The 57,671-nt window shown below is 72.7% G+C and carries 45 protein-coding genes and 4 pseudogenes (1 of these 49 running past the window's edge); 31 read left to right on the plus strand and 18 right to left on the minus strand.

From position 1 onward, the window contains the following. Nucleotides 1–261 precede the first annotated feature (261 nt). From ACWV17_RS19810 to ACWV17_RS19820, 3 genes are all read right to left on the minus strand, one after another. Nucleotides 262–1,251 carry an aldo/keto reductase gene (locus ACWV17_RS19810; protein ID WP_455360789.1) on the minus strand — a complete coding sequence of 330 codons (990 nt, stop codon included), beginning with the start codon at nt 1,249–1,251 and terminating at the stop codon, nt 262–264. A gap of 53 nt (nt 1,252–1,304) precedes the next feature. After that, the gene (locus tag ACWV17_RS19815; RefSeq protein WP_455360790.1) at nt 1,305–1,898 is read right to left on the minus strand and encodes a Uma2 family endonuclease; all 594 of its coding nucleotides are present in this window, start codon (nt 1,896–1,898) and stop codon (nt 1,305–1,307) included. A 101-nt stretch (nt 1,899–1,999) separates the two neighbouring features. After that, entirely contained in the window at nt 2,000–2,689 is a 690-nt protein-coding gene (locus ACWV17_RS19820; protein ID WP_455360791.1) for a GDSL-type esterase/lipase family protein, read from the minus strand. A 76-nt stretch (nt 2,690–2,765) separates the two neighbouring features. Here ACWV17_RS19820 and ACWV17_RS19825 point away from each other — a divergent pair, with 76 nt between their 5' ends. Then, the gene (locus ACWV17_RS19825; protein ID WP_455351100.1) at nt 2,766–3,776 is read left to right on the plus strand and encodes a WD40 repeat domain-containing protein; all 1,011 of its coding nucleotides are present in this window, start codon (nt 2,766–2,768) and stop codon (nt 3,774–3,776) included. Nucleotides 3,777–4,819: 1,043 nt separating this feature from the next. On the opposite strand, the gene ACWV17_RS19830 is transcribed toward ACWV17_RS19825, so the two are convergent. Both ACWV17_RS19830 and serC read right to left on the minus strand, forming a co-directional pair. Next, complete coding sequence (locus ACWV17_RS19830; protein ID WP_455360792.1) at nt 4,820–5,959, minus strand: Fic family protein; 1,140 nt, start codon at nt 5,957–5,959, stop codon at nt 4,820–4,822. 63 nt (nt 5,960–6,022) lie between these two features. Beyond that, entirely contained in the window at nt 6,023–7,141 is a 1,119-nt protein-coding gene (serC, locus tag ACWV17_RS19835) for a phosphoserine transaminase (RefSeq protein WP_455360793.1), read from the minus strand. A 110-nt stretch (nt 7,142–7,251) separates the two neighbouring features. On the opposite strand from serC, the gene ACWV17_RS19840 reads away from it, so the two are divergent. The 12 genes and pseudogenes from ACWV17_RS19840 to ACWV17_RS19895 all read left to right on the plus strand — a co-directional run bounded on the left by ACWV17_RS19840 (nt 7,252) and on the right by ACWV17_RS19895 (nt 23,785). Continuing rightward, a complete protein-coding gene (locus tag ACWV17_RS19840; protein ID WP_455360794.1) occupies nt 7,252–10,212 on the plus strand; it encodes an FAD-binding and (Fe-S)-binding domain-containing protein in 2,961 nt (986 codons plus the stop codon). Nucleotides 10,213–10,248: 36 nt separating this feature from the next. Further along, on the plus strand, nt 10,249–11,256 hold the full coding sequence (locus ACWV17_RS19845) for an EamA family transporter (RefSeq protein WP_455360795.1): 1,008 nt from the start codon (nt 10,249–10,251) through the stop codon (nt 11,254–11,256). Nucleotides 11,257–11,342: 86 nt separating this feature from the next. Continuing rightward, complete coding sequence (locus tag ACWV17_RS19850) at nt 11,343–12,134, plus strand: TIGR03084 family metal-binding protein (protein ID WP_455360796.1); 792 nt, start codon at nt 11,343–11,345, stop codon at nt 12,132–12,134. Between the two features lie 212 nt (nt 12,135–12,346). Then, complete coding sequence (locus ACWV17_RS19855) at nt 12,347–14,071, plus strand: acyclic terpene utilization AtuA family protein (RefSeq protein WP_455360863.1); 1,725 nt, start codon at nt 12,347–12,349, stop codon at nt 14,069–14,071. Nucleotides 14,072–14,120: 49 nt separating this feature from the next. Next, nucleotides 14,121–15,728: an acyl-CoA carboxylase subunit beta gene (locus tag ACWV17_RS19860; RefSeq protein WP_455360797.1), complete on the plus strand. Its 1,608-nt coding sequence runs from the start codon at nt 14,121–14,123 to the stop codon at nt 15,726–15,728. A 28-nt stretch (nt 15,729–15,756) separates the two neighbouring features. Then, on the plus strand, nt 15,757–18,063 hold the full coding sequence (locus ACWV17_RS19865; protein WP_455360864.1) for an ATP-binding protein: 2,307 nt from the start codon (nt 15,757–15,759) through the stop codon (nt 18,061–18,063). Continuing rightward, nucleotides 18,060–19,238: an acyl-CoA dehydrogenase family protein gene (locus ACWV17_RS19870; protein ID WP_455360798.1), complete on the plus strand. Its 1,179-nt coding sequence runs from the start codon at nt 18,060–18,062 to the stop codon at nt 19,236–19,238. Before ACWV17_RS19865 ends, ACWV17_RS19870 begins: the two co-directional genes overlap by 4 nt. Nucleotides 19,239–19,293: 55 nt before the next feature. Then, nucleotides 19,294–20,886: a 4-coumarate--CoA ligase family protein gene (locus tag ACWV17_RS19875; RefSeq protein WP_455360799.1), complete on the plus strand. Its 1,593-nt coding sequence runs from the start codon at nt 19,294–19,296 to the stop codon at nt 20,884–20,886. Next, nucleotides 20,883–21,101 (plus strand): annotated as a pseudogene (locus tag ACWV17_RS19880) (enoyl-CoA hydratase-related protein); the annotation flags it as partial. The gene ACWV17_RS19875 and the pseudogene ACWV17_RS19880, both read left to right, overlap by 4 nt. A gap of 306 nt (nt 21,102–21,407) precedes the next feature. Next, nucleotides 21,408–21,926 (plus strand): annotated as a pseudogene (locus ACWV17_RS19885) (enoyl-CoA hydratase family protein); the annotation flags it as partial. Then, nucleotides 21,914–22,498, plus strand: coding sequence for a TetR/AcrR family transcriptional regulator (locus ACWV17_RS19890; RefSeq protein WP_455351109.1), 585 nt, complete (start codon nt 21,914–21,916; stop codon nt 22,496–22,498). The pseudogene ACWV17_RS19885 and the gene ACWV17_RS19890, both read left to right, overlap by 13 nt. Before the next feature lie 246 nt (nt 22,499–22,744). Continuing rightward, nucleotides 22,745–23,785, plus strand: coding sequence for an isopenicillin N synthase family dioxygenase (locus ACWV17_RS19895; RefSeq protein WP_455360800.1), 1,041 nt, complete (start codon nt 22,745–22,747; stop codon nt 23,783–23,785). 134 nt (nt 23,786–23,919) lie between these two features. Here ACWV17_RS19895 and ACWV17_RS19900 read toward each other — a convergent pair whose 3' ends face one another. Further along, nucleotides 23,920–25,020 (minus strand): citrate synthase 2, encoded by a 1,101-nt coding sequence (locus ACWV17_RS19900; protein WP_455351111.1) that lies wholly within the window; start codon nt 25,018–25,020, stop codon nt 23,920–23,922. Between the two features lie 401 nt (nt 25,021–25,421). On the opposite strand from ACWV17_RS19900, the gene pdxH reads away from it, so the two are divergent. Next, on the plus strand, nt 25,422–26,048 hold the full coding sequence (gene pdxH, locus ACWV17_RS19905; protein WP_455360865.1) for a pyridoxamine 5'-phosphate oxidase: 627 nt from the start codon (nt 25,422–25,424) through the stop codon (nt 26,046–26,048). 353 nt (nt 26,049–26,401) lie between these two features. Beyond that, on the plus strand, nt 26,402–27,772 hold the full coding sequence (locus ACWV17_RS19910; protein ID WP_455360801.1) for a PAS domain-containing protein: 1,371 nt from the start codon (nt 26,402–26,404) through the stop codon (nt 27,770–27,772). A gap of 83 nt (nt 27,773–27,855) precedes the next feature. Here the strand turns inward: ACWV17_RS19910 and ACWV17_RS19915 are convergent, their stop codons facing one another. Both ACWV17_RS19915 and ACWV17_RS19920 read right to left on the minus strand, forming a co-directional pair. Then, on the minus strand, nt 27,856–28,974 hold the full coding sequence (locus ACWV17_RS19915; RefSeq protein ID WP_455360802.1) for a PQQ-dependent sugar dehydrogenase: 1,119 nt from the start codon (nt 28,972–28,974) through the stop codon (nt 27,856–27,858). Between the two features lie 162 nt (nt 28,975–29,136). Beyond that, nucleotides 29,137–29,892, minus strand: a complete 756-nt coding sequence (locus ACWV17_RS19920; protein WP_455351114.1) for an SIS domain-containing protein — start codon at nt 29,890–29,892, stop codon at nt 29,137–29,139. Nucleotides 29,893–30,053: 161 nt separating this feature from the next. On the opposite strand from ACWV17_RS19920, the gene ACWV17_RS19925 reads away from it, so the two are divergent. Together ACWV17_RS19925 and ACWV17_RS19930 are read left to right on the plus strand one after the other, a co-directional pair. Then, nucleotides 30,054–30,746: a metal-dependent transcriptional regulator gene (locus ACWV17_RS19925; protein ID WP_455351115.1), complete on the plus strand. Its 693-nt coding sequence runs from the start codon at nt 30,054–30,056 to the stop codon at nt 30,744–30,746. 536 nt (nt 30,747–31,282) lie between these two features. Next, nucleotides 31,283–32,155: an alpha/beta fold hydrolase gene (locus ACWV17_RS19930; protein WP_455360803.1), complete on the plus strand. Its 873-nt coding sequence runs from the start codon at nt 31,283–31,285 to the stop codon at nt 32,153–32,155. Nucleotides 32,156–32,178: 23 nt separating this feature from the next. On the opposite strand, the gene ACWV17_RS19935 is transcribed toward ACWV17_RS19930, so the two are convergent. The 3 genes from ACWV17_RS19935 to ACWV17_RS19945 are packed head-to-tail and all read right to left on the minus strand — an operon-like array spanning nt 32,179 to nt 35,373. After that, nucleotides 32,179–33,780: a transporter gene (locus tag ACWV17_RS19935; protein WP_455360804.1), complete on the minus strand. Its 1,602-nt coding sequence runs from the start codon at nt 33,778–33,780 to the stop codon at nt 32,179–32,181. Further along, entirely contained in the window at nt 33,777–34,616 is an 840-nt protein-coding gene (locus ACWV17_RS19940) for an ABC transporter ATP-binding protein (RefSeq protein ID WP_455360805.1), read from the minus strand. The genes ACWV17_RS19935 and ACWV17_RS19940 overlap by 4 nt, the downstream gene beginning before the upstream one ends. A gap of 58 nt (nt 34,617–34,674) precedes the next feature. After that, a complete protein-coding gene (locus ACWV17_RS19945) occupies nt 34,675–35,373 on the minus strand; it encodes a bifunctional DNA primase/polymerase (protein WP_455360806.1) in 699 nt (232 codons plus the stop codon). 296 nt (nt 35,374–35,669) lie between these two features. Here ACWV17_RS19945 and ACWV17_RS19950 point away from each other — a divergent pair, with 296 nt between their 5' ends. Together ACWV17_RS19950 and ACWV17_RS19955 are read left to right on the plus strand one after the other, a co-directional pair. Then, nucleotides 35,670–37,052: a transcriptional regulator gene (locus ACWV17_RS19950; protein WP_455360807.1), complete on the plus strand. Its 1,383-nt coding sequence runs from the start codon at nt 35,670–35,672 to the stop codon at nt 37,050–37,052. A gap of 139 nt (nt 37,053–37,191) precedes the next feature. Further along, nucleotides 37,192–38,634, plus strand: coding sequence for a hypothetical protein (locus ACWV17_RS19955; protein WP_455360808.1), 1,443 nt, complete (start codon nt 37,192–37,194; stop codon nt 38,632–38,634). 324 nt (nt 38,635–38,958) lie between these two features. Here the strand turns inward: ACWV17_RS19955 and ACWV17_RS19960 are convergent, their stop codons facing one another. After that, on the minus strand, nt 38,959–40,290 hold the full coding sequence (locus tag ACWV17_RS19960; protein WP_455360809.1) for an ABC transporter substrate-binding protein: 1,332 nt from the start codon (nt 40,288–40,290) through the stop codon (nt 38,959–38,961). Between the two features lie 117 nt (nt 40,291–40,407). On the opposite strand from ACWV17_RS19960, the gene ACWV17_RS19965 reads away from it, so the two are divergent. Continuing rightward, on the plus strand, nt 40,408–40,908 hold the full coding sequence (locus ACWV17_RS19965) for an SCO4402 family protein (RefSeq protein WP_455360810.1): 501 nt from the start codon (nt 40,408–40,410) through the stop codon (nt 40,906–40,908). Between the two features lie 30 nt (nt 40,909–40,938). Further along, nucleotides 40,939–41,802 (plus strand): formyltetrahydrofolate deformylase, encoded by an 864-nt coding sequence (gene purU, locus ACWV17_RS19970; RefSeq protein WP_455351124.1) that lies wholly within the window; start codon nt 40,939–40,941, stop codon nt 41,800–41,802. Nucleotides 41,803–41,879: 77 nt separating this feature from the next. Here the strand turns inward: purU and ACWV17_RS19975 are convergent, their stop codons facing one another. Both ACWV17_RS19975 and ACWV17_RS19980 read right to left on the minus strand, forming a co-directional pair. Next, complete coding sequence (locus tag ACWV17_RS19975) at nt 41,880–43,112, minus strand: zf-HC2 domain-containing protein (protein WP_455360866.1); 1,233 nt, start codon at nt 43,110–43,112, stop codon at nt 41,880–41,882. Between the two features lie 44 nt (nt 43,113–43,156). Next, nucleotides 43,157–43,735, minus strand: coding sequence for a sigma-70 family RNA polymerase sigma factor (locus ACWV17_RS19980; RefSeq protein WP_455351125.1), 579 nt, complete (start codon nt 43,733–43,735; stop codon nt 43,157–43,159). Between the two features lie 210 nt (nt 43,736–43,945). On the opposite strand from ACWV17_RS19980, the gene ACWV17_RS19985 reads away from it, so the two are divergent. Both ACWV17_RS19985 and ACWV17_RS19990 read left to right on the plus strand, forming a co-directional pair. Then, the gene (locus ACWV17_RS19985; protein WP_455351126.1) at nt 43,946–44,338 is read left to right on the plus strand and encodes an STAS domain-containing protein; all 393 of its coding nucleotides are present in this window, start codon (nt 43,946–43,948) and stop codon (nt 44,336–44,338) included. A gap of 137 nt (nt 44,339–44,475) precedes the next feature. Continuing rightward, on the plus strand, nt 44,476–44,994 hold the full coding sequence (locus ACWV17_RS19990; protein WP_455351127.1) for an EF-hand domain-containing protein: 519 nt from the start codon (nt 44,476–44,478) through the stop codon (nt 44,992–44,994). A 79-nt stretch (nt 44,995–45,073) separates the two neighbouring features. Here ACWV17_RS19990 and ACWV17_RS19995 read toward each other — a convergent pair whose 3' ends face one another. After that, the gene (locus tag ACWV17_RS19995; RefSeq protein ID WP_455360811.1) at nt 45,074–46,654 is read right to left on the minus strand and encodes an AMP-binding protein; all 1,581 of its coding nucleotides are present in this window, start codon (nt 46,652–46,654) and stop codon (nt 45,074–45,076) included. Between the two features lie 190 nt (nt 46,655–46,844). On the opposite strand from ACWV17_RS19995, the gene ACWV17_RS20000 reads away from it, so the two are divergent. From ACWV17_RS20000 to ACWV17_RS20015, 4 genes are all read left to right on the plus strand, one after another. Continuing rightward, a complete protein-coding gene (locus ACWV17_RS20000) occupies nt 46,845–48,035 on the plus strand; it encodes an amidohydrolase family protein (RefSeq protein WP_455351129.1) in 1,191 nt (396 codons plus the stop codon). Then, on the plus strand, nt 48,035–49,189 hold the full coding sequence (locus ACWV17_RS20005; RefSeq protein ID WP_455360812.1) for an acyl-CoA dehydrogenase: 1,155 nt from the start codon (nt 48,035–48,037) through the stop codon (nt 49,187–49,189). The genes ACWV17_RS20000 and ACWV17_RS20005 overlap by 1 nt, the downstream gene beginning before the upstream one ends. Nucleotides 49,190–49,194: 5 nt before the next feature. Beyond that, on the plus strand, nt 49,195–50,166 hold the full coding sequence (locus ACWV17_RS20010; protein WP_455360813.1) for an acyl-CoA dehydrogenase family protein: 972 nt from the start codon (nt 49,195–49,197) through the stop codon (nt 50,164–50,166). 392 nt (nt 50,167–50,558) lie between these two features. Next, complete coding sequence (locus tag ACWV17_RS20015; RefSeq protein ID WP_455360814.1) at nt 50,559–51,047, plus strand: ATP-binding protein; 489 nt, start codon at nt 50,559–50,561, stop codon at nt 51,045–51,047. A 243-nt stretch (nt 51,048–51,290) separates the two neighbouring features. Here the strand turns inward: ACWV17_RS20015 and ACWV17_RS20020 are convergent, their stop codons facing one another. Beyond that, on the minus strand, nt 51,291–52,217 hold the full coding sequence (locus tag ACWV17_RS20020; RefSeq protein ID WP_455360815.1) for a cyclase family protein: 927 nt from the start codon (nt 52,215–52,217) through the stop codon (nt 51,291–51,293). Between the two features lie 83 nt (nt 52,218–52,300). On the opposite strand from ACWV17_RS20020, the gene ACWV17_RS20025 reads away from it, so the two are divergent. After that, the gene (locus ACWV17_RS20025) at nt 52,301–53,221 is read left to right on the plus strand and encodes an SDR family NAD(P)-dependent oxidoreductase (RefSeq protein ID WP_455360816.1); all 921 of its coding nucleotides are present in this window, start codon (nt 52,301–52,303) and stop codon (nt 53,219–53,221) included. Nucleotides 53,222–53,516: 295 nt separating this feature from the next. After that, a complete protein-coding gene (locus ACWV17_RS20030) occupies nt 53,517–54,566 on the plus strand; it encodes a Zn-dependent alcohol dehydrogenase (RefSeq protein ID WP_455351134.1) in 1,050 nt (349 codons plus the stop codon). Nucleotides 54,567–54,609: 43 nt separating this feature from the next. Here ACWV17_RS20030 and ACWV17_RS20035 read toward each other — a convergent pair. Beyond that, nucleotides 54,610–54,759 (minus strand): annotated as a pseudogene (locus ACWV17_RS20035) (TetR/AcrR family transcriptional regulator); the annotation flags it as partial. Here ACWV17_RS20035 and ACWV17_RS20040 point away from each other — a divergent pair. After that, nucleotides 54,752–55,615, plus strand: a pseudogene (locus ACWV17_RS20040) (CocE/NonD family hydrolase); the annotation flags it as partial. The pseudogenes ACWV17_RS20035 and ACWV17_RS20040 sit on opposite strands and share 8 nt — an antisense overlap. Before the next feature lie 9 nt (nt 55,616–55,624). Here the strand turns inward: ACWV17_RS20040 and ACWV17_RS20045 are convergent. Next, nucleotides 55,625–56,722, minus strand: a complete 1,098-nt coding sequence (locus ACWV17_RS20045; RefSeq protein WP_455360817.1) for a GlxA family transcriptional regulator — start codon at nt 56,720–56,722, stop codon at nt 55,625–55,627. Between the two features lie 60 nt (nt 56,723–56,782). Between ACWV17_RS20045 and ACWV17_RS20050 the strand changes: the two genes are divergently transcribed. Continuing rightward, nucleotides 56,783–57,671 carry the 5' portion of an MFS transporter gene (locus tag ACWV17_RS20050; protein WP_455360818.1) on the plus strand. The gene runs 479 nt beyond the window's last position, so only the first 889 of its 1,368 coding nucleotides appear in the window; the start codon lies at nt 56,783–56,785; the stop codon falls past the right edge of the window.

Below are 57,671 nucleotides of genomic sequence, written 5' to 3' on the forward strand. Positions count from 1 at the left end.
CCCCCCCCCCCCCCCCCCCCCCCCCCCCCCCCCCCCCCCCCCCCCCCCCCCCCCCCCCCCCCCCCCCCCGCGGCCGTCGCACGGCGGTTACGCTCAACGGGTGGACCCCAAGACCAGGAACCGGATCATGGCCGGTGTGCTCGTGCTGATGTTCGCCGTGATCGCCGTGGCGGCCGCGGTCGGGTAGCCGGCCGGCTGCCCCTGCCCGCCGCGGCCGTACGACGATCACCAGGCGGTCACCAGCGCGGTCACCAGGGCTGGTCACCAGGCGAACGCCTCCGGGGAAGGGCCCGGTCCCGGGAAGATCTCGTCCAGCGACGACAGCACCTCGTCCGACAGCTCCAGCTCCGCCGCGCGCAGCGCCGACGCCAGCTGGTCCGCCGTACGCGGTCCGACGATCGGGCCCGTCACCCCGGGGCGGGTGAGCAGCCAGGCCAGGGCCACCTCGCCGGGCTCCAGACCGTGCTTGTCGAGCAGGTCCTCGTACGACTGAACCTGTGCGCGGACCGAGGTGTTCGCCAGCGCGTCCGCCGAGCGGCCGGAGGCCCGCCGCTTCCCCTCGTTCTCCTTCTTGATCACGCCACCGAGCAGCCCGCCGTGCAGCGGTGACCACGGGATGACCCCGAGGCCGTACTCCTGCGCGGCCGGGATGACCTCCATCTCGGCGCGCCGCTCGGCCAGGTTGTACAGGCACTGCTCGCTGATCAGGCCGACCGAACCGCGGCGGGCGGCGGCCTCGTTGGCCTGGGCGATCTTGTAACCGGGGAAGTTGCTCGACCCCGCGTAGAGGATCTTGCCTTGCTGGATCAGTACGTCGATCGCCTGCCAGATCTCCTCGAACGGCGTGCGGCGGTCGATGTGGTGGAACTGGTAGACGTCGATGTAGTCCGTCCGCAGCCGCTTGAGGCTCGCCTCGACGGCCCGGCGGATGTTGAGGGCGGAGAGCCGGTCGTGGTTGGGCCAGACCTCGCCGTCGGCGGCCATGTTCCCGTACACCTTGGTGGCGAGCACGACCTTGTCGCGGCGGCCGCTGCCCTGGTCGAACCAGGAGCCGATGATCTCCTCGGTACGGCCCTTGTCGTCGCCCCAGCCATAGACATTGGCGGTGTCGACGAAGTTGATGCCCGCGCCGAGCGCGGCGTCCATGATCGCGTGACTTGCGGCCTCGTCGGTCTGGGGACCGAAGTTCATCGTCCCGAGGACGAGCCGGCTGACCTTGAGTCCTGTGCGTCCGAGCTGCGTGTACTTCATGAGTACACAGCCAACTCGCTGGAGCGCGCTCCAGGCAAGGGCGCCCCGCGGGGTCAGTCGCGGGGGAAGTCGTCGGTCTTGAGGGTGAGACCGACGACCGTTCCGGTGAGGTCGATCTCGACGCCGAAGCTCACCTTCAGCTCGGTGCCGTAATCCCCGTCCTTGGGCTGGGTGTAGACGTGGCACTTGCCCACATATGGATCGGCGATGAGGTAGACGGGGATCTCGGCGGTCGCATAGGCGGCCTTCTTCGGGCCGTAGTCGTTGACAGCGGTGTCCTTGGAGATGACCTCGGCCACAAACTCGACGTCCTGGTAGCGCCAGCGGCCCTTGGCGTTCTTTTCGGCGCGGTCGCCGAGCTTCGCGACATCCGGGGCGAACCCGTTCAGCCGGCCGGGAAAGTCGATGCGCACATCCGACATCACCTTCACACCCATGCCGAACCGGTCTTCGAGGGCTCGCACCATCCGGCGGATGATCTCCCAGTGGACGTCCCGCTGCGGCGACATGTGGATGGCCCCCTCGACGATTTCCGCCTTGAATCCCTCGGGGACGGGCATCCGCTCAAGCCACTCGAACATCGTGTCCAGAGTGAGCTCGTCGCTGCTGTCGGCCATGTCGATCCTGTCGGTCTCTGCGACGGTCATCGTGGCGCTCCTCCCCGCTGCCGCGTGATCGCATGCAGCCGCGCAGTACCACGATACGCACGGTGACCAGGACACGCGGGGCCGTTCGGCCCGGACAGCACCTATGCGGCGGCCCGGTGGTACGGCCCGCCCACGCCCCACGCCTGGTGCAGCGCGTCGGCGAAGGCGCCCGCCAGGCGGTGTTCGCCGGAGGCGTTGGGGTGCGTGCCGTCGTACGTGTCGCGGTGGATGTCGTACGCCTCCGGACGCGACGCCAGCAGCAGCGGCGAGGAGGGGCTGTCGAGGTCGGCGACGGCCTTGGCGAGCAGCACGTTGAAGCGGTCGCACTCGGCGGCGAAGGGCGCGTCGGACTCGGCCCGTATGTTCGGTATCACCGGCAGGAGTACGGCGCGGATGTGCGGGTTCGCCGCGCGGGCCGCGGTGATGAAACGGCGGGCGTTGGCGGCCGTCTCGGTGCTGTCCGTGTAGAAGCCGAGGTCGATCAGGCCGAGCGAGACGAGGAGGATGTCCGCCTGCGCGCTCGCCACCGCGTCGCCGATGACCGGCGCCGTGTGCTGCCAACCCTCGCCCCAGCCCGCCAGGTGCCGGCGGGCGTGCTCCGGGAAGCCGGGGTCGGCGTAGTGGTGCGAGACGGGGGCGTCGGCGGAGGCGTCGTACACCGCGGTGCGCGGACCGACGATCTCGAACGGGCCACCGAAGGACGCGCACAGGTGCTGCCACATCCGGTAGCGCCAGGTGTAGTCGCCGGCGCGTCCGATGGTCATGGAGTCGCCGACGAACATGAAACGCATCCGGTCATCATGGCCGATCACGCGCGGGGCCCGCGCTGTGACGCTGAACACGCGGGCGGGGTGGCAGGCTTGGGGCATGCGTTCGTTTCTGGGTGTGTCAGGTGCTGTCGCCGCGCTGGCCGTCGTGCTCGTGACGGCGGGTCCGGCCGCGGCGGCCGACGACTCCTTCACCATCGAGGACCCGCGGATCACCGAGTCCAGCGGCCTGGCCGCCAGCCGCGCCCACCCCGGCGTGTACTGGACCCACAACGACAGCGACGACGGCCCGTACGTCTACGCCGTCGACTCGAAGACGGGCCGTACGGTCGCGAGGGTCACCCTGACGGGCGTGGGCACGCCGCGCGACGTCGAGGGGATCTCGGTGGGGCCCGACGGGCAGGTGTACGTCGGCGACATAGGGGACAACCTCGGTGGGTCCTGGGACCACGTGTGGATCTACCGCTTCCCGGAGCCGAAGGTGTTGCGCGACGCGACGGTGCGGGCCACCCAGTTCACCGTCCGGTACGCCGACGGGGCGCGCAACGCCGAGGCGCTGATGGTCCACCCGAAGACGGGCCGGGTCTACATCGCCAGCAAGAGCGAGGAGAACGGCGGCCTGTACGAAGGGCCGGCCGCGCTGACCGCCTCGGGCTCCAACACCTTCCGCCGGGTCGCGGACGTGCCGTGGGTGACCGACGGAGCCTTCTCCCCGGACGGAAAGCGGCTCGTGCTGCGCGGCTACTTCAGCGCCCGCATGTACGCGTGGCCGGGCGGCGGCTCGCTCGGCGCCGCCGGTTCGCTCGGCGACGGCGAGCGGGTGGCCGCCCCGCTGCAGGGCCAGTCGGAGTCCGTCTCGTACACGGCGGACGGTACGGCCCTGATGTTCGGCTCGGAGGGCGCGACCAGCCGGGTGGTGCGGGTCGCGGTGGAGGGCGCCGGACCGGCCGGTGACAAGGCGCCCGCGAAGGACGGCGGTTCGCCGCCGTCCGGCGACGGGGGCGGCGCGTCGGCCGACGGGAACGGCCAGAACCTCACCGTCGGCGCGCTCGCCATCGGGGCGGCGGCGGTGCTCGTACTGGCCCTGAAGCGGCTGCTGCGCCGGAACTGAGGCGGGGGGAGCGGGGCGCGGTGTGCCCGGGGGCGAGGGTTGTGCGGCGAAACCCGGGGCCGCCCGGTTGGTGAGTATGGCGGGCCGGGTCGGACCGTCAAGGGCGCTCCTGCGTCGCGTCGCTGCGCGATGGCCTACGGCCCCCCTTGACCGTCCGCCCCGTCCCGCTGGTGCAGATGAGTGTCGGGCGGCCCCGGGGAGCGGGGCCCCACCTGAGTCGGGACGCTGGCTGCGCTCTCGTCGGTGACCTCACCCCGGCAGATGGGGCAAGACACGCGGCCACTTCGGGGGCTGCGCGGCTCGGCTTAGCGGCCGACGGCCGCCTGTTGCACCGGGACAACGCCCAATCCGAGGTGAGTTGACACCAAGCGGCCGAGGGGGCCCGCAGGCGGGCCATAAACCCCGGCAAACCGGACAGGATTGAGGCCCTGCGGACCCCTCATGCCGACAGATGTAGTCGTACCTCGGCTCCACCGGCCTGACGGCCGCACAGCCGGGGCCAGGTCCATCCCCGCCTGCCGCAGGCGACAATCACCCACCGGCCTGCGGCCGCTGAGCCGGGGCCGAGCCCCCGCGAGAAGGCGACGCCCTGCCCACCGGCCTGCGGCCGCTTGGCCGGGGCCGGGCCCAGCCCGAGCCGACCGCGCACCACCCACCACCCGGTGGCCGCTAAGCCGGGGCCGGGCCCATCCCGGGCCTGCCGCGCCCCGCAACCGCCCACCGGCCTGCGGCCGGCAGCGGACCGGGGCCAACCGATAGGCGCTCCCGGGGCCCCGCTCCGGGGGCCGCCCCCTCAACAAGCAGTAGCGGTGGAGGGACGGGGGTCAAGGGTGGGCGCAGCCCATCGCGCAGCGACGCGACGGAGGAGCGCCCTTGACGCCCGGCCCGGAGCCGCCATCATCACCAACCGGGCGGCCCCCTCCCCGCACTGCTCACTCCCGGGCACGGATGCCACCCACCCACCGGCCTGCGGCCCCCCACCCGCACCACCTACCCCCGTCCCACCCAGCCGTCCCTTCCCCGCACCAACCACCCCCGCCCGCCTATCCCTCGTACGGGTCCGTCAGGAGCAGCGGGCGTCGCGCCTGGTCCAGGACCCCTTCGGGGAAGCGCGACCCGGGTACGTAATAACGCGCCTTGGTGTTGCCCACCGGCTCAAGCAAGTTCGCCTCGACAAGGAAGCGGATGTCGCGTACCGCCTGCTGATTGCTGAGGTTCTCGGCCCGCTGGTACCGCGCCCTGCGGACACGGCCCGCCAGTGCAGCGTCATGCAGGGCGGTGACCTGGCGTTCGTCAACGCCATGGCGTTCCGCGTACGCGGACAGGTCTACCCAGCAGCGGGTGGAGCGGTCGATCCGGTGCTGTACCGACTGGGTCTGCTGGTGGTAGGCGAGCAGGTTGAATCTGATCCAGGCGGCGGTGTCGCGGTCCGGGGACCACTCGCGTCCGCCGACCTGCTTGAGAACCTTGTAGTACTCCCACGTGTTTCCCGGTTTGCCGAGCCAGGCCTCGATGGAGGAGAACTCAGGAGCCAGGGCGCCCCCGCGTGCGATGAGGAGAGTCTGCAGGCACCGGGACATGCGGCCGTTTCCGTCGGACCACGGATGGACGTTTACCAGGTTCAGATGTGCCATCGCCGCGCGGATCAGTACATGCGCATCGAGGTCCCCTTCGTTGAGCCAGGCGACCAGTTCCGCTGTCAGGTCGGGCAGAGCATCCGCGTCCGGGGCGACGTAGGCGGCAGAAGCCGGATCCCCCGGTTCGTTGATCCAGATACCGCGCCGGCGCCACTGGCCGGCGAGCCGGTCGGGATGATGGTGACCCTGGAGCATCCAGTGCAGCCCATTGAGCAGCGATTTCTCGTAGACGAAGTCCTGAGCGTCGTGAAGCGACTGGATGAACGTCATGGCGTGCTGGTAGGCGAGCGTCTCCGCCTTGTTCTCGTCGGAGGCCGCGACCTCCTGTTCGCCGTCGATCAGATCCTCGACGTCGACAGGGTCGACGGTGTAGCCCTCGATGGTGTTCGACCCCGCGATGGCCTGCGCGGTCAGCGTCTTGCGCAGGTCGGCTGTCCACTTGGTGGGTGTCTGCTGGACCTGATGCCGCAGTGCTTCACGCATGGCGTCGACGTCGGCCAGGACCGCATGGTCGTCGGGCGTGAGGGCCGGAGTCCGATAGAGCATGACCCGATGATACCCAGTGGGTGTCATCGGGTCACGGTCATGCTCTAGCTCGTGCGGGTCGGGTTACAGCTTCTCGATCACGTAGTCGATGCATGCCGTCAGTGACTCGACGTCCGCCGGGTCGACCGCCGGGAACATCGCCACCCGCAGCTGGTTGCGGCCCAGCTTGCGGTACGGGTCCGTGTCCACGATGCCGTTCGCGCGCAGCACCTTCGCCACCGCAGCGGCGTCGACCTCGTCCGCGAAGTCGATCGTGCCGATGACCTGCGAGCGCTTCGCCGGGTCCGACACGAACGGGGTCGCGTACTTGGACTCCTCCGCCCAGCCGTACAGCGTGCGCGAGGACGTCGCCGTGCGGCGTACCGCCCAGTCCAGGCCGCCCTGGCCGTTGATCCACTCCAGCTGCTCGTTGAGCAGGAAGAGGGTCGCCAGCGCCGGGGTGTTGTAGGTCTGGTTCTTCAGGGAGTTGTCGATCGCCGTCGGCAGCGAGAAGAACTCCGGGATGTGCCGGCCGGACGCGTGGATCCGGGCCGCGCGCTCCAGCGCCGCGGGCGAGAACGCCGCGAGCCACAGGCCGCCGTCCGCCGCGAAGGACTTCTGCGGGGCGAAGTAGTAGACGTCCGACTCGGTGATGTCGACCGGCAGACCGCCGGCGCCGGAGGTCGCGTCCACCAGGACGAGGGAGCCGGCGTCGGCGCCCTGCACCCGCTTGATGGGGGCGGCAACACCCGTCGAGGTCTCGTTGTGCGTGTACGCGTAGACGTCCACGCCCGATTCGGCCCGCGGGTCCGGGTGCGTGCCCGGGTCGGAGGAGATCACGGTCGGCTCGGACAGCCACGGTGCGAGCTTGGCCGCCTTGGCGAACTTGGAGGAGAACTCACCGAAGGCGAGGTGCTGCGACTTCTGCTCGATGAGCCCGTGCGTCGCGATGTCCCAGAAGGCGGTGGAGCCGCCGTTGCCCAGGATCACCTCGTACCCCTCGGGGAGGGAGAAGAGGTCGCGCACGCCCTGGCGCACCTTGCCGACCAGGTTCTTGACCGGGGCCTGGCGGTGGGAGGTACCGAGGAGGGAGGCGCCGGTGGCGGCCAGGGCGTCCAGCGCCTCCGTACGCACCTTGGAGGGGCCCGCGCCGAAACGGCCGTCGGCGGGCTTGATGTCAGCGGGAATCTGGATCTCAGCCACGGTCGCAGCCTAGTCCGTCCCCGCTCGCGCTTCCGCCGGACGTCCACCGGATGAGACGCGGCGACCCCATGGCCTGGCAGCGGTGAGGCGGAAGTGGGCAGGCTGGGGCCATGGCGAACACGGCGGGCGGAAGCGCACAACCGCAACCAGCACCGGCGCCGGAGGACGTGCGCGCGCTGGCCGCCGGGCTGCGGGCGGTGGTGCGCGGCGACGTGGACTTCGGGGCCGGCGGACGGGCCCTGATGACCATGGACGCCTCCAACTACCGGCGCGTACCGCTCGGCGTCGTCGCGCCACGCGACGCGCAGGACGTCGCGGCAGCGCTCAGCGTGTGCCGGGAGGCCGGAGTGCCGGTCGTGCCGCGCGGCGGCGGGACCAGCATCGCCGGGCAGGCGACGGGCACCGGTGTCGTCCTCGACTTCACCCGCCACATGCGGTCCGTCGTGTCGGTCGACCCGGAGAGCCGGACGGCCGTGGTCCAGCCGGGGGTGGTGCTGGACGTGCTGCGGGACGCCGTACGCCCGTACGGGCTGACCTTCGGGCCCGATCCGTCCACGCACGGCCGCTGCACCCTCGGCGGGATGATCGCCAACAACTCGTGCGGCTCGCATTCCGTGGCGTGGGGGACGACCGCCGACAACGTGCGCGAGCTGTCCGTCATCACGTACGGCGGGACCTCGCTCCGGCTCGGGCAGGGCTGGGCGGACGCGCCCGCGGGACTGCGCGAGCTGGTGGACGGGAACCTGGCGCTGCTGCGCACCGGCTTCCCCGCCGGGCTGCCGCGGCGGATCTCCGGGTACGCGATGGACGCGCTGCTGCCGGAGCGGGGCGTCGGTCTGGCCCGCGCGTTCTGCGGCAGCGAGGGCACGCTCGGGGTGGTGAACGAGGCCGTCGTACGCCTGGTGGAAGCGCCGCGCGCGCGGGCGCTCGCCGTACTCGGTTACGCCGACGAGAGCGCGGCGGCGGACGCGGCCGCCGGGCTGCTGCGCCACGGGCCGCTGACCGTGGAGGGCATGGCCCAGGACCTGGTGCCGGATCCGGGCGGGCTGCCGCGCGGGGGCGCCTGGCTGTTCGTCGAGATGGGCGGCGCCTCCCCGGACGAGGCACGGGCGCGCGCCACCGCACTGGTGCGGGCGGCCGACGCGCTGAAGGGGACGGTGGTCACGGACCCGGCGGCGCAGCGGGCCCTCTGGCGGGTACGGGAGGACGCCGCCGGGACCGCGACCCGGATGGCGGACGGCAGCGAGGCCTGGCCGGGGTGGGAGGACTGCGCCGTGCCACCGGCCCGGCTCGGCGCGTACCTGCGGGAGTTCCGGGGGCTGCTGGCCGCGCACGGGCTGCGCGGCACGCCGTACGGGCACTTCGGCGACGGCTGTATCCATGTGCGTATCGACTTCGATCTGCTGACCGCGGCGGGCGTGGCGCGGTTCCGCCGGTTCTCGGAGGAGGTGGCGGAGCTCGTCGTCGCGCACGGGGGTTCGCTGTCGGGCGAGCACGGCGACGGGCAGGCGCGCGCCGAGTTGCTGCCGAAGATGTACGGCGAGGAGGTCGTCCGGCTGTTCGGCGCGTTCAAGGACGTGTGGGACCCGGCGGGCGGGATGAATCCCGGCGTGCTCGCCCGGCCCGCGCGGCTGGACGAGAACCTGCGCTTCGCGGTGCTGCCGAAGCGGCCGGTGGAGGTCGCGTTCGGCTACCCGGAGGACGGCCCGGACGGCGGGGACTTCACGGCGGCGGTACGGCGGTGTGTGGGCGTCGCAAAGTGCCGTACGACCGCGACCGCGACCGCGACCGCGGGTGCGGGTTCGGGTTCGGGGGTCATGTGTCCGTCCTTCCGCGCGACGGAGGAGGAGCGGCATTCCACCCGCGGCCGCGCGCGGCTGCTGCACGAGATGCTCGCGGGCGAGGTCGTGACGGACGGCTGGCGCTCGGCGGAGGTGCGCGACGCGCTGGATCTGTGCCTGTCCTGCAAGGGGTGCCGCAGCGACTGCCCGGTGGGCGTGGACATGGCCACGTACAAGGCGGAGTTCCTGCACCACCACTACGCGGGCCGGCTGCGGCCAGCCGCCCACTATTCGATGGGCAGGCTGCCGCAGTGGCTGCGGGCGGCCGCCGTGCTGCGGCTCGCGCCGGTGCTCAACGCCGCGGGGCGGGTGGGGCCGTTGGCCGCGCTTGCCAAGCGGGTCGGCGGGATCGCGCCGGAGCGGCGCATTCCGGAGGTGGCACGGGTGCCGTTCAGCCGGTGGTGGTGGCAGCAGCGGGGCGAGCCGGCGGCCGGGGCGGGGCGGCCGGTGGTGCTGTGGCCGGACACGTTCACCAACTACCTGAGCCCGGGCGTGGGCCGCGCGGCGGTGGCGGTGCTGGCGGACGCGGGGCTGCGTACGGAGCTGCCGGCGGGGCGGGTCTGCTGCGGGCTGACGTACGTCTCCACCGGGCAGCTCGACCGGGCCCGCGCGGTCATGCGCCGCACGCTGGACGCGCTGGAGCCGGCGGGAGGCCCTGCGACGCCGGGCGGACCCGTCTCTGGCTCCGGCCCCGTACCCGTCGTCGTACTCGAGCCGAGCTGCGCCGCCGCGCTGAAGACCGACCTGCCGGAGCTGCTCGCCGACGACCCGCGCGCGCGGCGGCTGGCGGACCGGGTGCGGACCTTCGCGCAGGTACTGGAGGAGTACGCGCCCGAGTGGCAGCCACCCGTCATCGGCCGGGCGGTGGCCGGCCAGACCCACTGCCACCAGCACGCCGTGCTGGGCGACGCGGCGGAGCGGAGGCTGCGCGAGCGGGCGGGTCTCGCGGGCGAACTCAGCGGCGGCTGCTGCGGGCTCGCCGGGAACTTCGGCTTCGAGCGAGGGGGCGGCCACTACGAGGTGTCGGTGGCGTGCGCGGAGGAGCAACTGCTGCCTGCGGTACGGGCGGCGGGGGAGGGAACGGAGGTCCTGGCGGACGGCTACTCCTGCCGCACGCAACTGGCCCACCTGGCGGACCGCCGGGCGAAACACCTGGCGGAAGTGCTGGCGGAGGGGCTGGCGGACCGTGCGGGACGGTGGGGCGACGGTCGGCAGGTGGACAGTTTGTAAGGGAGAGCAGTCCCTAGGAGCCCTTACTGTGGAGAGATGAGCAAGTCCGCCCGTTCGGCCACCCCGACCACGCCCGGAACCCCGGTCAGCCCTGCCCCCGACGCCCCCGGCACCCCCGCAGCCCACTCCGGCGGCGGGCCGTCCCGAGGCAGCCGCCCGTCCGGCAGCGGCCCGTCGCGCGCCACGCGCCTCGGGCCGGTGGCCCTGGTGGTCGCCGCCGGGGTGTCCGTGCAGTTCGGCGCGGCCATCGCGGTGCTGCTCATGCCGCGGGCCGGGGCGGCCGGCGTGGTGGCGCTGCGGCTCGCAGCCGCGGCGCTGGTGCTGCTCGTCGTGTGCCGGCCGAAACTGCGCGGGCACTCGCGGTCCGACTGGGGCACGGTGTTCGCGTTCGGTGTGGCGATGGCCGGCATGAACGGCCTCTTCTACCAGGCCGTCGACCGGATTCCGCTGGGCGCGGCCGTCACCCTGGAGGTGCTCGGCCCGCTCGCGCTGTCCGTGATCGTGTCCAGACGGCTGCTGAACCTGCTCTGGGCCGGGCTGGCGCTCGCGGGCGTGGCCCTGCTGGGCGCGGGCGGCTTCGGCGGCCTGGATCCGGTGGGCGCGGCGTTCGCGCTGGGGGCCGGGGTCATGTGGGCGGCGTACATCGTGTTCAGCGCCAGGACCGGCCGGCGCTTCCCCCAGGCCGACGGGCTCGCGCTCGCGATGGTGGTCGCGGCGGTGCTCAGCCTGCCGATCGGTATCGCGGATGCGGGCGGGAAGCTGCTGGTGCCGGGCACGCTGGCCCTGGGGCTCGCGGTCGCGGTGCTGTCGTCCGTCCTTCCGTACACCCTGGAACTGCTCGCGCTGCGACGGCTTCCGGCTCCCACCTTCGCCGTACTGATGAGCCTGGAACCGGCCATCGCGGCGAGCGCCGGATTCCTGATCCTGCACCAAGCGCTGGCGCTCATCGACGCGTTGGCGATCGCGCTGGTCATCGCGGCCAGCATGGGTGCGGTCCGGTCGCAGACGAGGAAGCTCTCGCCGGAGGCCCTCCTGAATGAGTGACAACAAATAATGCAAGCACGCTTGCTTGTTTCTCTTCGCGCTGCCAGGCTGCCGTCCACGCCGTGGTACCCCGAGGGGAGCGCACCGTGTCCGATCCGTCCGCCGTGCTCGACGATCTGCGCAGCGAAGGGGATGAACTCGACCGTCTCGTACGGGAGTTGAGTACCGACGACTGGGCGCGTGGCACCCCCGCCGCGGGCTGGACCATCGCCCACCAGATCGCCCACCTCGCCTGGACGGACGAGGCGGCGCTGCTCGCCGTCACCGACGCCGACCGGTTCGCGGACATGGTCGGGCAGGCCCTTGCCAACCCCGACTCGTTCGTCGACGAGGGCGCCGAGGCGGGCGCCGTACTGCCTCCCGCCGAGCTGCTGGCCCGCTGGCGGGCCGGCCGCGAGGAGTTGCAGCGCGCGCTGCGCGCCGCCCCGCCGGCGCAGCGGTTCCCCTGGTACGGGCCGGCCATGAGTGCGGCCTCCATGGCGACCGGGCGGCTCATGGAGACCTGGGCGCACGGTCAGGACATCGCGGATGCGCTCGGCGTGCGCCGCGCCCCTGCCGACCGGCTGCGGCATGTGGTGCGGATCGGGGTCCGGGCCCGCGACTACGCGTACTTCGTACGGGGCGAGGAGCCGCCCGCCGAGGAGTTCCGGGTGGAGCTCACCGGCCCCGGCGGAGACCTCTGGACGTACGGCCCGCGGGACGCCGCGCAGCGGGTGACCGGGACCGCGCTGGACTTCTGCCTGCTGGTAACCCAGCGGGCGCACCGCGACGACGTGGCCGTACGGGCGAAGGGCCTGGACGCGGACCACTGGCTGGACATCGCCCAGGCCTTCGCCGGACCGGCGGGCCCGGGCCGCCCGCCGAAGAGCGACGCGTGAGCGCGGGCACGCGGGGGCCCGGCGCGGGCGCCCCCGGTGGGAGCGGCGGGCCGGGCACGGGCACCCCGGGCGCGGCCGCACGCGGCGCAGGCGCCCCCGGCGCCGGCAAGCCCCGTGCCGGCACCCCAGGCACGGGCACCCCCGGCGCGGGCGTGCCCATTGCGCCGGGCCCCGGCGCGGCCTCGCCCGGCGCAGGCAACCCCGGCGCCGGCATGCCCCGTGCGGGCACCGCACGCGCGGGCGCGCCCGGTGTCGGCGTGCTGCGGGTTGGGAACGCCTCCGGGTTCTACGGCGACCGCTTCGAGGCCGTACGGGAGATGCTCACCGGCGGCCCCCTCGACGTCCTCACCGGCGACTACCTCGCCGAGCTGACCATGCTCATCCTCGGCCGGGACCGGCTGAAGGACCCCCGCCTCGGATACGCGAAGACCTTCCTGCGGCAGCTCGAAGAAGGCCTCGGGCTCGCGCACGACCGCGGGGTGAAGATCGTCGCCAACGCGGGCGGGCTGAACCCGGCCGGCCTCGCCGACGCCGTACGGGAGCTCGCCCACCGGGTGGGCGTCCCGGTGGCCGTCGCGCATGTGGAGGGCGACGGCCTCCCCGTACCGGACGGTGTGCTGACCGCCAACGCGTACCTCGGCGGAGCCGGCATCACCGCGTGCCTGCGGGCCGGCGCCGATGTGGTGGTGACCGGGCGGGTGACGGACGCCGCCCTCGTCACCGGGCCCGCGGCCGCGCACTTCGGCTGGGGCCCGGACGACCTCGACCAGCTCGCCGGGGCCGTCGTGGCCGGGCACGTGCTGGAGTGCGGAACCCAGGCGACCGGCGGCAACTACGCCTTCTTCGCGGACCCCGGCCACGACGTCCGCCGCCCCGGCTTCCCGGTCGCCGAGATCCACGCCGACGGCTCCTCGGTCATCACCAAGCACGACGGTACGGGCGGCGTCGTCAACGTCGGAACGGTCACCGCGCAGCTGCTGTACGAGACGGCGGGCGCCCGGTACGCCGGCCCCGATGTCACGGCACGGCTCGACTCCGTACGCCTGACCCAGGCCGGGCCCGACCGGGTACGGATCAGCGGCGTACGGGGCGAGGCCCCGCCGCCCACCCTCAAGGCCGGGCTCACCCGGATCGGCGGCTGGCGCAACGAGGTGGTGTTCGTGCTCACCGGGCTGGACATCGACGCCAAGGCGGCCTTGGTGCGCGGCCAGCTGGAGGACGCCCTCGGGCGCGCGAAACGGCGGCCGGCGGAGTTCCGCTGGGAGCTGGCCCGTACCGACCGGCCCGACGCCGGCACCGAGGAGACGGCGAGCGCGCTGCTGCGGCTGGTGGTACGCGACGCCGACCCGGACGCGGTCGGGCGCGCCCTGAGCGGCGCCGCGGTCGAACTGGCGCTGGGCAGTTACCCCGGCTTCCACGTCACCGCGCCGCCGGGGAAGGGCGCGCCGTACGGAGTGTTCGAGGTGGCGTACGTCGACGCGTCGGAGGTCCCGCACACGGCGGTGCTCCCGGACGGGCGGCGGGTGGAGGTCCCGGCCCCGGCCCGTACGCGGGTACTGGAGCCCGCCCCGCAGCCTCCGCTGCCCGAGCCGCTGCCGCCGGGACCGGTGCGGCGGGTGCCGCTCGGGCTGGTGGCCGGCGCGCGCAGCGGCGACAAGGGCGGCAGCGCGAACGTCGGCGTGTGGGCGCGCACCGACGACGCGTGGCGCTGGCTCGCCCACACGCTGACCACCGAGCGGCTCCGCGAACTGCTGCCGGAGACCCGGGACCTGGCCGTCACGCGCGAGCCGCTGCCGAACCTGCGGGCGCTGAACTTCGTGGTGGACGGGCTGCTGGGCGAGGGGGTCGCGGCGCAGCACCGGTTCGACCCCCAGGCGAAGGGTCTGGGCGAGTGGCTCCGGGCCCGCCACATCGACGTACCGGAGGTACTGCTGTGAGCGTGCGGAACGTACGCGTGGAGGCCCTAGCCGCACCGGAGGTGGCCCGGTGACCGTGATCGCATCCGCGCTGGACGTCGGCGGAGCCGAATACGCCGACCACCGCGCCGCCATGCTGCACAAGCTCACCGACCTCGGCGCCGAGCACGCCAAGGCGCTCGCCGGCGGCGGCGAGAAGTACACCGCCCGGCACCGCGCCCGCGGCAAGCTGCTCGCCCGCGAGCGCATCGAGCTCCTGCTCGACCCCGACACACCGTTCCTGGAGCTGTCGCCGCTCGCCGCCTGGGGCAGTGCCTCCCCCGAGTACACAGTCGGCGCGTCGATGGTCACCGGCATCGGCACCGTCGAGGGTGTCGAATGCCTGATCACCGCCAACGACCCGACCGTACGCGGCGGCGCCAGCAACCCCTGGACCCTGAAGAAGGCGCTGCGCGCCAACGAGATCGCCTACGCCAACCGGCTGCCCTGCATCAGCCTGGTCGAGTCCGGCGGCGCCGATCTCCCCTCCCAGAAGGAGATCTTCATCCCCGGCGGGGCGCTCTTCCGCGACCTCACCCGTCTCTCGGCGGCCGGCATCCCGACCATCGCGGTCGTCTTCGGCAACTCGACGGCGGGCGGGGCATACGTCCCCGGCATGTCCGACCACACCGTCATGATCAAGGAGCGCTCGAAGGTCTTCCTCGGCGGCCCGCCACTGGTGAAGATGGCCACGGGCGAGGAGAGCGACGACGAGTCCCTCGGCGGCGCCGAGATGCACGCCCGCACCTCCGGCCTCGCCGACTACTTCGCCCTCGACGAGGAGGACGCGCTGCGCCAGGCGCGGCGCGTCGTCGCCCGCCTCAACTGGCGCAAGGCGCAGCCCGATCCGGGTCCCGCCGAGCCGCCCAGGTACGACGAGGACGAACTCCTCGGCATCGTCCCCGGCGACCTGAAGACCCCCTTCGACCCCCGCGAGGTCATCGCACGGATCGTCGACGGCTCGGACTTCGACGAGTTCAAGCCGCTGTACGGGACGAGCCTGGCCACCGGCTGGGCGCGGCTGCACGGCTATCCGGTGGGCATCCTCGCCAACGCGCAGGGCGTGCTCTTCTCCGCCGAGTCCCAGAAGGCCGCCCAGTTCATCCAGTTGGCGAACCAGCGCGACATCCCGCTGCTCTTCCTGCACAACACCACCGGCTACATGGTCGGCAAGGAGTACGAGCAGGGCGGCATCATCAAGCACGGCGCGATGATGATCAACGCGGTGTCAAACTCGAAGGTCCCGCACCTGTCCGTCCTGATGGGCGCGTCGTACGGAGCCGGCCACTACGGCATGTGCGGCCGCGCGTACGACCCGCGCTTCCTCTTCGCCTGGCCCAGCGCCAAGTCGGCGGTCATGGGGCCGCAGCAGCTGGCGGGCGTGCTGTCGATCGTGGCCCGGGCCTCGGCGACGGCCAAGGGGCAGCCGTACGACGACGAGGCCGACGCGGCGCTGCGCGCCATGGTCGAGCAGCAGATCGAGTCCGAGTCCCTGCCGATGTTCCTGTCCGGACGGTTGTACGACGACGGGGTCATCGACCCGCGCGACACCCGCACCGTGCTCGGCCTGTGCCTGTCGGCCCTCCACAACGCGCCGGTGGAGGGCGCGCGTGGCGGCTTCGGCGTCTTCCGGATGTGAGGCGGAAATGACCACCGAGACCACCGCAATGATCGGCTCTGTTCTGGTCGCCAACCGGGGCGAGATCGCCTGCCGGGTCTTCCGCACCTGCCGCGCGCTGGGCCTGGCCACCGTCGCCGTGTACTCCGACGCGGACGCGGGCGCGCTGCACGTACGCGAGGCGGACGCGGCGGTACGGCTGCCCGGCGCCGCGCCCGCCGACACGTATCTGCGCGGTGATCTGATCGTCAAGGCGGCGCTCGCGGCGGGCGCGGACGCGGTCCACCCCGGGTACGGCTTCCTGTCCGAGAACGCGGAGTTCGCGCGCTCGGTACGGGACGCGGGGCTGGTCTGGGTCGGCCCGCCGCCGGAAGCGATCGAGGCCATGGCCTCGAAGACCCGCGCCAAGGAACTCATGGCGGCGGCCGGGGTCCCCCTGCTGGCCCCGGTGGACCAGGTGAAGGCCACCGAGGCGGACCTCCCGCTCCTGCTCAAGGCGGCGGCGGGCGGCGGCGGGCGCGGCATGCGGGTCGTACGCGACCTCGCCTCCCTGGACGGTGAACTGACCGCCGCGTCGGCCGAGGCGAGGTCGGCCTTCGGCGACGGTGAGGTGTTCGCCGAGCCGTACGTCGAACGCGGCCGGCACGTCGAGGTGCAGATCCTCGCGGACGCGCACGGCACGGTGTGGGCGCTCGGCACGCGCGACTGCTCCCTCCAGCGCCGGCACCAGAAGGTCATCGAGGAGGCCCCGGCGCCGGGGCTGCCCGACGAACTCCGGGCGTCCCTCCACGCGTCGGCAGTGGAGGCGGCGCGGGCGATCGGCTACCGGGGCGCGGGGACGGTCGAGTTCCTGGTCGCGGAGGACGGCCGCCCGTACTTCCTGGAGATGAACACCCGCCTCCAGGTCGAACATCCGGTGACGGAGGCGGTGTTCGGGCTGGATCTGGTCGCCCTCCAGCTCCGCATCGCGGAGGGCGCGCCGCTGCCGCCGGCCCCGCCCGGCGCGTCGGGCCACGCGGTGGAGGCCCGGCTGTACGCGGAGGACCCGGCCCGCGACTGGCAGCCGCAGACCGGCCTGCTGCACCACCTGTCGGTGCCGGGTACTGCGATGCCGGGGACTGCCGGTCACGGGCTACGGCTCGACGCCGGGTACGCAGACGGTGACGTCATCGGCGTGCACTACGACCCCATGCTGGCCAAGGTCATCGCCTGGGCGCCCACCCGCGCCGAGGCGGTCCGGAAACTGGCCGACGCGCTGGACCGGGCCCGCATCCACGGCCCGGTCACCAACCGCGACCTGCTCGTACGCTCACTGCGCCACCCGGACTTCGCGGCCGCACGCCTCGATACGGGCTTCTACGCCCGCCACCTGCCGACGCTGACCGGAACCGCTGCACCATCCTCACCGGCCGGCCCCGCACAGTCGAAGCCCACGTCGCAGCCCCCGCTGCAATCGACGGGCCCGGGCAAGCCGCAGCCCCCAGCCCAGGCCGAGCCGCAGACGCAGGCCACGGACCCGGCCGAGGGGCGCCCCCCGGTCACGGCGGCGAGCCTGCCCGGGCCGCAGGCCCGATCCGGGGCGCAGGCTCAGCCCGCGCCGCAGGGCGCCGGGGCGCAGGGCACGGCCACCGTCCCGGTCACCGCCCCGGCCGAGCCGCAGGCTCACGCGCTGCCCCTTGCCGCGCTTGCCGCCGCCCTCGCGGACGCCGCCCAGCCGCGCGCCTCGCTCCCCGCCCGTATCGGCGGCTGGCGCAACGTCCCCTCCCAGCCGCAGGTCAAGCGCTACCGCGCCGAGCCCGACGGCACCGAGCACGAGGTCCGCTACCGGCTGACCCGTGACGGGCTGGACGCCGCCGGATTCCCCGGCGTACGGCTCGTCGAGGCGCAGCCGACCCGCGTCACGCTCGAAGTGGGCGGCGTGCTCCGGCATTTCGACATCGCCGCGTACCCCGCAACCGCGCACGGCAGTACCGCGAAAGCCGGCACCACGCACCGCACGTCCACCGTGTACGTCGACACCACCCCCGGCGCCCCCGTTACCCACACGGCCCCCGGCGCCTACGGCGCCCACGCCGCCCTCACCCCCCTGCCCCGCTTCCCCGACCCGCGGGAACGGACCGAACCCGGGTCCCTGCTCGCGCCCATGCCCGGCACCGTCGTCAGGGTCGCCGACGGGCTCGCGCCCGGCGACCGTGTCACCGCCGGGCAGCCCCTGCTGTGGCTGGAGGCCATGAAGATGGAGCACCGCATCACCGCTCCCGCCTCCGGCACGCTCACCGCGCTCCACGCCGCCCCCGGCCGTCAGGTCGAGGTCGGTGCCCTGCTCGCCGTCGTACAGGAGGAACCGCAGTCATGAGCACAGCCCGAACCGCCGGCACCGTCCTCGAAACCGAAGAGCACCAGGCCCTGCGCGCCGCCGTCGCCGCCCTCGGCCGGCGCTACGGACGCGACTACCTCACCCGCCTTGTACGCGACGGAGGCCGCCCCGACGAGCTGTGGGCCGAGGCCGCCAAGCTCGGCTACCTCGGCGTCAACCTCCCCGAGGAGTACGGCGGCGGAGGCGGCGGCATCGCCGAACTCTCCATCGTGCTGGAGGAGCTGGGCGCCGCCGGCTGCCCGCTGCTCATGATGGTCGTCTCGCCCGCGATCTGCGGCACGGTCATCGCCCGCTTCGGCACCGAACAGCAGAAGCGGCAGTGGCTGCCGGGGCTCGCCGACGGCAGCCTCACCATGGCCTTCGGCATCACCGAGCCCGACGCCGGCTCCAACTCCCACCGCATCACCACCACCGCCCGCCGCGACGGCGACGGCTGGCTGCTCACCGGCCGCAAGGTCTTCATCTCCGGCGTCGACATCGCGGACGCGACCCTCATCGTCGGCCGCACCGAAGACGCCCGCACCGGACGCCTCAAGCCCTGCCTGTTCATCGTCCCCCGCGACACCCCCGGCTTCAGCCGCTCCCAGATCGACATGGAACTGGCCGCCGCCGAGAAGCAGTTCGAGCTCGTCCTCGACGACGTCCGGCTGCCCGCCGACGCACTCGTCGGCGAGGAGGACGCCGGCCTCCTCCAGCTCTTCGCCGGCCTCAACCCCGAACGCATCATGACCGCCGCGTTCGCCCTCGGCATGGGCCGGTACGCCGTCGCCCGGGCCGTCGAGTACGCCAAGACCCGCGAGGTCTGGAAGCAGCCCATCGGCGGGCACCAGGCCATCGCCCACCCCCTCGCCCAGGCGCACATCGAGCTCGAACTCGCCCGGCTGATGATGCAGAAGGCCGCCCACCTGTACGACGCGGGCGACGACCTCGGCGCGGGCGAGGCGGCCAACATGGCCAAGTACGCGGCCGCCGAGGCCTGCGTGCGGGCCGTCGACCAGTCCGTACACACGCTCGGCGGCAACGGCCTCACCCGCGAGTACGGCCTCGCCTCCCTCATCACCGCCGCCCGCGTCGCCCGGATCGCACCCGTCAGCAGGGAGATGATCCTGAACTTCGTCTCGCACCAGTCCCTGGGTCTCCCCAAGTCGTACTAGTGCGAGGGATTCTGGGCCCCCGAGCAATGCGCCGGCCGTCGAAGGGACCGTAGTCATGGTGTTCCACAGCGAGTACGCAGCAGTGCCGGTCGTCGATCTGCCCATCCACGACGCGGTACTCGGCCGGGCCGCAGAGTACGGCGACACCGTCGCCCTCGTCGACGGCATCGACGGCGCCACCCTCACGTACGCCCAACTGGACACCCACACCCGCAAGATCGCCGCCGGGCTCGCCGAGTCGGGGCTGCGCAAGGGCGACGTACTCGCCCTGCACAGCCCCAACACGATCGCCTACCCGGCCGTCTTCTACGGCGCGACGCGGGCCGGCGCGTCCGTCACCACCGTCCACCCGCTGTCCACCCCGGAGGAGTTCGCCAAACAGCTGCGGGACTCGGCGACCCGCTGGATCGTGACCGTCTCCCCGCTGCTCGACGTGGCCCGCCGGGCCGCGGAACTGGCCGGCGGGGTGGACGAGATCTTCGTCTGCGACCGCGCGGACGGCCACCGGTCCGTCCGCGACATGCTCGCGACGACCGCCCCCGCACCCGAGATCACCTTCGACCCCGGCGAGGACGTGGCGGCCCTGCCCTACTCCTCGGGCACCACCGCGAGCCCCAAGGGCGTGATGCTCACCCACCGCAGCATCGCCACCAACCTCGCCCAGCTCCACCCGCTCCTGCCGATGGGCCCCGGCGACCGGATCCTCGCCGTCCTGCCCTTCTTCCACATCTACGGGCTCACCGCCCTGATGAACGCGCCCCTGCGGCACGGCGCGACCGTCGTCGTCCTGCCCCGCTTCGACCTCGACCAGTTCCTGTCGGCGATCGAGCAGCACCGCATCACCGGCCTGTACGTCGCCCCGCCGATCGTCCTCGCGCTCGCCAAGCACCCCGCGGTCGCCGGACACGACCTGTCCTCGCTGAAGTACATCGTCAGCGCCGCCGCCCCGCTGGACGCCGCCCTCGCCCAGGCCTGCTCGCGCCGGCTCGGCCTGCCGCCGGTCATGCAGGCGTACGGGATGACGGAGCTCTCGCCCGGTACGCACGTCACGCCGCTGGACGTGCCCGGCTCGCCGCCCGGCGCGGTCGGCAAGCTGCTGCCGAACACCGAGATGCGGATCCTGTCCCTCACCGAGCCGGGCAAGGAACTCGGCGCCGGCGAGGAGGGCGAGGTCGCCATCCGCGGCCCGCAGGTGATGAAGGGCTACCTCGGCCGCCCGGACGAGACCGCGGCGATGATCGACCCGGAGGGGTGGGTGCACACCGGCGACGTCGGGCGGGTGGACGAGGACGGCTGGCTCTTCGTGGTCGACCGGGTCAAGGAACTGATCAAATACAAGGGGTACCAGGTCGCCCCGGCGGACCTCGAAGCACTCCTCCTCACCCACGAGGGCATAGCGGACGCGGCGGTCATCGGCGTGTACGACGCGGAGGGCAACGAGATCCCGAAGGCGTACGTGGTCCGCCAGGCGGGCGCGGCCGGGCTGACCGAGGAGGACGTCACGGCGTACGTCGCGGAACGCGTCGCCCCGCACAAGAAGGTCCGCCGCGTCGAATTCACCACCCAGGTGCCGCGCGCGGCGTCCGGCAAGATCCTCAGGCGCGAACTGCGCGCGAGGGAGAGGGAAAGGAGCACCGACAGCGCATGACGCTCGTACGAACCGTGCACGAACGCGGCATCACCACACTCACCCTGGACTCGCCGGCGAACCGCAACGCACTCTCCATGGCCCTGGTCGCGGAACTGGCCGAAGCCCTGTCGGCGTGCGCGAAGGACCCGGCGGTCCGGGCGGTGGTCCTGACCCACACGGGCGGAACGTTCTGCGCAGGAGCAGACCTGAAGGAAGCCACGACCCCGCCCGCCGACGGCCCTGCGGGCCGGCCGACCACGGGTGCCACGGCCTCCGGCGCGGCGGGCGGCCCCGGCGCGGGCAGCCCGGGCGGGGCCGCCACCGCCCCCACCGGCGCCACCGCCGCCACGGGCCACGGCGCCGCGGGCCGCGACGGCGGGGGCGCCTTCGGCCCCGCCGCCCCCGGCGTGGCGGGCGGCTCCGCCGCAGCCCACGCCGCCCCGGGGTCCCCTGGCCCTGCGGGCAGCCCCAGCGGGGCGGCGAGCGCCGCCACCAGCGGCACCGGCGGCTCCGCCGCCACCGGCGGGTCCGCCGTGCATGGGCTCGTGCGGCTCATGCGTGCCATCGTCGAGATGCCCAAGCCCGTCGTCGCCCGGGTCACCGGGCATGTGCGGGCCGGCGGGCTCGGGCTGCTCGGCGCCTGCGACATATCCGTCGCCGGGCCCGGCGCGAGCTTCGCCTTCACCGAGGCCCGGCTCGGCCTCGCCCCCGCCGTGATCTCGCTGCCGCTGCTGCCCCGGCTCGATCCCCGCGCCGCCGCCCGCTACTACCTCACCGCCGAGCGCTTCGACGCCCCCGAAGCCGCCCGCATCGGACTCCTCACCCTCGCCGCGGACGACCCCGACGCCGCCCTCGCCCCCGTACTGGACGCACTGCGTGCCGCGTCCCCACAAGGCCTCGCCGAGTCCAAGCGCCTGCTCACCGCCGAGGTGCTGCGCGCCTTCGACCGCGACACCGACGACCTCGCCGCCCTCTCCGCCCGCCTCTTCGCCTCCGACGAGGCCCGCGAGGGCATGACCGCCTTCCTCCAGCGCCGGGACCCCGCATGGGCACGGTGACCGCACCCAAGCAGGACCGCAGCCGCGCCACCCGGCAGCGCCTCCTCGAAGCCGCCGTCGCCTGCCTCGCCGAACACGGCTGGGCCGGCTCCACCGTCTCCGTCGTCGCCGAACGGGCCGGCGTCTCCCGCGGCGCCGCCCAGCACCACTTCCCCACCCGCGAGGACCTGTTCACCGCCGCCGTCGAGTATGTCGCCGAGGAACGCTCCACCGCCCTGCGCGCCCTGCCCGTACAGGACCGGGAAGCCGTCGTCGGCGCCCTCGTCGACCTCTACACCGGCCCGCTGTTCCGGGCCGCACTCCAGCTCTGGGTCGCCGCGTCCAACGAGGACCAGCTGCGCCCCCGCGTCACCGAACTCGAAACCCGGGTCGGCCGCGAAACCCACCGCATCGCCGTCGAACTCCTCCGCGCCGACGAATCCGTCCCCGGCGTCCGCGAAATCGTCCAGGGCCTCCTCGACATGGCCCGCGGCCTCGGCCTCGCCAACGTCCTCACCGACGACACCGCCCGCCGCGCACGAGTCGTCGCCCAGTGGGCCCGGCTCCTGGACACCGCCCTCGGAGAGGTGTGAGCACCGTCACTTCCCTCCCGCCCCGGTCGGCGTACCCTGGGCGCATGCTTTCGCTCGTACGACGCCGCCACGTGGACTACGTCCGCGTCACGAGCATGGGCTGTCGGCGCTCCGCCTGAACCCGCCCCCCTCTCCACCCCGCCCGGTCACCGGCGCGCACCGCCCCACCCAGGCTGCCGCCGCGGCGCACGTACCCGGCACACACGGCGATACGCGACCGGGCCCACACACTCCGCGGATGCACCCATGTCGTACCTGCAGCTCCCCGTCATCGACCTCTCCGCCGCCGACCGCGGCCCTCAGGCGCGGGCCCTCCTGCACGCCCAGCTCCACAGCGCCGCCCACGACGTCGGCTTCTTCCAGCTGACCGGCCACGGCATCACGGAGACCGAGACGGACACCCTGATGACCGCCATGCGCGCCTTCTTCGCCCTCCCCGAGGCCGAACGGCTCGCCATCGGCAACATCAACTCGCCGCACTTCCGCGGCTACACCCGCACCGGCGACGAGCACACCGGCGGCAGCCCGGACTGGCGCGACCAGCTCGACATCGGAGCCGAGCGGCCCCCGCACATTCCCGGGCCCGGCGAGCCCGCCTACTGGTGGCTCGAAGGCCCCAACCAGTGGCCCGCCGGCCTCCCCGTCCTGCGCGCCGCCGCCCTCGGCTGGATAGACCGGCTCAGCGAGGTCGCCGCCCGGCTGCTGCACGAACTGCTCACCTCCATCGGCGCCCCGGCCGGCTTCTACGACGACGTCTTCGCCGGCCACCCGCACCTGCACCTCAAGCTCGTCCGCTACCCGGGCAGCGCCCCGGACACCGGCGCGGACGACAACGGCCAGGGCGTCGGCGCCCACAAGGACTACGGCTTCCTCACCCTGCTCCTCCAGGACCAGGTCGGCGGCCTCCAGGTCCAGCGCGCCGACGGCGAGTTCCACGAGGTCCCGCCGATCCCCGGCGCGTTCGTCGTCAACCTCGGCGAGCTCCTCGAAGTCGCCACCAACGGCTACCTCAAGGCCACCAACCACCGCGTCGTCAGCCCGCCCGGCGCGACCGAGCGCTACTCGGTCCCGTTCTTCTACAACCCGCGCCTCGATGCCCGTATCGAGCCCCTGCCGTTCCCGTACGCGGCCCAGGCACCCGGCGTCACCAGCGACCCGGCCAACCCGCTCTTCGCCGAGTACGGCCGCAACGAACTCAAGGGCTGGCTGCGCGCCCACCCCAGGGCCGCCGCCCGCCACCACGCCGACCTCATCGACCAGCAGCTCGCCACGGCCGGCCACGCGTAACGGTCAGCCGGCCCCGCCCCGGCCAACCGGCCGCCCCGGCCAACCGGCCGCCCGGGCCAGTCAGCCGCCCCCCGGCCCACGCGAAACGGCGCCGCGCCCCCGAAGGGGCCGGCGCCGCCTGCTCGTACCGCCGCTCAGCCGGCGATGTCGCCGTAACCGACGATGTCCTGCGGGCTCCGCGAACCCGGGCCCACGTACCGCGCGGAAGGCCGCACCAGGCGCCCCGTCCGCTTCTGCTCAAGGATGTGCGCCGACCAGCCCGCCGTACGCGCACACGTGAACATCGACGTGAACATGTGCGCCGGCACCTCCGCGAAGTCCAGCATGATCGCCGCCCAGAACTCCACGTTCGTGGCCAGCACGCGGTCCGGACGACGCGCGTGCAGCTCCTCCAGCGCGGCCTTCTCCAGCGCCTCCGCCACCTCGAAGCGCGGCGCCCCCAGCTCCTTCGCGGTACGCCGCAGCACCCGCGCCCGCGGGTCCTCCGCCCGGTACACCCGGTGGCCGAAGCCCATCAGCCGCTCGCCCTTGTCCAGCGCCTGCTTCACATACGCGGTCGCGTCACCCGTGCGCTCGATCTCCTCGATCATCCCGAGCACACGGGACGGCGCACCACCGTGCAGCGGCCCCGACATGGCACCCACGGCCCCGGACAGCGCGGCCGCCACGTCCGCGCCCGTCGACGCGATCACCCGGGCCGTGAACGTCGACGCGTTCATCCCGTGCTCGGCGGCCGACGTCCAGTACGCGTCGACGGCCTTGACGTGCTTCGGGTCCGGCTCACCGCGCCAGCGGATCATGAACCGCTCGACCACCGACTGCGCCTTGTCGATCTCCCGCTGCGGCACCATCGGCAGGCCCTGCCCGCGCGCCGACTGCGCGACATACGACAGCGCCATCACGGCGGCGCGCGCCAGGTCGTCGCGCGCGGTCTGCTCATCGATGTCGAGCAGCGGTTTCAGGCCCCACACCGGCGCGAGCATCGCCAGCGCCGACTGCACGTCGACGCGGATGTCACCGGAGTGCACCGGGATCGGGAACGGCTCCGCGGGCGGCAGACCGGGGTTGAACGCACCGTCGACGAGCAGGCCCCACACATTCCCGAAGGACACGTGCCCGACCAGATCTTCGATGTCTACACCCCGATAACGGAGAGATCCGCCCTCCTTGTCGGGTTCGGCGATCTCCGTCTCGAACGCGACGACCCCTTCGAGGCCGGGTACGAAGTCGGACATCAGGCGGCTCCTCATGATGTGTGCGACAAGCGGCGTGAACACCGGGTGTCAAAACAGGTGGCGAAATCTCTCGGCGCCGGTACGGATCCCCGGTCGTACGCGCACGATGTGTGCGCCCGACTCGCGGTCCTACCCGTCGCCCCCGTGATGCCCCGTACGGCCGGTGGTCACCCAACCGCCCGTGGAGCAGGCACGATATCCCGTCATGTACGGAGGCCACAGAGGCCCAGCCCAAGATTTTGGCGGGTTCGGCTGATGCGGGGAAGGGTGATGTGCGGCACACTGCCCCATTTCGTTCAGGGAGGATTAGCGGCACTCCGTGCCGGGCAGACTGGGGCCTGCGGCAGGATGGCCCTGTGGAGAACCAGGACCTTGAACCCACCCCGCTCGATCCCGCCGTCATGCGCAAGCACTACCGCTCCGAGATCGTCGGCGAGGACTCCCTCGCCGAGGCGCCGATGGAACAGTTCTCCCGCTGGTTCCAGCAGGCGGTGAACAGCGGCCTCTTCGAGCCCAACGCGATGGTCGTCGCCACCGCCACCCCCGACGGCCTGCCCAGCTCCCGCACGGTGCTGCTGAAGGCGTACGACGCCCGCGGCTTCGTCTTCTTCACCAACTACGGCTCCCGCAAGGGCGTCGAAATCGCCGCGAACCCACACGTCTCGCTGCTCTTCCCCTGGCACCCGATCGCCCGCCAGGTCATCGTGTCGGGCACCGCGGCCCGTATCGGCCGCGACGAGACGGCGGCGTACTTCCGCTCCCGCCCGCACGGCTCCCAGCTCGGCGCCTGGGCGAGCGCCCAGTCCGCGGTGATCGCCTCCCGCGAGGAACTCGACCGCCGCTACGCGGACCTCGCGGCGCGTTACCCGGAACACGAACAGGTCCCGGTCCCCCCGGAATGGGGCGGCTACCGGATCGCACCGCAGGCGATGGAGTTCTGGCAGGGCCACGAGAACCGCCTGCACGACCGCCTCCGGTACGTCGAGGACGGGTCGGGCGGCTGGCGCGTGGAGCGCCTCTGCCCGTAGGGCCCGCAAGGCCCCGGAACGCAGTGAACCCGTGGGCTCGGGTCCCTCCGTACGAGTACGGAGAAGCCGGCCGGACGTACCGGCGAGCCCACGGGTCGGTGACTGCTCGGGATTGGCCGGCGGTTCCGCCGGCACCGCACTGGGTGCGACAACGGGCGCTAGCCCGCAGTCACCTCACGCGTCCGGGATGCATACATTTCCGGAACCACCTCCCTTCTCGTGTGCCCACAGCCTAAGAACCGGTTCGGCGTCCCGACAAGCGATTTATTCTGGGGAAAGTGGTGTGGGCTGCGTCACGTTCCAGTTGAATGATCCGACGTGCAGCACACGCGAACACCTGCAGGGGGTGCCAGGTGAGTGCTTCCCGAAGTAGTGAGACCGCCGATGCCGTCGGGCCGCGGGAACCGGAGCGCGAAGGGCGTGAGGGGCCCGGGTCCGATCTGCTTGCCGCGCTGCTCGACGGGATGGATGCCGCGCTGTGCGCGTTCGACGCGGGCGGTGTCGTCACCCACTGGAATCGTGAGGCCGAGCGGATTCTGGGCTGGTCGGCGGCCGAGGCCGTGGGGCGGCACGGGTTCGCCGGGTGGGCGGTGCGGACCGCCGATGCGGAGGATGTGCAGCGGCGGCTGATGGGCGCCATGGACACGCCGGGTCGCCAGGTGCACGAGTTCGCGCTGGTGACGAAGGACGGCGGGCGGGTGCTCGTGCGGACGCAGTCGGCCGGCGTGCGGGGGGCGGACGGCAAGCCGGCCGGGGTGTACTGCGCGTTCAGCGAGGTGCACGCGCAGATCGACCTGGAGCGGTCGATCGCGCTGAGTGAGGCGCTGCTGGACGACGCGTCCTGGGGTGTGGTCCTGGTCGATGTCGATCTGCGTCCGGCGGTCGTCAACGCGCACGCGGCGCGGGCGCTCGGCTCGGGGCGTACGGCGTTGCTCGGGCGCCCGCTGGGTGAGCTGATCGCGCAGGGTGTGGAGGAGCTGGAGGGCGCTCTGCAGCATGTGCTGGCGGAGGGTGCGCCGCCCGCGCCGGTCGAGCTGTGGGTGACGTTGCGGACGGCGGAGGGGGAGCGCCGGCGTTGCTGGCGCTGCGGTTTCCTGCGGCTTGCCTCGCCGCTCGCCGAGGAGCCGGTTCCGCTCGGGGTGGGCTGGCTGTTCCAGGACATCACGGAGGCGCGGCAGGCCGACTCGGACACGGCCCAGCTGCGATTCCGTACGAATCAGTCGCACCGCGCGGCCCGGTCGGCGGGGGAGTGCGACGACCCGCTGGAGGCGGCGACCGTCCATCTGGATTTCGCGCTGGCCGGTTTCGCCGACCACGCGCTGGTCGATCTCGCGCTGGGTGATCCGCCCCGTCTCGTACGGTCGGCCGCCACGCCGTCCGGCTCGCCCGCTGCCTGTCTGCCGGCGGCGGGGTCCATTCCGGTGCGGTACGCGGAGGGGCACCCGGCGGTGCAGGCGATGGAGCGGATCGGCTCGGTGCGGGCGGGCGCGTCGGCCGGGGCGACGGCGTCGTGGGCGGAGTCCCGGCAGTGGCCGGAGGGCACGGTGCACGCCCTGTGCACCGTGCTGCGCAGCCGGGGCCGGACGCTGGGCGTGGTGACGTTCCTGCGCGGCCCGAGCCGCCCCGCGTTCGAGCGTCCGGACGCCGTGTACGCGGAGGATGTGGCGGCCCGGGTGGCGGCGGCGCTGGATCTGGCCCTGGCGCTGGCGCCGCCGGAGGTCTGAGCGGCGGCGGCGCTGCTGTTGGCGGGGCGGCTTCCTTGCTGCGGGGGCGCGGTCGGCGGGGGCGGCTGGCGGGGGCGCGGCTGTTACTTCGTCAGGTCGACCTGGAAGACCTTGTCCTTGCCCTTGCCGACCTTGTCGGTGGTGAGCCACAGGGCGTTCTTGCCCGGGACCTTCTCCGCGGTGCGGAGCCGGCCGTACTTTCCGACGTAGTGGGCGGTGGGGGTGCCGACCGTGGTGCCGGTCAGCGGGATGCGCCACAGCCGCTGGCCCCTGAGTGAGGGGACGTACAGCGCGCCGCCCGCGTAGGCGATGCCGCTGGGCACGGCTTCGCTGGGGCGCCACTGCACCTTGGGGTCGGTCATGCCGGGCTTGGCGCAGCGGCCTTCGCACACGGGCCAGCCGTAGTTCCCGCCCGGCTTGATGAGGTTGACCTCGTCGTAGCTGTGGTAGCCGATGTCGGACGCCCACAGCCGGCCCCGCGCGTCCCAGGCCAGGCCCTGGGGGCTGCGGAGGCCCAGCGCGTAGACCAGCGTGCCGTACGGGTTGCCGGGGGCGGGTCTGCCGTCGGTGGTCATGCGCAGGATCTTGCCGTTCAGGGACTTCTTGTCCTGCGCGTCGCGGGAGGTCCAGGCTTCGCCCGTGGTGGCGTACAGGTAGCCGTCGGGTCCGAACTTGATCCGGCCGCCGTTCGTTCCGCCCTTCTTGATGCCGGTAACCAGGGGGGTGTAGTTGCTGAGGGTGGAGCCGTCATAGGTCATCCGGGCGATCCGGTTGCCCTCCTCGGCCGCGTGAAAGAGGTAGACGTAGTGGTCCTTGCGCCAGTTGGGTGACACGGCGAGGCTGCGCAGGCCGCTCTCGGGTGTGGTGTTCACCACGTGCGGCACGGTGGCGACCTTGGTCTTGACGCCGGACGGGGTGAGCCGGAAGACCTGGAAGGAATCCCGTTCGCTGATCAGCGCGGAGCCGTCGGGCAGCCAGCTCAGGCCCCAGGGGTGGTTCCATCCCGAGGAGATGGCCTTGATGCCGACGGGACCTTCCGCGGCGACCGGTGACGGTGGCGGCGCCGGCGCGGCCTGGCCGGTGCCGGCCAGCGGCACGAGCAGCGCGGCGGTGGTGGCCACCGTGGCCGAGGCGGCGGCCAGGGAGCGGAACAGGGTGCGTCGGCGGGACGGAGTGGTCGGCACGGACGGATTCGTCGGCACGGTGCGTCCTCCAGGAGGTGGGTGAGCGAGTACGGGCACATGGGAACATGTCCCATTTGCCGGACTCGGCCGACACGCTGCCGGGGTCTCCGCCGGGCCCCCGCGGGGGCTCGCACCGTCCCTCCGTACCGCCCCCCCTATGGGGCCCGCACCGCTGCGCTGTCAGTGCCGGAAGAAGATCCGGTCGCGGTACTGGGCCATCACACGGGCGTTCCACTCGTGCCCGCCGTCGACGTTGCCGGACCGCAGCAGGGGCGGTTCGATGCCGCGCCCGGCGAGTTCACCGGCGGCGGCCGCCAGTACGGCCTGCATGACCGCGCTGGTGACCACGGTGGAGGCGGGGGCGAAGGGTGCCTCGATGCCGTCGGCCGTCAGCTCCGCGTCGCCGACCGCGATCTTGCTGTCGAGGACGATGTCGCAGTGGTCCTTGAGGAAGGTGCCGGAGGCGTGCCGGGACCGGGTCTCGGCCGCGTACGCCACCGAGGTCACTCCGATGACCTTCAGGCCGAGCGCCCGGGCGTTCATCGCCATCTCCACGGGTAGCGCGTTGCGCCCGGACAGGGAGATGACCACCAACGTGTCCCCCGCGGCGGCGGGGCTGCTGTCGAGGACGGCGCCCGCGAGGCCGTCGACGCGTTCCAGCGCACTGCCGAGGGGGGCCGGCATGACGTCGACGCCGACGGTGCCGGGGACGGCGAGGAGGTTCATCAGGGCCAGGCCGCCGGCGCGGTAGACGACGTCCTGGGCGGCGAGCGAGGAGTGGCCGGCGCCGAAGGCGAAGAGCCGGCCGCCCGCCGCGACGGTGTCGGCGATCAGGGTGCCGGCGGCGGCGATGTGTGCGGACTCCTCGTCCCGTACGCGCTGCAGCAGTCCGATGGCGGCGTCGAAGAACTGACCGGCCAGCTTGCTCTCGCTCATCGCGGGGACCTTTCCGGCGGGGGTGTGTCCGGTTGCCGCCGATCACGGTGCGGTCTGGACCAGTCGCGTGTCAATACGCCGCTTCCCCGGTACGGCACGGTTGTCGGCGCTATGCGTCAGAATTGGGGTCAGGGCCAGCGCACGATAATCGAGGGGCACGTATGTCCGGACTGATCGACACCACGGAGATGTATCTCCGCACCATCCTCGAGCTGGAAGAGGAAGGCGTGGTCCCCATGCGCGCCCGGATCGCGGAGCGGCTCGATCAGAGCGGCCCGACGGTCAGCCAGACGGTGGCGCGGATGGAGCGCGACGGACTGGTGACGGTCGCGGGTGACCGGCACCTCGAGCTGACCGAGGAGGGCCGCCGGCTGGCGACGCGCGTGATGCGCAAGCACCGGCTGGCCGAGTGTCTGCTCGTCGATGTGATCGGCCTGGAGTGGGAGCAGGTGCACGCGGAGGCCTGCCGCTGGGAGCACGTGATGAGCGAGGCGGTGGAGCGGCGGGTGCTGGAGCTGCTGCGGCACCCGACCGAGTCGCCGTACGGGAACCCGATCCCGGGCCTGGAGGAGCTGGGCGAGAAGGGGGAGGCGGACCCGTTCCTGCATGACGACATGGTGAGCCTGGCCGATCTCGGGCCGGGCCCGGAGGGCAAGACCGTGGTGGTGCGGCGGATCGGTGAGCCGATCCAGACGGATGCCCAGTTGATGTACACGCTGCGGCGCGCGGGGGTGCAGCCCGGTTCGGTGGTGAGTGTCACGGAGTCGGCGGGCGGTGTGCTGGTGGGCAGCAGCGGTGAGGCCGCGGAGCTGGACGCGGAGGTCGCGTCGCACGTGTTCGTCGCCAAGGGCTGATCCCGCGGAATGGCAGCCTCCGCGCAGGGAGCGTGCGAGGCTGTCGCTGAGGCGAATGGCATATGACCCGAGGGTCCGGCTGGGCCGGCTGTGTACGCACAGCGGGTCGGGGAGGGAGCGGGGGGATGCGCCCGTCGCACTGGACGGCTGCTGCTCGCGCGGCTGGTACGACTGATGTGGCTCGCGCGGCCGGTACAACGGCTCGCGCGGCTGATACGGATGGTCCCGGCGCCCTGGAGCGCCGGGACCTGTCCTCCCCTGTGCTGACCCGGAGCCCCGAGCTCCCAGGGTCAATCCCCTCGGACCGTCTTCCCCGAGCGGCCCGCCTCCCGTTGAAGATCTCCCCTCGGCGGCGGCCGTCAATCCTTGAGCGAGGTCACTCGAACGAGGGGTGTTGGCGGGCAGAACCCCATTTTCGAATACGAGTTCGATAGTCTGGCCGCTCCGGACGGATGGCCGGACGGAGAGACCGGGTGTCTGCCCGGCCCGGGACGGATCAAGACGGACGAAGACGGACTGAAGGGGGTGCCAGGACATTGGTGCGGCGCATCGACGTGACAGGAGCCGACGGAGTGCGGCTCGCCGCCTGGGAGTTCGCCGACTCGCCCAAGGGCGGGGGAGAACCCCCCGAGAACGCGGCCGCCCCCGGCGTGCTCTTACTGCACGGGCTCATGGGCCGCGCCTCGCACTGGGCGCCCACCGCCCGCTGGCTCTCCGAACGGCGCCGCGCGGTCTCACTCGACCAGCGCGGCCACGGCCGCAGCGACAGGCCGGCGGAGGGTCCGTACACCCGTGACGCGTACGTGGCCGACGCCGAGGCCGCGGTCGAGCAGCTCGGCCTCGCCCCCGTGACCCTCATCGGCCACTCCATGGGCGCCCTGACCGCCTGGCAGCTCGCGGCCCGCCGCCCCGACCTCGTCCGGGCCCTGGTCATCTGCGACATGCGCGCCTCGGCCCTGGGGGCCGCGTCGCAGCGCGAGTGGGAGGACTGGTTCCGCTCCTGGCCCGTGCCCTTCGCGACCCTCGCCGACGTACGCAAGTGGTTCGGCGAGGACGACCCGTGGGTGGAGCGCCCCAGCCCGGCCCGCGGCGAGTTCTTCGCCGAGGTGATGGCCGAGCGCGCGGACGGCTGGCGGCCGGTCTTCTCCCGCCGCCAGATGCTCAGGGCCCGGGAGACCTGGGTCTTCGACGCGCACTGGGACGAGCTGGCCCAGGTCCAGTGCCCGGCCCTGGTGGTCCGCGGCCTGGACGGCGAACTGGGCCGGGCCGAGGCCCAGGAGATGGTCCGGGTGCTGCCCCGCGGCCGCTACGCCGAGGTCCAGGACGCGGGCCACCTGGTCCACTTCGACCAGCCCGAGGGCTGGCGCACGGCGGTGGAACCATTCCTGGACGGCGTCCTGACCCCGTGAGCGGGCTATAGGCCCTGTCCCGGCTACGCCTTGCTCACCGCCGTGAGGATCTCCGGGAGCCGGTTCGCCGTCGCCGGGGCCGCCAGCCGCAGGCCCGCCCAGGTGATCAGCGCGCCATAGGCCGCGCCCGCCGGGAGGACCAGCCAGAGCCAGTCGTGGGCGCCCGTGACATGCAGCGCGATGGTCAGCGCCAGCAGGGGCGCGCACAGCAGCGCCGAGGCGAGCAGGCCCCCGAGGATGCTGATCCAGGCCAGGCCCGTCTGGCCGGGGGCCACGTTCTTGTACGCGCTGTCCTGCGGGATCGAGTACGGGAAGCGGGCCGAGGCCACCGCCCCCGTCGCCAGCATCGCGCCCAGCAGCGCGAGCGAGATGCCCAGCGCCTCGGGCAGGGGCCGCCACTCGCCGATCAGGGCCGCCGTCACCACGGTGACCGCCACCGAGTACGGCAGGATGATCACCAGCAACGCCAGGGCCCGCGCCCGGAGTTCCAGGTAGGCGTCCCGCGGCGAGGAGATCGTGAGGGCCACCATCCAGAAGGCCGAGGTGTCCTGGCCGAACTGGTTGTACATCAGCAGGCCCAGCATCCCGGCCGCGAAGCATGCGAGGTAGATGGTCCCGGTGCCCTGGAGCGCGCTGAACACCGGCATGATCACGCCGATGGCCAGCGAAGTGACCCAGGCCGACTTGGTCTTCGGGTCCCGCCACACATAGCGCAGGCTTCGCTGCATGACCGTGCCCGTCCGGCCGTCGGGCAGGAGACGGGACACGCCCGTGGGCGACGACTCCTTCCGCGCCGGCTCCGCCGCCTGGAGGGTCGAGCCGTCCGGCGCGGTCATCAGCTTCGTCAGGCTGCGCTGCCAGGACCACAGGAGCAGGACCAGCGCGGCGACGGTCAGCAGGAGCTGCCCGGCGGCGCGCCCGTACGCGCCCTCGCTCACCGAGTCCACCGCGCCGATCGCCGAGGCCGGCGGCAGCCACCCCACCACGTCCGCCGCCGGATCCAGGGCGGACAGCCCGCCGGCCTGGCTGAGCCGCTGGCCGCCGAAGTTCACCACCTGGATGCCGACCGCGACCAACAGGCCGCTGAGTACGGCGAGATCGCGGCCCTTGCGGCTGGTCAGCAGCCGGATGTTGGCGGTCGCGACGGCCCGCGCCAGCGCCACGCACACCAGCAGCGTCAGGGGCACGGCCAGCACGCCGACGGCCACCGCGCCCGCGCCGTGTGCCACCGCGACCACCGAACCCGCGGCCAGGCACAGCGTGAACAGCGGGCCGATGCCCACCAGTGAGGCGGTCAGCAGCGCCACGATCAGCGGCCGCGGCCGCAGCGGGAGCATCACCAGCCGGGTCGGGTCGAGGGTCTCGTCGCCGCTGGGGAAGAACAGCGGCATCACGGCCCAGCCGAGCGCCAGCACGCCCGTCAGCAGGATCACGACGGTCGCCGCGTGCCCGCTGCCGCGCAGCGCGATCAGCCCGACCAGCTGGAGCGCCGCGAAGAGCAGCGTGATCACGACGGAGGCGACATACGCGGCGCGCCGGCCGGACGACTGGCGCAGCCCGTTGCGCAGCAGCGACAGCTTGAGCCGGACGAAGACGGGGGTGATCCCGGCGGTGTTCGTGCTCATCGGCCGGCCCCGGTTCCGGCCCCGGCCCCGCCGCCGCCCAGCCAGTCCAGGGAGCCGCTGTGGTCCCGGCCGCCGGCGCCGACGAGTTCCAGGAAGGCGCTCTGCAGGGAGGGCGCGTCGCCGCGTACTTCGGCGAGGGTGCCCTGTGCGCGGATCCGGCCCGCCGCCATGACCGCCACCCAGTCGCACAGCGACTCGACGAGCTCCATCACATGGCTGGAGAAGACGACGGTCGCGCCCGACACGGTGTACCGCTCCAGCACCCCGCGGATGGTCTGCGCCGAGACCGGGTCGACGCCCTCGAACGGCTCGTCCAGGAAGAGGACTTCGGGGTTGTGCAGCAGGGCGGCCGCCAGGCCGGTCTTCTTGCGCATACCGGTCGAGTAGTCGACGACCAGCTTGTGCTGCGCCCCCGCCAGGTCCAGTACGTCCAGCAGCTGCGTCGCGCGCTTGTCGACCTCGTCGCCGGGCAGTCCCCGCAGCCGCCCGGTGTAGGCGAGGAGTTCGCGTCCCGACAGGCGCTCGAAGAGCCGCAGCCCCTCGGGCAGTACGCCGATCCGCGCCTTCACCTCGGCCGGGTCCCGCCAGACGTCCCGGCCGGTGATCTCGACCCGTCCCTGGTCCGGGCGGAGCAGCCCGGTCACCATCGACAACGTGGTCGTCTTGCCCGCGCCGTTCGGTCCGACCAGGCCGATGAACTTGCCCGCCGGCAGTTCGAGATCGATGCCCGCGACGGCGATCTGGTCCCCGAACCGCTTCCACAGGCCCTCTACGCGTACGGCGGCGGGCGGCGCCTGGTGCGCGCCGCCCGCCGTTTCGGCTGCCTGGTCCGGCATCTGCCCCGCCTCTCGGTGTCCCCACGGCCGGTCGGTCAACTCGGCCCCGGGGACCACCTTATGAGTCCCGGGCCGACGAGTTCTGGGTGCCGCGGGACCGCGCGTAGGCCGCCTCCTGGCCGCACGCGTACGCCAGCGGGCTGATCAGCTCCTCGGCGTCCGGCAGCCACCGGTTGGCCGGGGTGGGCCGGCGGGCCCACTGCACCGCGCCGTGGCTGCCGACGCGGGTGGGAGGCGCCGCGACGTAGTCGCCCTCGCCGCGGGCGATCAGATCGATCGTGGCGGGCCACCCCAACTTCCGTACCAGATCGGGAAGCTTGTGCCCGGCGCCCGGCAGGACGAAGAACAGCATCCGGCGGTCCGGGGTGCAGGTGACCGGACCGAGTGTCACGTCCATGCGCTCCATCCGGGCCAGCGCCAGGAACCCGGCGGCCTCGGGCACGTCGATCGCGTCGAACGTACGGCCCGTCGGCAGCAGGATCGACGCGTTCGGCCGCTCCGACCAGAGCCGGCGCGCCCCGGCCGCGCTGCCCGTGGCCTGCGACTCCCAGTCCGGGCGGGCCGGGTGGGCGCCGGGGGAGGGGCAGGCGGTGTCACCGCACGAGCACCGCTCCTTGCCGTCCTCGGCCTCCAGCCAGGTGCCGGGGAACACGTCCCAGTGGCGCTCTTCCGCGTACCGCACGGCGTGATCCAGCAGCAGGTCGCCTCGCTGCTGGGGGATGGGTGCGGCTTCCGTGACTCCGATGGTCTCTTCCACGGTGAACTCAACTCCCGCTGTCACCTCGGGTTACGGGCTTCCCCGGCGAGGTGCGGGGAGCATCGATCCTGCATGCCCCGCATGTTCGGCACGCGGGGCGCACCGGTGCACGGCCGGGGGCGCGCAGGGGGACGGGGAGCGGCGGACGGGTAGCCACAACCGTGGAAGAACATCCGGAAACACCGGCAATACCGACAAGAGTGACCACAGCTATGAGAACAGTCATCCGCCGCATTTTTTGCATTTCCGCCGGGCAGTGATCAGTTCGTCGATCGCTGCAGCCTCAGGGGGTAGTCATGGCAGCCAGGCCGCTCGTCGCCCGCCAGCCGAACGAACGGCTGCAGGCGCTCATCCAGGAGGCCGGGTGCTCCAACGCCGGGCTGGCGCGCCGCGTGAACATGTGCGGGGCGGAGCACGGCCTCGATCTCCGGTACGACAAGACGTCGGTGGCCCGCTGGCTGCGCGGGCAGCAGCCGCGCGGCCGCGCCCCGGGGATCATCGCCGAGGCGCTCGGCCGCAAGCTGGGCCGGGCGGTGACGATCGACGAGATCGGCATGGCCAACGGCAAGAACCTCGCCTCGGGAGTCGGCCTGCAGTTCTCGCCCACCGTGCTGGGCGCCATCGAGCAGGTCTGCGAGCTGTGGCGCAGTGATGTGGGCCGGCGCGACTTCCTCGCCGGATCGACCGTCGCCGCCTCCGCGCTGGTGGAGCCCAGCCGCGACTGGCTGATCACCGGCACCGACGCGCAGGTGGCCCGGTCGGCGGGCGCGCGGGTCGGCCCCTCGGACGTCGAGGCGGTCCGGGCCACGACCGAGGCGCTGGTCGAGCTGGACCACCGGTTCGGCAGCGGGCATGTCCGCCCGGTCGTCGTCCACTACCTCAACAGCGTGGTGTCCGGGCTGCTGGCCGGCTCGTACCGGGAGTCGGTGGGCCGGGCGCTGTTCGCGGCCGTGGCGCGGCTCACCGAGCTGGCCGGCTACATGGCGGTCGACACCGGACAGCCCGGGCTCGCCCAGCGGTACTACATCCAGGCGCTGCGCCTGGCGCAGGCGGCCGGCGACCGCGGATACGGCGGCTATGTGCTGGCCGCGTCGATGAGCCACCTCGCCGCGCAGCTCGGTAACCCGCGGGAGATCGCCCAGCTGGCGCGGGCGGCGCAGGAGGGCGCGCGGGGGCAGGTGCCGCCGCGCGCGGAGGCGATGTTCCTCGCGGCGGAGGCGCGCGGGCACGCGCTGATGGGCGACGCGCGTGCCACCCAGGCGGCGGCGGGCCGGGCGCTGGCCGCGCTGGAGCGTACGGACCCGGCCAGTGGTGACGACCCGGGGTGGATCAGCCACTTCGACGCGGCGTACCTCGCCGACGAGCTCGCCCACTGCCACCGTGATCTCGGCCAGGCGGAGGCCGCGGGCCGGCGGGCGGAGGAGGCGCTGGCCGGACTGCCGGAGACGAAGGCGCGGCGCCGCGCGATCGGCCTGCTGCTGCTGGCCACCTCCCAGGTCCAGCGCCGCGAGGTCGAGCAGGCGTGCCACACGGGGACGCGGGCGGTGGAACTGCTGGGTACGCTGCGGTCCAACCGGGGCGCGGAGTATCTCGACGACTTCCAGCAGCGCCTGGAGCCGTTCCGGGACGAGCCGGCGGTCCGCGAGTTCGGCGCGCGGCTGGAGATCAGCGCGGCGTAGCTTCCCAGGGGCCCATATCAGCGTCGTGAGGATCCTTCTTGTTACTGCGTTCGGGACTGCTCTCGGGTGCGTGGCAGGGCGGCTGCGGGACCCGGTAGCGTGAACCGACGGTTCCGTAGGTACACACGTAGGAGTCCCGGTGACGCAGAGCGGACAGGGCAACGAGCCGCAGTATCCCGCGGCCCGGCCCGCGCACGAGGGTGTCGTGCTGCCCGCGGACGGCAGTGGTCCCTGGATACCCGGCGTCTCCGGGGAGCACGTCGCGCCGGCGGGCGGACAGCCCTGGGGACAGCCGTGGGGGCCGGGCCAGCAGCAGGCGCCGGTGTCGCAGCCGCTGCCGCCGGAGGGGGCCCCGCCCGCGGGACCGGAAATGCCCGTGCCGCTGCCGCCGCCCGCCGGTACCGGCGCGGACGCCACCCAGTACCTGCCGCCCGTGGCCGCCGCGCCGCCGGGCGGGCTGCCGCCCGAACGGCCCGCCGAGTCCACGCAGTTCCTCGGCACGGGCCACGGCCAGAGCCAGGGCGGCTCATGGGCGCCGCAGGTGCCGGACGCGCAGGCGACGCAGTACATCGCGCCGGTGCCGGGGCAGGACGCGCAGGCGACGCAGTACCTGCCGCCCGTGCCGGCCGGACCCGCCGCCTCGCAGGGGCAGGACGCGCAGGCCACGCAGTACCTGCCGCCGGTGCCCGCCGCGCCCGCCGGGGCTCCGTACGGGATCAGGCCGGGCGCCCCGGAGGACCGTCAGCCGCCCGCCGAGTTCGACAGCCTGTTCCGGGCCGACGCGGGACCCGAACACCAGGGCTCCACCCAGCAGATGCCCCGTTTCGACGGGCCGCAGCAGCGCCGGCCGCAGCGGCCGTACGCGCCCGGCCCCGCCGCACCGCAGGCACCGCAGGCGCCGCGCGTACAGTCCCAGTCGCCGCCGCCGGGCCGGGGCAGCGCGTCCCGACGCCGGCCGAGCCCGGCCGTCCTGGCCGCCGCGGGCGTCGTCGCCCTCGCCGTGGTGGGCCTCGGCGTCGGCGCGCTGATGAGTGCCGGAGGCGAGGACGGCAAGGGGCAGGACGATACGACGGCCGTCACCGCGGACTCGTCGCCCGCGCCCGGGAACGCCGAGCCGGCCGCCGACCCGGCCAAGGCGCAGGCCGAGGGGCTGGACAAGCTGCTCGCGGACAGCAACAACAGCCGGGCCGCGGTGATCCGTTCGGTCGAGAACATCAAGAAGTGCGCCAACCTCGGCCAGGCCGCGACCGATCTGCGCGACGCCGCCACGCAGCGCGAGAACCTGGTGACGCGCCTGCGGGAGCTGCCCGTGGACAAGCTGCCGGAGCACGCGCGGCTGTCGGCCTCCCTCACCCAGGCGTGGAAGTCGTCCGCCGCGGCGGACAACCACTACGCCGCCTGGGCCGACCAGGTCGCCGGCAAGAAGGGCTGCAAGGACGGCCGGGCCCGCCAGACCGCCCAGACGGGCGCGGGCAACCGGGCCAGCGGCGAAGCCACCCAGGCCAAGCAGGAGGCGGCGGGCCTGTGGAACGCGATCGCGGGCCAGCACGGCCTGACAAAGCGCGACAAAACCCAGCTGTAACCCACCCCCGGCCCGCTCGCCCCGCCAGGGACCTCCCGCTCGGCGCCAGACGCGCCCCGCTCGGCGCTCGGCCGCCGGCATCCGGCCCCCCTGGCGATCGACCGCCGCACGCTCAACCCGCCAGGCAGCCGGGCCGCGGGGCGCTCGGCCCGCCCAGTGCGGCCGGCTGGGCCCCGGCCGCCGGGGCGCTCGGGCCCTCAGGCGCGCCCGACTCGGCGCTCGGGGGCGCCCGGGCGCCGGGCATCCGGTCGCCGGCCGGTGCCGTCGGGCGGGGCCGTCGTGGGGCCCGCGGCCCTCGGCTTACCACGGGCGCCGGCCGCGAGGCTAGCTCGCGGCTGGGGCGTTTTCCAGGGTCTCCGTCATGTCCCGGGAGCCGTTCTCCAGGGCCACCAGGCGGCCTTCCTTGACCACCTGGAACGTCACCCGGCCGTTGACGATCCGCGGGAAGCCCCGCACCGCGCGCATGTCCTCGTACCGCCAGCTCAGCTTCGGCGTGAGGCCGCCCGTCTCCACCCCCGGCGTGCGGTCCAGCGCCTGGGCGACCCGGGCCGCGGTGACGTCCCCCTCGCCGAGGGACCGGACGACCTCGGTGAACACCGAGTACGCGATCCACGTGGTCTGGATCCCGGTGTCGGCGGGGTCGATCCGGTCGTCGCCGAACGCGTGCTCGCTGATCACCTTGCGCATCGGCTCCCACAGCGGGTCGCTCGCCACCGGGTACCAGCCGGTGACGTACGCGCCCTCGAAGGGGCCCTCCTTGCCGCCGGTGCGGTTCACCAGGCCCTGGCTGACGCTGCCGAGCACCGAGGAGATCCGTACCTTCTGGCTCTCCTCCTGGACCCGCCGGAAGGAGTCGAAGAAGGTCTCCGTGCGCTCGCCGAGCACCGCGGTGACGCAGCCGTTCGACGCCCGTTCCGTCGCCGCCGCGGAGCCGATCAGCCCCGGCAGGGACGGGTCCGCGCCCGCCTCCTTCAGCGCCTCGCGCGCCTTCGCGCTGTAGTCGCCCGCGTCCTCCGCCGCCCGGACGTCGGCCGCCTCGGCCCGCTTGCCCGCCACCAGACCCGAGTTGAGCAGTACCGGCATCGTGTCGCCCGCGACGGTGTCGGGCCGGACCAGCGAGACCCGCTCGCAGTCCTTGGCGAGCTGGCGCCCGTTGCCCGCGAGAAGGACCGGCTGGCCGCCGTTGACGGGGTACGAGAGCGTGCTCTGGAACTCCTCGTCGGAGACGCCGTAACCGCCGATGAACGGGATCCCGGCCGTCTCCAGCGGGGCCATGAAGGCCCGGCCGTGCTGGCTGTACGAGCCGACGACCGCGACCGCGTCCTCGGCGACCGCCCGCCGTGCGCAGTCGCCCGCGCCGACCGGGGTGTTGTGCTCGTTGCAGGTGATGACCTTCAGTTCCCGGCCGTTGATGCCGCCGCGGCTGTTGATCCAGCGGGCATAGGCGCCGGCCATGGCCGGCATGCCCGCCATGTTCGTCGCGGCCGTCCCCACCGGCGCGAAGGTCATCACGGTGATGGGCTCCCTGGAGCCCCCCGAGCCCCCAGGGAGCACACCGCATCCCCCGATGAGTGACGCACTGGCCGCCGTGCACAGCGCGGTGATCAACGCGGCGGTGAAGGGGCGGAGGGAGAGGGTACGTCGCCAACCGGTCATGTCCCCGCACAATTCCGCCCCACGGGTAACACCCGAGTGAGCTTTGCTCAACGTTCGGTGACGTGAAGATGAATTACGGGGGTGCGCACGCCCCTGCGGACCGGGAACGTACGATCGGTGACCGTGCAAGGTTCGGAGAACTCTTCCCGTCGCGGCCGTCGCTCCCCCACCATGGGCGGCATGCCGCTCAACGACATGCCGTGGTGGCGCTGGCGCAGCAATGTGCGCTCGGCGCTGCACATGCTCTCCGACCCCGTCTTCCAGCAGGAGTGCTGGCTGGCCGGCCTCGACGGCTTCGGGGACGTCACCGACGCCGTCTACCGGCTGGTCGAGGACACCTGGCTCGACAACTGGTCCGCCGAGAAGTACGTCGGGACGATCTTCCGCGACTCCCAGGAGGCGGCCCTCGTCGACACCGCCGTCCTGCGTGTGCTGCGCATCATGCACCAGGTCGGGGCGGACGCCCCGGTCTCGGCGTACCTCGAACACCACGCCTGGCCCGAGGCGGTACGGGCGGCCCGCGACGCCCACGTGTGCCTCGCGACGAGCGACGGCGAGGACCCGGACGTGGCGCCGCGCTCCCTGGATGTCCTGCGGATCATGACGCGGTCGGCGTGACGCCCCGCGGGTGTGGAATCCTTTGGGTTCATGAGCGACCCGCAGCCTGAGCAGTACGTCCTGACCGTGACCTGCCCCGACAAGCAGGGCATCGTGCACGCCGTGTCGAGTTATCTGTTCATGACCGGCTGCAACATCGAGGACAGCCAGCAGTTCGGCGACCACGACACCGGGCTGTTCTTCATGCGGGTCCACTTCTCGGCCGAGGCGCCGGTGACCGTGGCGAAGCTGCGGGCCAGCTTCGCCGCCATCGGGGACACCTTCCGGATGGACTGGCAGATCCACCATGCGTCCGAGCGGATGCGCATCGTGCTGATGGTCTCGAAGTTCGGCCACTGCCTGAACGACCTGCTCTTCCGCTCGTCGATCGGCGCGCTGCCGGTCGAGATCGCGGCGGTCGTCTCCAACCACACGGACTTCGAAGAGCTCGTCGGCTCGTACGGCATCCCCTTCCACCACATCCCGGTGACCAAGGACACCAAGCCGGCGGCCGAGGCGCGGCTGCTGGAGCTGATCCGCGCCGAGAACGTCGAGCTGGTCGTCCTCGCCCGCTATATGCAGGTCCTCTCCGACGACCTGTGCAAGCAGCTGAGCGGCAAGATCATCAACATCCACCACTCCTTCCTGCCGAGCTTCAAGGGGGCGAAGCCGTACCACCAGGCGCACGCGCGCGGCGTGAAGCTGATCGGCGCGACGGCGCACTATGTGACGGCCGACCTCGACGAGGGCCCGATCATCGAGCAGGAGGTCGAGCGTGTGGGGCACGAGGTGACCCCGGAACAGCTGGTGGCGGTCGGCCGCGACGTGGAGTGCCAGGCGCTGGCGCGCGCGGTGAAGTGGCACAGCGAACACCGCGTGCTGCTCAACGGCCGCCGTACGGTCGTCTTCGCGTAGCTACGGCGGCCTCTTCGCGTAGCCACGGCAGCCCGCCGCCTACCGCCCCCAGCCCCCCGTCCCCCGGCCCCTCCGCCTCACAGCCTCGACAGCGAGGCCGCCGCGAACAGGACGTCGCGGATGGCCTCGCGGTCACCCTGCTGGCCCGCCGCCGTGTCCTCCGGGGAGATGTGGCCCGCGGCCAGCTGGCAGAACTCGACGCTTTCCAGCGCGATCTGGGCCACCGTGTGCTCGGGCGACGCGGCCGCCGCCGGGGAGTCCAGGGCGATGTACCAGTTGCCGCCGCCCGAGCCCTCGACCTCCAGGTGGAGGGTCCGGCCGGGGGAGCCCGCCGCCACCAGGTGCCGCGCGGGCGCGGCGAGTCCGGCCCTGCGGCGCTCGGCGAGTGCGCCCGGGAGCAGCCGGGCGGCGAGGTCGATCATGCGGTTGAGGTGCGCCCCGGCCGGCGGGTCGTAGGGATAGTCCACCGCCTCCGCGATGTCTCCCGCGTGCACCCAGCACTCGAAGGCGCGGTCCAGGAACGAGTCCCGCAGTGGCAGCGCGACGGGCCCGTACGGGACGGAGAGTTCGGCCACACCCCGGCCCGCGAAGGAGACCGTACGGATCAGTGTGTGGCCCTGCTCACGCCACGGCTCGCGGACTCTGCGGGTCGGCGGGTAGTGGGACGACCGCCAGTACGCCTCGGTGCGCGCACCCGGTGTGCCGAGCGCGTCCGGCACGTCGGCGCCGAGCGGGTCGTCGAGGCCGAGTGCGGTGGCGACCAGGCCGTCCACGGTCATCAGGTGCCCGATGACGCCGGCGACCGTCGTCTTGCGGGTGACCTGCCGCTCGCCCTCGAACCACTTGAGCCGTACCGGCGCGTGCCACTCGGAGTCGCCGATGTCGCGCAGCAGGGCGTCGAGCCGCGCCGTCTCCGCGTCGTACGGAGCGGCCCAGACCGGCACCGGGATACGCGCCGGTCTGCGGCCGAGGCAGCCCTCCAGGACCCGCGACCGCAGCAGCGGGTCGAGATCGAGGCTCTCCTCGGTGTGCAGCAGCCCCACCGCGTCGCGGAGCCGCAGCGCCTCTTCCGCGCACGGGGCGCATTCGGTCAGGTGGTTCTCGACGGCGGCGGTCTCCTCGGCGGAGCAGGCGGACAGGGCCCAGGCACCGAGCAGCGACTTCAGTACCTGGTGGGACAGCGGTGCGGGTCGCGGTTCCGGGGGCAGGTCGAGGTTGTCGGCCGCCTGCCGCGGGCCCGGTATGCGCGGCTGCCTGTCGTCCATGCCGTTCATGCCGTCCGTGCCGTTCGTGCCGTCGGGGTCGTCCATGCCGTCCATGTCGTCGGGGTCCGGCTCTCCGTGGGCGGGCCCGTTCACAGTGCGTGTCCGTATCCGGGCGGTGATGTTCCTTCGACCGGCCGGGTGTTGGCCGTCGAGAGCAGTTGCAGTCCGAGGCGCAGGCGCCTGCGCGCCTCGTCCTCGGTGACGCCGAGATCCGCCGCGGCCTGCCGGTAGTCCCGGCGCTGGAAGTACGCGAGCTCCAGCGCGGCCCGCAGCGGCGCGGGCATGGAGGTGACGATGTAGTCGGCGCGGGCGGCGGCGGAGGCGTTGCGCACCTTTCGCTCCAGTTCCTCCGGTGAGCCGTCGCCCTCCGCGAGGGAGGCCGCCTCGGTCTGCCGCAGCCGGTTCACCGCCTGCCGGTGGGTGAGCTTGGCCACCCAGGAGCGCATGGAACCCTGCTTGGGGTCGTACGCGTCCGGGTTCTCCCAGATGTAGCCGAAGACCTCGCGGGTGATCCGGTCGGCCGCCTTCTCGTCGCCCAGCACCCGGTGGGCGAGGCTGTGCACGAGCGAGGCGAACCGGTCGTACAACTCCCCGAGAGCCGCCGCCTCGCCGCGTGCGAGCCGCTGCTGCATCCGGCGGTCCCAGCGGGGTGGTGTGTCCTTCGGCATACGGCCCCCAGCCCTGTGTCGACCCCTCGAATGTAGTGGCCATGGGCCTCGGTGCACTCCCCTTTGCCTCAATGCGCGCTCCGGGGGCGCGCCGGAATGGTGCACATCACGCCGCGTTTCAGGTGCGTACAGCGGGGCAGCCGCCAGGGAACGACTGATTCCGGATCTGTTCCGGATTCCATTCCGGATCCGACGGCGAGAGGTGTGCACGTGTCGCTGCTCAAGGTGATCGAGGGGGACCGGGGAGGCTGGGCCGTACTGAGCATCTCCGGTGAACTGGACCTGGTGACCTCACCCGAGGTCCGCAGATGCGTGCACGACGCGGTGGCCGAGGGCCGCCGCGCAGTGGTGCTGGACCTCTCCGGGGTGGTGTTCTGCGACTCCAGCGGCATCGGCGTACTGATCGCGACGCGTCGACTGATGCGCTCGTGTCAGGGCCGGCTGCGGCTGATACTACCCGCCCGGGGCGAGGTCGAGGGCTCCCATGTGAACCGTGTGCTGGCCGCGCTCGGTGTACGCCGGCTCTTCGACGTGTATCCGGACGTCGACTCGGCGGTGGACGAGGAGGCCGAGCCGCTGTCGCTGGGTCGGCTGGCCGGCTGAGGCCGTTGATCGTCGCAGTTGATCCACGCCTTGCCCGCTTTCCTTAACTTCCCGGCCACGCAGGGCTTACGCTCCGTCTCATCGCAAGAGTCTGCACAGACTGCACCCCACCTGAGACGTGAGGCGGAAAGCCGGATATGGACAGCGCAGAGTACGAGCGCAAGATCGCCGCTCGATTCACCAGCTTCGACCAGGACGGCAGCGGCTCCATCGACCGCCAGGACTTCAGCGCGGCGGCGAAGGCTGTACTCGCCGAGTTCGGCACCGCGGCCCGCAGCGACAAGGGCCAGGCGGTCTTCATCGGTGCGGAGGCCTTCTGGCAGGGCATGGCCGGCATCGCCGACGTGGACGGCGACCAGCGGGTCACGCGCGAGGAGTTCGTCACCGGGGCCGTGAAGCGGCTGCGCGACAACTCGCGGCGCTTCGCGGAGATCGCGCGCCCGTTCCTGCACGCCGTGATCGCCGTCGCGGACGAGGACGGCGGCGGCGTGACCCCGCAGAACGCCGCGCGGGTGATGCGGGTGCTGGGGATCGACGCCGAGGTGGCCGAGCGGGCCGCGCGGGCACTCGACGCGGACGGTGACGGCAGGATCGGCGAGGACGAGATCATGACGTCGTTCGCGGCCTACTACACGACGGCCGAGCCGGACGCCTGACGCTTCCCGGATAATCCCCGGGCGGACTGCCCGGGGAGTACCCCGGGAGTACCCCGGGAGTACCTCGGGAGTGCCGCTCTCAGGAGTACCGTTCGCGCAGTTTGTACTTGAGGACCTTGCGCAGGGTGTCGTTACGGGGGAGGGCCTCGACCAGCTCCAGCTGCTCCGGCAGCTTGTGCACGGACAGGCCCTCGGCCCGCAGGTAGGACGTCACCGATTCCAGGGTCAGCGCCCCCGCCCCGGCGGGCTGTTCGACCACCGCGCACACCCGCTCGCCGCGGGCCTGGTCGGGCAGGCCGATCACCGCCACATCGCCGACCGCCGGGTGCCGGTGGAGCAGGTCCTCGATCTCCTTGGCCGAGATGTTCTCCCCCTTGCGGATGATGACGTCCTTCAGCCGCCCGGTGAGGACGAGATGGCCGCTCGCCGTGAGATGGCCGACGTCCCCGGTGACGAGGAAGCCGTCGGCGTCGAAGACCCCGGCGTTCCGGTCCGGGTCCCCGGCGGCGTTCAGATAGCCCCGGCAGACCGCCTCGCCGCGCAGCCGCACCTCGCCGTCCGTGCCGACGGGCAGCGGTTTCCCCTCCTCGTCCGTGATACGGATCTCCATCCCGGCCGGTGGCCTGCCCTCGGTCGTCGCGAGGTTCTCCGCGGTGTCGTCCGGCGCGCCCATGGTGATCATCGGTACCTCGGTCATGCCGTAGCCGTGGGTGAGCTGGACGCCCATCTCCCGTACGACGGCGTGGTAGATCTCGGGCGGTTTGGGGGCACCCCCGCCCGCCAGCAGCCGCAGGCTGGGGATGAGCTTCCGGCCGGGCGCCTTGCGCTGCTCGGCCAGGAACATCGCATAGAAGGCGGTACTGCCCCCGGCCGTCGTCACCCCGTGCCTGCGGTAGCCGTCGAGCGCGTCCGGCAGGGCGAACTTCTCGAAGAGGACGGCCGGGAAGCCGTACAGCAGCAGCGTCACCAGATAGTCCGGGCCGCCGATGTGCGCGAAGGGGAACGCGATCGAGCCGACGTCGTCCGGGCCGAGCCGCAGCGCGTGGGCCAGGCACGACCCGCCCGCGATCAGGCTGCGGTCGGTGTGCAGGACGCCCTTGGGGTCGGAGGTGGTGCCGGAGGTCCAGTAGATCCAGCGGACCGAGGTGCCTTCGGCGGGCGGTGGCGGCAGGACGGCGGGGTCCGCGTCCGGCAGGTTCTCGTACGTCTCCAGTACGACCGGGGGGTGCGGCAGCGCCGACGCGAGGCGGTGCGCCATGGCCGCGTGGTCGAAGCCGCGCCACTCGCCCGGTACGGCGAAGAACCGCGCGCCGGACTCCCGCAGCGCGAACCCCACTTCACGGTCCCGGTAGAAGGGGATGACCGGCGACTGCACCGCGCCGAGCCGGGCCAGGGCGACCGACAGCAGCACGGTCTCGATCCGGGTGGGCAGCTGCCAGGCGACGACGCTGCCGGGGCGGACCCCGAGCGCGTACAGCCCGGCCGCCACCCGCTCCGCGCGGTCGCGCAGCTCGCCGAAGGTGATCCGCCGGTCGTCGGCGGGGTCGTCGGCGGACTGGATCAGCACCGTCGCGTCGGGGCTCAGGGCGGCGCGGCGGGCGACGAGCCCCCACAGGGTCGCGGTGCGGTCCAGTCCGGGTGCGCTGCTGCCGCCGGTCATTCCGGAAACCCTCCCCAACTGACGAGCTGTCAGATCGTGCCGAGAGCGTAAGGCTCACGCGCTTGTCGGTCCAGAGGGTGCGGGGCTAGCCTGTTTCTGACGATCCATCAGAAACTCGGCAGGTTCATCGGCAGAGGTTCATCGGATGCGTCGGACACGTCATCGGACCAGTCGGGTGAGGGGACCCCCCATGGAACTGCCTCGGATCATCAGCGTCGACGACCACGTGATCGAGCCCGCCCACCTCTTCGAGACCTGGCTGCCCGCCAAGTACCGCGACCGCGGTCCCCAGCCGCTGACCGCCGGCATCGGGGAGCTCGCGTACACCGGCGGCAAGTACGTCATCACCATGGACCCGGACGGGCCGCCGACCGACTGGTGGATCTACGAGGACCTCAAGTTCCCGTACAAGCGCAACATCGCGGCCGTCGGCTTCGACCGCGACGACATGACCCTGGAGGGGATCACCCGCGCGGAGATGCGGCGCGGCTGCTGGGACCCGGCCGAGCGGCTGAAGGACATGGACCTCAACCATGTCGAGGCGTCCCTGTGCTTCCCGACCTTCCCGCGCTTCTGCGGCCAGACCTTCGCCGAGGCCCACGACAAGGAGGTCGCCCTCGCCTGCGTCCGCGCGTACAACGACTGGATGGTGGAGGAGTGGTGCGGCGACAGCGGCGGCCGGCTGATCCCGCTCTGCATCATCCCGCTCTGGGACATCGGCCTCGCCGTCGCCGAGATCAGGCGGAACGCCGCGCGCGGCGTGAAGGCCGTGACCTTCAGCGAGATCCCCACCTACCTGGGGCTGCCGTCCATCCACTCCGGCTACTGGGACCCCTTCTTCGCGGTCTGCCAGGAGACGGACACGGTCGTCAACATGCACATCGGGTCGTCCTCGCAGATGCCGGCCGCGTCCCCGGACGCCCCGCCCGCCGTGCAGGCGGCGCTGTCGTTCAACAACGCCATGGCCTCGATGATGGACTTCCTGTTCAGCGGGGTTCTGGTGAAGTTCCCCCGGCTCAGACTGGCCTACAGCGAGGGGCAGATGGGCTGGATTCCGTACGCCCTGGAACGCGCCGACGACGTGTGGGAGGAGCACCGGGCGTGGGGCGGGGTGCGCGACCTGATCCCCGAGCCGCCGTCCACGTACTACTACCGGCAGATCTTCTGCTGCTTCTTCCGGGACAAGCACGGCGTTGCCTCGCTGGATGTCGTCGGCCGCGACAACGCGACCTTCGAGACCGACTATCCGCACGTCGACTCGACCTTCCCGCACACCAAGGAAGTCGCCCTCGACCACGTCAAGGGACTCGACGCCGAGACCGTCTACAAGCTGATGCGCGGCAACGCGATCCGCATGCTCAGCCTGGACCTGGACCGCTGATGGACCTCACGTACACGGAGGAAGAGGAGGACTTCCGGGCTCGGCTGCGGGAGTGGCTCGCGGACGTCCTGCCGACGCTGCCGCCGAAGCCCTCGCCCGACGACTGGCCGGGCCGGCGGGCGTACGACCTCGGCTGGCAGCGCAGGCTGTACGACGCCGGGTACGCGGGACTGCACTGGCCGGTCGAGGTGGGCGGCCGGGGCGCGACCCCCACCCGGCACCTGATCTTCCTGGAGGAGACCGAGCGGGCCGGGGCGCCCTACGTCGGCGCGAACTTCGTGGGGCTGCTGCACGCCGGGCCGACCATCGCCGCCGAGGGGACGGCCGGACAGCGGGCACGCTGGCTGCCGCCCGTGCTGCGCGGCGAGGAGGTGTGGTGCCAGGGGTTCAGCGAGCCGGACGCCGGTTCCGACCTGGCCGCGCTGCGCACGCGGGCGGTGCGGGACGGCGACGCGTACATCGTCAGCGGCGCCAAGATCTGGACCTCGCACGCCGAGGTGGCCGACTGGTGCGAGCTGCTGGTGCGTACCGACCCGGCGGCGCCCAAGCACCGCGGGATCAGCTGGCTCGCGATGCCGATGGACGCGCCGGGGGTGACGATCAGGCCGCTGCGCACGCTCGCGGGCTCCACCGAGTTCGCCGAGCTCTTCCTCGACGAGGTACGGATACCGGTGGCCAACCGGGTCGGCGCGGAGAACGACGGATGGCGCGTCACCATGGTCACCCTGTCCTTCGAGCGGGGCACGGCCTTCGTCGGCGAGGTGGTGGCCTGCCGTCGGACACTCGGCCAACTCGCCTCGCTGGCACGGGAGAACGGCCGGTGGGACGACGCTGTACTGCGCCGGAAGCTGGGCCGGCTGCATGCCGAGTTCGCGGCGCTGTGGCGGCTCATCCAGTGGAACGTCAGCGAGTCGGAGAGGACGGGTGGCGTGCCCGGCGCCGGCGGCTCGGTCTTCAAGCTGCGGTACTCGCACGCCCGGCAGGAGCTGTACGACACGGCGGCGGAGGTGCTGGGCGCCGCCTCGCTCGACGCCGGCCACGCGTGGACACTTGACCGGCTCTCCTCCCTGTCGTACACGATCGCGGCGGGCACCTCCCAGATCCAGCGGAACATCGTCGCCGAGCGCATCCTCGGCCTCCCGAAGGGCGGGTGACCCGCGTGCGCTTCCAGCTCACCGACGATCAGAGGCACGTGCGCCAGGGGGTACGGGAGCTGCTGGCGGCCCGCTTCGACCGCGAGGCGCTGCGCGCGGCGGTGGACTCCCCGACCGCCGGCCTCCGGAACATCTGGGCCGCCCTCGGCGAGGCCGGGTTCTTCTCGCTGCGGCTGGCCGAGAGCGACGGCGGGGCGGGCCTCACCCTGGCCGAGGCCGTACTCGTACACGAGGAGGCGGGGCGGGTGCTGCTGCCCGGTCCTCTGATCGCCGGCCAGCTGGCCGCCGGGCTGGTCAAGGGCACGGCCGAGGGGACGGCCGTGGTGACCGCCGTCGACCTGGGGACGGCGGCGGGCGCGGCCCCCGGGACGGCGCAGACCGACGCCCCGCTCGTCGCGCACGCGGACACCGCCGACAGCGTCCTCGTCCTCGACGCCGGCACCGTCCGCGTCGTACCCGCCGCGGCCCTGGACGCCGAAGCCGTACGGTCCGTGGACCCGCTGACTCCGCTGCACCGGGTGCGTACCGCACCGCCGGCGGGCAGCCCGCTCGCCGCCGACGCGGCGCGGCTGCGGCGCGAGGCCGCGCTGCTGACGGCCGCCCAGCAGCTCGGCAGCGCCTCCCGGACACTGGACATGGCCGTGCGGTACGCGCGGGAGCGCGAGCAGTTCGGCCGGCCCATCGGCGGCTTCCAGGCCGTCAAGCACCTGTGCGCGGAGATGCTGGTACGGGCCGAGCTGGCGCGTACCGCCGTGTACGCGGGCGCGGTCACCGGGGCGGCCACCGACATCGCCGCCGCGAAGCTGCTCGCGGACGAGGCGGCCGTGCACAACGCGCGTGACTGCCTGCAGGTCCACGGCGGGATGGGGTTCACCTGGGAGGCGGACATCCATCTGCATCTGAAGCGGGCCTGGGTGCGGGCGGGGGAGTGGCAGACGGCGCAGGAGGCGGAGGAGTTGCTCGCCGCGGCCCTGTGAACCGGGAAGCGGACGGCGGCTACGGTCCGTCGATACCGGGTTGTGTCCTTCGCACGACTCGTCACGAGCAGGAGTCGGGGCAGTGCTCCGGTACGCTCCGTGGGGTGCGAGTGGTGGTGAGGCGCGACTGTCCCGGAGTTGCCAGTGCGGCGGCCCCGGACCGGCGAACGCGCGCCGCTCGCCGTGCATGGAGGCGCGGAGCGCGCCCCTGTTCGACTCCCCGCAGTGTGCGTCGCACAGTATGCACCACGCATACTCCTTCGCGCTGGAATATGCCCGAAGCGCTTGTTGTGGTGACTGTACGTCAACCATGCTGTCTCGTAAGGGGCTCACGTTCCGTGACCCCGCGTAGGCGCGAGGCGATGTGTCCGCCGGTTCGGATGGTGTGAGCGGTGCAGGTGCTTCAGGTTCAGCTGGAGGTCGGAGCGGATCCCGCGGAGGTGGGGCGGGCCCGCAGGTGGGCACGCTCGCGGCTCGCCGGGTCCGGCATAGGGGACGACGAGCCACTGGCCGAGACGCTGATCCTGCTCATCTCGGAGCTGGTCACCAACGCCGTGGTGCATACCGGCTGTCCGGCGGTCCTGCGCATGCTCTTCGGCTCCGCGGACGCCGGGCCCGGTGCCGAGGCCGCCGGCACGGTCCGGGTGGAGGTCGCGGACATCAGCTCCTGTCCGCCCACGCCGCGGCACGCGGAGGGCGACGACACCAACGGCCGCGGACTGGAGCTGGTCGACGGGCTCGCGGACCGCTGGGGCTGGCAGCCGGAGGGCCTGGGCAAACGCATCTGGTGCGAGGTCGACCGCGGTGGGGCGACGGGGGCGGAGGGGGCGTACGGGGCCGGGGCATGTGAGCCGTCGTGCGCCGTGAGCAACCTCGCGTGACCCGCACTCCGTTAACGAGGTGTTGACGGAAGGTGGCTGTGTGATCACCCTTGGATGAGTGATTCGTCGCGAGGGGACGCCGAGGGAATCCTTCCTCCTCGGCGAGTACGGGTCGCGGTCAGTCGGATGGCGGCCCGCCGTGCGGTGCTCGGGGTGCGCACGAACGCGCGCCGCCATCCGCCGTCCTGGTTCAACGGGTCCTGGTTCAACGGGTCCTGGTTCAGCGGGTCCTGGTTCAGCGGGTCAGAGCACGGCGACCGGTGCGACCGGGGTGCCCACCCCGCCGACGAACGGCTCGGGCATCGCCGCGAGCAGGAAGCTGTAGCGCCCTTCTTCCGCACAGGCTGTGGACAACTTTTCGAGATTCCAGTTCTGGCCCTGCAGCATGCCCATCTCGACCAGGTGCAGCGCGTGCACCGGCAGCCACAGGTTCTCGATCTCCGGCGGGAAGATCTCGAAGGTGAGCGTGTCGTTGGCGACGGCCGCGACGTCCCGCGCGTGGAACCACTCCGGCGTACGGACCGACAGCCCGGGGGACGGATATCCGTACCCGTGCTTGTCGCCCGCCAGGTACAGCTGGATCTGCCCGGTGCGTACGAGCACGATGTCGCCCGTCCGCACGGTGGTGCCGGCCAGTTCCTCCGCCGCCGACAGGTCCTCCGGGGTCACGGCGTGGTCCCCGGCGAGCCGGTCGGCCCCGTGCGCGCGGGCCACGTCCAGCAGTACGCCGCGCGAGACGATGTGCCGCGCCTTGTCGATGCCGCTGAACCGCGCGCGGGTGTGGGGGGTGATGGTGTCGGCGGGGCGGCCGTTGTAGATCTTCCCCGAGTGCGAGACATGGGTGAGGGCGTCCCAGTGGGTGGCGGCCTGGAGCCCCATCGTCACGGCGTCGTCGCTGCACGCGACCGTGCCGGGGCCGAACAGTTCCTGGTTGATCTGCACCATGGAGTGCAGCGGGTTGATCCGGCCCGGGATCACCCCGGTCTGGACACCGTCCTGGTGGAGGGGCAGCGCGAGCGGGATCCGGCGCCCGGTGACGACGGCCGAGGCGGCCTCCCTGGCCACCTGGTCCGTGATCAGGTTGAGCGTGCCGATCTCGTCGTCGGCGCCCCAGCGGCCCCAGTTGTTCACGCGCTTGGCGATGTCGTGGAACTCGGCCGGCAGTGACATGACGCCTCCTGGGGCTTGTGCTCGGACTCCTGATGGCCCATAAAATCTAACGGACCGTCAGAAAGAGCGGGAAGGGGCCAGGCGTGGGGAACTTCTTGGCAGGCAAGGTCATCGCCGTCACCGGAGCGGGCCGGGGCATCGGCCGGGCGGTCGCGCTCGCCGCGGCGGCCGAGGGGGCGCGGGTCGTCGTGAACGACTACGGCGTCTCGGTCGAGGGCGGTGAACCGACGAGCGAGATCGCCCAGTCGGTGGTCAAGGAGATCGAGGCGGCGGGCGGCGAGGCGGTCGCCGTCGCCGACGACATCTCGACGATGGCGGGCGGTCAGCGCATCGTCGACACGGCCCTCGCGCGGTACGGGAGGATCGACGGCGTCGTCTGCGTGGCCGGGATCCTGCGCGAACGGATGCTCTTCAACATGTCCGAGGAGGAGTGGGACCCGGTCGTCGCCACCCATCTGAAGGGCACGTTCACGGTCTTCCGCGCCGCCTCGGCGGTGATGCGCAAGCAGGGCGGCGGCACCTTGATCGGCTTCACCAGCGGCAACCACCAGGGGAGCGTCGCCCAGGCCAACTACAGTGCCGCGAAGGGCGGAATCATCTCGCTGGTCCGCAGCGCGGCACTCGGCCTCCACAAGTACGGGGTGACGGCGAACGCGGTCGCGCCGGTGGCCCGTACCCGGATGTCCGCCAACGTCCCCATGGAACTCAAGGAGATCGGCGAGCCCGAGGATGTCGCGGCGCTCGTCGTCTACCTGCTCAGCGACCGGGCCAGGGACGCCCGGGACGAGAAGATCACCGGCCAGGTCTACACGATCGCCGGCCCCAAGATCGCCGTATGGGCGCAGCCGCGTGAACTGCGGGCGGGATACGCCGACGGCGCGTGGACGCCGGAGCGGATCGCGGACTTCCTGCCGGGCACGGTCGGCACCGACCCGATGCCGATGCTGGCCCAACTGGAGGCGATGGCGGCCGCGGCGGCGAAGAAGGACCGCCCGAACGCGTAGGGCCTGTCGTTTGGATCAGGCCGGATCAGGGAGCGGGGTCTGGTGCCGTGCATCGCAAGGCGGAGGATGGGGGCACCTCCCGGCCGAAGGCTGGGGGAGAGCCATGGCGGAGCCCTGGCGACTGACGACAACGCTGGGGGTACCTCCCGTGCCCGAAGGGCTACGGGGGAGAGGTGCGGCACCAGACCCCGCGAGCCCGGCAAGATCCAAACGACAGGCCCTGGGGCCCCACACGGGAGTGGGGGCACGTACGCGGGCGGGTGCTGGACCCGCCCCGAGAGTCCGAGGAGTCGCGATGAGAGGCGTCGTCTACGACGGCAAGCAGCCCCAGGTGGTCGACGACCTGGAGATACGGGACCCCGGCCCCGGCGAGGTGCTGGTCGAGGTGGCCGCGGCCGGGCTGTGCCACAGCGATCTGTCCGTCATCGACGGGACGATCCCCTTCCCGGTGCCGGTCGTCCTCGGCCACGAGGGCGCGGGTGTCGTGGCGGCGGTCGGCCCCGGAGTCACCCACGTCGTGCCCGGCGACCATGTGTCGCTGTCGACGCTGGCCAACTGCGGCGCGTGCGCGCAGTGCGACCGGGGGCGGCCGACGATGTGCCGCAAGGCGATCGGGATGCCCGGGCAGCCGTTCTCGCGGGGCGGGGAGCCGCTGTTCCAGTTCGCGTCGAACTCCGCGTTCGCCGAGCGCACGCTGGTCAAGGCCGTCCAGGCGGTGAAGATCCCCGAGGACATTCCGCTGACGGCCGCCGCGCTGATCGGCTGCGGTGTGCTGACGGGAGTGGGCGCCGTACTGAACCGCGCACGGGTCGACCGCGGCGACACGGTCCTCGTCATCGGCACCGGCGGCATCGGCCTCAACGTCATCCAGGGCGCGCGGATCGCGGGCGCGCTGAAGATCGTCGCCGTCGACGCGAACCCGGCGAAGGAGGCGCTGGCCCGGCAGTTCGGCGCGACGCACTTCCTCGCGTCGACCGAGGGGGTCGGGGAGATCCTGCCGACCGGCGCCGACCACGCGTTCGAGTGCGTCGGGAACGTACAGCTGATCCGCCGGGCGATCGACCTGCTGGACCGGCACGGCCAGGCGATCCTGCTCGGCGTCCCGGCCGCGACGGCGGAGGCGTCGTTCCTGGTCTCGTCGATGTACCTGGACAAGTCCATCCTGGGATGCAGGTACGGCTCCGCCCGCCCGCAGCGGGACATCGCGCTCTACGCGGAGCTGTACCGGGAGGGCCGGCTGCTGCTCGACGAACTGGTCACGAAGACCTACCCGGTGGAGGACTTCGACAGGGCGGCAACCGACGCCCACCAGGGCCGAGTGGCCCGCGGCGTCCTGACCTTCTGACACCTTGACCTTCTGCCACCTTGACCTTCTGACACCGGCGGTGTCAGTCGGTGTCGAGGCCGTCGATCAGGCGGTTGAGGAACCGGGTGAAGGTGGCTTCGGGGGTGAGGGGGCGTCCGGGGGCGGAGAGGGCTTCGGCGAGTTCCGGGTGGTGGCCGTCCGCGGCGACAGCGGCGAGGTAGCGGGCTTCGGCCACCGGATGGCACGACGCGCTGGTCGACCAGACTTTCGAGCAGTACGGCCGGCTGCGTCAGGCCGGGTGCGAGACCGCGTTGCTCGTCGGCCCCTGGACCCACACCTCCGCGCTGCAGCGGGGATGGCCCGAGGTGTTCGCCGAGAGCCTCGCCTGGCTGCGCGCGCACCTGTACGCCGACCCCTCCGGCCTCCGTCCCACCAGGGTGCGCGTACACGTCGGCGGCGAGGACGGCGGTTGGCGGGACCGCGACGACTGGCCGCCGGCCCCGGCCGTCACCTCGTGGTTTCCCACCCCGCAGGGGCATCTCACCCAGCAGGCTCCCCTGGACTCGGCACCACTGACGTCGTTCCGCTATGACCCGGCCGACCCCACCCCGTCCCTTGGCGGCCCTCTGCTCTCTCTCACCGCCGGCCCTCGCGACAACAGTGTCCTGGAGGCCCGGGACGACGTACTGACGTTCACCGGCCCCCCGCTGACCGAGCCCGTGGACATCCTCGGCCCGGTCTCCGCGCGGCTGAGCATCTCCACGGACACCGGCCACGCCGACGTTTTCACCCGCCTGTGCGACGTGGACACACAAGGCCGCTCCGTCAACATCTGTGACGGGCTGGGCCGACTGAGGGCGGCTGGGCAGGTGCCCTCGCAGGTCAACGTGCCGATGAGCTCCACCGCCCACCGCTTCGCCGTCGGTCACCGCATACGCTGGCAGATCAGCGGAGGCGCCCATCCACGCTACGACCGCAATCCCGGCACGGGGGAGCCGCCGATGGACGCCACCACCTTCACACCGGTGCGCATCACGCTCCACACGGACTCGGCACTGATGCTTGCCCGCAGTTCCGGACTCACTTAGGACACGGTCTCAGGCCCTGAGTTCCGTTGTTCCCCGAGGCCCGTTTCCGCTGCGGAACGTGCGTCGGTAGACGGTCGGCGGGACGCCGAGCACCGCCTGTAGGTGCTGGCGCATCGACTGGGCGGTGCCGAAGCCCGCGTCTCGCGCCACCTGGTCCACGGACAGGTCGCTGGACTCCAGCAGATGCCGGGCGCGTTCGACGCGCTGCTGCACCAGCCACTGGCCGGGGCTGACGCCGACCTCCTCGCGGAAGCGGCGCGTGAACGTCCGTACGCTCATCGACTCCTGCTCGGCCATGTCGCGCAGCTGGATCGGCTCGTTCAGCCGGCCCAGCGCCCACGCGCGGGCCGCGGTGGTGGTCGCCCACTGAGGCTCGGGGACGGGGCGCTGGATGTACTGGGCCTGCCCGCCGTCCCGGTGAGGCGGTACGACCGTACGGCGCGCGACCTCGTTGGCGACGGCCGTACCGTGGTCGCGCCGCACGATGTGCAGGCACAGGTCGAGGCCGGCGGCGACGCCCGCGGAGGTGAGCACGTCCCCGTCGTCGATGAACAGGACGTCGGCGTCTACCCGGACGGACGGGAAGAGCCGCTGGAAGTGTTCCGCCGAGGACCAGTGGGTGGTGGCGGGGCGGCCGTCGAGGAAACCGGCTGCGGCGAGGACGTACCCGCCGGTGCAGATGGACACCATGCGGGTGCCGGGGCGTACGTACCCGAGCGCGCCGGCGAGTTCGTCGGTCAGCCGGCCCTCGTTGTAGACGGGGCCGAGCGCGTAGGAGGCGGGTACGACGACGGTGTCGGCGGTGGCCAGGACCTCGGGGCCGTGCTCGACGGTGATGGTGAAGTCGGCGTCCGTACGGACGGGGCCCGGCCGGACCGAGCAGGTGACGGTCTCGTACAGCGGATGGCCGGCGGGGTCCTTGGCGCGGCCGAAGATCCGGTGTGGAATGCCGAGCTCGAACGGGAGCAGCCCGGTCAGGGCCAGCACGACGACGCGGTGGACGCGGGGCGGTGCTGCGGCTGCTGGGGGCGTTGCCCGCGTTGCTGGGGTCGGGGCCTGTGCGGGGGTCGGGGCCTGTGCGGGCGTGGTTTCCGTGGCCGGGTCCATGGCCCGATCCTATCGAATGCTGTCCACCGGGCCACTCGTCCGCAGTGATCCGCGGGCCGGATGCTGTCGGACGTGACGCAGAACGTGACGCCAACGCCGCAGACGACGCCGACCGACCGGACGCCCACGACGACCGGCCTCCCCGGCGGGCCCCCGCCACCGCCGGCCGGGCGGCGCTTCCGTATCCACCGCGCGTGGTTCGTCGCGGCCGTCGCCTTCGTGACGATCATCGGAGCCGCGGCCTTCGCCTCGCTGCCCGGCCTGCTGTTCGAACCGCTGCACAAGGAGTTCGACTGGTCGCGCGGCACGATCGGTTTCGCGGTGTCGGTCAATCTCGCGCTGTACGGTCTCACCGCGCCGTTCGCCGCGGCGCTGATGGACCGCTTCGGCATCCGCCGCGTCGTCGCCGTCGCCCTGACGGTCATCGCGGTCGGTTCCGGGCTGACCGTGTTCATGACCGCGCCCTGGCAGCTCGTCCTGTTCTGGGGTGTCCTCGTCGGCCTCGGCAGCGGTTCGATGGCGCTGGCCTTCGCGGCCACGGTCACCAACCGCTGGTTCGTGGCCCGGCGCGGTCTCGTCACCGGAATCCTGACCGCGGCCGGCGCCTCGGGCCAGCTCGTCTTCCTGCCGCTGCTCTCCTGGCTGGTCGAGAACCACGAGTGGCGGCCCGCCGCGATCACGGTCGCGCTCGCCGCGCTCGCGGTCGTCCCGTTCGTCTGGCTGCTGCTGCGGGACCACCCGGCGGACGTGGGCCTGCCGGCGTACGGCGCCGCGGAGGTCACGCCCAAGCCCGCCCCGGTGCCGGGTGCGGCCCGCCGGGCCGTCACCGTCCTGTTCGCGGCCGCGCGCACCGGGCCGTTCTGGCTGCTCGCCGGCACCTTCGCGATCTGCGGCGCGTCGACGAACGGACTGGTCAAGACCCACTTCGTACCGGCCGCGCATGACCACG

This window comes from Streptomyces mabaensis (assembly GCF_053763515.1).

Excerpts from the sequence above, each read along its gene's own strand:
- ACWV17_RS19980 (WP_455351125.1), bottom strand. The coding sequence starts at position 43,735 with ATGCCGAAGGACACACCACCCCGCTGGGACCGCCGGATGCAGCAGCGG.
- ACWV17_RS20030 (WP_455351134.1), top strand. The coding sequence starts at position 53,517 with ATGAGAGGCGTCGTCTACGACGGCAAGCAGCCCCAGGTGGTCGACGAC.
- ACWV17_RS19935 (WP_455360804.1), bottom strand. The coding sequence starts at position 33,780 with ATGAGCACGAACACCGCCGGGATCACCCCCGTCTTCGTCCGGCTCAAG.
- ACWV17_RS19890 (WP_455351109.1), top strand. The coding sequence starts at position 21,914 with ATGGGCACGGTGACCGCACCCAAGCAGGACCGCAGCCGCGCCACCCGG.
- ACWV17_RS19840 (WP_455360794.1), top strand. The coding sequence starts at position 7,252 with ATGGCGAACACGGCGGGCGGAAGCGCACAACCGCAACCAGCACCGGCG.
- ACWV17_RS19900 (WP_455351111.1), bottom strand. The coding sequence starts at position 25,020 with ATGTCCGACTTCGTACCCGGCCTCGAAGGGGTCGTCGCGTTCGAGACG.
- ACWV17_RS19825 (WP_455351100.1), top strand. The coding sequence starts at position 2,766 with ATGCGTTCGTTTCTGGGTGTGTCAGGTGCTGTCGCCGCGCTGGCCGTC.
- ACWV17_RS19870 (WP_455360798.1), top strand. The coding sequence starts at position 18,060 with ATGAGCACAGCCCGAACCGCCGGCACCGTCCTCGAAACCGAAGAGCAC.
- ACWV17_RS19845 (WP_455360795.1), top strand. The coding sequence starts at position 10,249 with ATGAGCAAGTCCGCCCGTTCGGCCACCCCGACCACGCCCGGAACCCCG.
- ACWV17_RS20020 (WP_455360815.1), bottom strand. The coding sequence starts at position 52,217 with ATGTCACTGCCGGCCGAGTTCCACGACATCGCCAAGCGCGTGAACAAC.
- ACWV17_RS20005 (WP_455360812.1), top strand. The coding sequence starts at position 48,035 with ATGGACCTCACGTACACGGAGGAAGAGGAGGACTTCCGGGCTCGGCTG.
- ACWV17_RS19810 (WP_455360789.1), bottom strand. The coding sequence starts at position 1,251 with ATGAAGTACACGCAGCTCGGACGCACAGGACTCAAGGTCAGCCGGCTC.
- purU (WP_455351124.1), top strand. The coding sequence starts at position 40,939 with ATGAGCGACCCGCAGCCTGAGCAGTACGTCCTGACCGTGACCTGCCCC.
- ACWV17_RS19975 (WP_455360866.1), bottom strand. The coding sequence starts at position 43,112 with ATGGACGACCCCGACGGCACGAACGGCACGGACGGCATGAACGGCATG.
- ACWV17_RS19920 (WP_455351114.1), bottom strand. The coding sequence starts at position 29,892 with ATGAGCGAGAGCAAGCTGGCCGGTCAGTTCTTCGACGCCGCCATCGGA.
- ACWV17_RS19990 (WP_455351127.1), top strand. The coding sequence starts at position 44,476 with ATGGACAGCGCAGAGTACGAGCGCAAGATCGCCGCTCGATTCACCAGC.
- ACWV17_RS19830 (WP_455360792.1), bottom strand. The coding sequence starts at position 5,959 with ATGCTCTATCGGACTCCGGCCCTCACGCCCGACGACCATGCGGTCCTG.
- ACWV17_RS19855 (WP_455360863.1), top strand. The coding sequence starts at position 12,347 with ATGCCCCGTGCGGGCACCGCACGCGCGGGCGCGCCCGGTGTCGGCGTG.
- ACWV17_RS19925 (WP_455351115.1), top strand. The coding sequence starts at position 30,054 with ATGTCCGGACTGATCGACACCACGGAGATGTATCTCCGCACCATCCTC.
- ACWV17_RS20000 (WP_455351129.1), top strand. The coding sequence starts at position 46,845 with ATGGAACTGCCTCGGATCATCAGCGTCGACGACCACGTGATCGAGCCC.
- pdxH (WP_455360865.1), top strand. The coding sequence starts at position 25,422 with ATGCGCAAGCACTACCGCTCCGAGATCGTCGGCGAGGACTCCCTCGCC.
- ACWV17_RS19875 (WP_455360799.1), top strand. The coding sequence starts at position 19,294 with ATGGTGTTCCACAGCGAGTACGCAGCAGTGCCGGTCGTCGATCTGCCC.
- ACWV17_RS19940 (WP_455360805.1), bottom strand. The coding sequence starts at position 34,616 with ATGCCGGACCAGGCAGCCGAAACGGCGGGCGGCGCGCACCAGGCGCCG.
- ACWV17_RS19820 (WP_455360791.1), bottom strand. The coding sequence starts at position 2,689 with ATGCGTTTCATGTTCGTCGGCGACTCCATGACCATCGGACGCGCCGGC.
- ACWV17_RS19865 (WP_455360864.1), top strand. The coding sequence starts at position 15,757 with ATGATCGGCTCTGTTCTGGTCGCCAACCGGGGCGAGATCGCCTGCCGG.
- ACWV17_RS19960 (WP_455360809.1), bottom strand. The coding sequence starts at position 40,290 with ATGACCGGTTGGCGACGTACCCTCTCCCTCCGCCCCTTCACCGCCGCG.
- ACWV17_RS20045 (WP_455360817.1), bottom strand. The coding sequence starts at position 56,722 with ATGGACCCGGCCACGGAAACCACGCCCGCACAGGCCCCGACCCCCGCA.
- ACWV17_RS19815 (WP_455360790.1), bottom strand. The coding sequence starts at position 1,898 with ATGACCGTCGCAGAGACCGACAGGATCGACATGGCCGACAGCAGCGAC.
- ACWV17_RS19895 (WP_455360800.1), top strand. The coding sequence starts at position 22,745 with ATGTCGTACCTGCAGCTCCCCGTCATCGACCTCTCCGCCGCCGACCGC.
- ACWV17_RS19995 (WP_455360811.1), bottom strand. The coding sequence starts at position 46,654 with ATGACCGGCGGCAGCAGCGCACCCGGACTGGACCGCACCGCGACCCTG.
- ACWV17_RS19950 (WP_455360807.1), top strand. The coding sequence starts at position 35,670 with ATGGCAGCCAGGCCGCTCGTCGCCCGCCAGCCGAACGAACGGCTGCAG.